General features: G+C 71.5%; 26 protein-coding genes and 4 pseudogenes. 12 read left to right on the top strand and 18 right to left on the bottom strand.

Annotated elements, in window-relative coordinates:
* Nucleotides 1-117 precede the first annotated feature (117 nt).
* Both KYY02_RS30545 and KYY02_RS30550 read right to left on the bottom strand, forming a co-directional pair.
* The gene (locus KYY02_RS30545; protein WP_371243648.1) at nucleotides 118-1,722 is read right to left on the bottom strand and encodes a hypothetical protein; all 1,605 of its coding nucleotides are present in this window, start codon (nucleotides 1,720-1,722) and stop codon (nucleotides 118-120) included.
* Between the two features lie 86 nt (nucleotides 1,723-1,808).
* Nucleotides 1,809-2,033 carry a hypothetical protein gene (locus KYY02_RS30550; RefSeq protein ID WP_371243650.1) on the bottom strand — a complete coding sequence of 75 codons (225 nt, stop codon included), beginning with the start codon at nucleotides 2,031-2,033 and terminating at the stop codon, nucleotides 1,809-1,811.
* Nucleotides 2,034-2,363: 330 nt separating this feature from the next.
* Between KYY02_RS30550 and KYY02_RS34035 the strand changes: the two are divergent.
* Nucleotides 2,364-2,663, top strand: a pseudogene (locus tag KYY02_RS34035) (helix-turn-helix transcriptional regulator); the annotation flags it as partial.
* Between the two features lie 637 nt (nucleotides 2,664-3,300).
* Here the strand turns inward: KYY02_RS34035 and KYY02_RS30560 are convergent.
* On the bottom strand, nucleotides 3,301-3,873 hold the full coding sequence (locus tag KYY02_RS30560; protein WP_371243654.1) for a hypothetical protein: 573 nt from the start codon (nucleotides 3,871-3,873) through the stop codon (nucleotides 3,301-3,303).
* Nucleotides 3,874-4,314: 441 nt separating this feature from the next.
* Here KYY02_RS30560 and KYY02_RS30565 point away from each other — a divergent pair, with 441 nt between their 5' ends.
* Nucleotides 4,315-5,202: an SDR family oxidoreductase gene (locus tag KYY02_RS30565; RefSeq protein WP_371243656.1), complete on the top strand. Its 888-nt coding sequence runs from the start codon at nucleotides 4,315-4,317 to the stop codon at nucleotides 5,200-5,202.
* A 47-nt stretch (nucleotides 5,203-5,249) separates the two neighbouring features.
* Here the strand turns inward: KYY02_RS30565 and KYY02_RS30570 are convergent.
* Nucleotides 5,250-5,375, bottom strand: a pseudogene (locus KYY02_RS30570) (IS5 family transposase); the annotation flags it as partial.
* 222 nt (nucleotides 5,376-5,597) lie between these two features.
* Nucleotides 5,598-7,435 (bottom strand): annotated as a pseudogene (locus KYY02_RS30575) (glycoside hydrolase family 3 protein).
* Between the two features lie 330 nt (nucleotides 7,436-7,765).
* On the opposite strand from KYY02_RS30575, the gene KYY02_RS30580 reads away from it, so the two are divergent.
* Nucleotides 7,766-8,569, top strand: a complete 804-nt coding sequence (locus KYY02_RS30580) for an SAM-dependent methyltransferase (RefSeq protein ID WP_371243658.1) — start codon at nucleotides 7,766-7,768, stop codon at nucleotides 8,567-8,569.
* Nucleotides 8,570-9,286: 717 nt separating this feature from the next.
* On the opposite strand, the gene KYY02_RS30585 is transcribed toward KYY02_RS30580, so the two are convergent.
* Nucleotides 9,287-9,511, bottom strand: coding sequence for a helix-turn-helix domain-containing protein (locus KYY02_RS30585; RefSeq protein ID WP_371243660.1), 225 nt, complete (start codon nucleotides 9,509-9,511; stop codon nucleotides 9,287-9,289).
* Between the two features lie 832 nt (nucleotides 9,512-10,343).
* On the opposite strand from KYY02_RS30585, the gene KYY02_RS30590 reads away from it, so the two are divergent.
* A complete protein-coding gene (locus KYY02_RS30590) occupies nucleotides 10,344-11,405 on the top strand; it encodes an ABC-2 transporter permease (RefSeq protein ID WP_371243662.1) in 1,062 nt (353 codons plus the stop codon).
* Between the two features lie 573 nt (nucleotides 11,406-11,978).
* On the top strand, nucleotides 11,979-13,166 hold the full coding sequence (locus KYY02_RS30595) for a Cmx/CmrA family chloramphenicol efflux MFS transporter (protein ID WP_371243664.1): 1,188 nt from the start codon (nucleotides 11,979-11,981) through the stop codon (nucleotides 13,164-13,166).
* A 226-nt stretch (nucleotides 13,167-13,392) separates the two neighbouring features.
* On the opposite strand, the gene KYY02_RS30600 is transcribed toward KYY02_RS30595, so the two are convergent.
* The gene (locus KYY02_RS30600; protein WP_371243666.1) at nucleotides 13,393-14,040 is read right to left on the bottom strand and encodes an LD-carboxypeptidase; all 648 of its coding nucleotides are present in this window, start codon (nucleotides 14,038-14,040) and stop codon (nucleotides 13,393-13,395) included.
* Nucleotides 14,037-16,787, bottom strand: coding sequence for a helix-turn-helix transcriptional regulator (locus KYY02_RS30605; protein ID WP_371243668.1), 2,751 nt, complete (start codon nucleotides 16,785-16,787; stop codon nucleotides 14,037-14,039). The genes KYY02_RS30600 and KYY02_RS30605 overlap by 4 nt, the downstream gene beginning before the upstream one ends.
* 822 nt (nucleotides 16,788-17,609) lie before the next feature.
* On the opposite strand from KYY02_RS30605, the gene KYY02_RS30610 reads away from it, so the two are divergent.
* The gene (locus tag KYY02_RS30610; protein ID WP_371243672.1) at nucleotides 17,610-17,801 is read left to right on the top strand and encodes a hypothetical protein; all 192 of its coding nucleotides are present in this window, start codon (nucleotides 17,610-17,612) and stop codon (nucleotides 17,799-17,801) included.
* A gap of 312 nt (nucleotides 17,802-18,113) precedes the next feature.
* Here KYY02_RS30610 and KYY02_RS30615 read toward each other — a convergent pair.
* From KYY02_RS30615 to KYY02_RS30640, 6 genes and pseudogenes are all read right to left on the bottom strand, one after another.
* A pseudogene (locus KYY02_RS30615) lies at nucleotides 18,114-18,566 on the bottom strand (enolase C-terminal domain-like protein); the annotation flags it as partial.
* The gene (locus tag KYY02_RS30620) at nucleotides 18,467-18,769 is read right to left on the bottom strand and encodes a hypothetical protein (protein ID WP_371243674.1); all 303 of its coding nucleotides are present in this window, start codon (nucleotides 18,767-18,769) and stop codon (nucleotides 18,467-18,469) included. The gene KYY02_RS30620 and the pseudogene KYY02_RS30615, both read right to left, overlap by 100 nt.
* Before the next feature lie 163 nt (nucleotides 18,770-18,932).
* A complete protein-coding gene (locus KYY02_RS30625) occupies nucleotides 18,933-19,682 on the bottom strand; it encodes a hypothetical protein (protein WP_371243676.1) in 750 nt (249 codons plus the stop codon).
* Nucleotides 19,669-21,234 (bottom strand): vWA domain-containing protein, encoded by a 1,566-nt coding sequence (locus KYY02_RS30630; RefSeq protein ID WP_371243678.1) that lies wholly within the window; start codon nucleotides 21,232-21,234, stop codon nucleotides 19,669-19,671. The genes KYY02_RS30625 and KYY02_RS30630 overlap by 14 nt, the downstream gene beginning before the upstream one ends.
* On the bottom strand, nucleotides 21,231-22,472 hold the full coding sequence (locus tag KYY02_RS30635; protein ID WP_371243680.1) for a hypothetical protein: 1,242 nt from the start codon (nucleotides 22,470-22,472) through the stop codon (nucleotides 21,231-21,233). Before KYY02_RS30635 ends, KYY02_RS30630 begins: the two co-directional genes overlap by 4 nt.
* A gap of 771 nt (nucleotides 22,473-23,243) precedes the next feature.
* On the bottom strand, nucleotides 23,244-23,525 hold the full coding sequence (locus KYY02_RS30640; protein ID WP_371243682.1) for a hypothetical protein: 282 nt from the start codon (nucleotides 23,523-23,525) through the stop codon (nucleotides 23,244-23,246).
* A 258-nt stretch (nucleotides 23,526-23,783) separates the two neighbouring features.
* On the opposite strand from KYY02_RS30640, the gene KYY02_RS30645 reads away from it, so the two are divergent.
* Nucleotides 23,784-24,053 (top strand): alpha/beta fold hydrolase, encoded by a 270-nt coding sequence (locus KYY02_RS30645; RefSeq protein WP_371243684.1) that lies wholly within the window; start codon nucleotides 23,784-23,786, stop codon nucleotides 24,051-24,053.
* Between the two features lie 62 nt (nucleotides 24,054-24,115).
* On the opposite strand, the gene KYY02_RS30650 is transcribed toward KYY02_RS30645, so the two are convergent.
* On the bottom strand, nucleotides 24,116-24,901 hold the full coding sequence (locus tag KYY02_RS30650) for a DeoR/GlpR family DNA-binding transcription regulator (protein WP_371243686.1): 786 nt from the start codon (nucleotides 24,899-24,901) through the stop codon (nucleotides 24,116-24,118).
* A gap of 936 nt (nucleotides 24,902-25,837) precedes the next feature.
* Here KYY02_RS30650 and KYY02_RS30655 point away from each other — a divergent pair.
* Both KYY02_RS30655 and KYY02_RS30660 read left to right on the top strand, forming a co-directional pair.
* Nucleotides 25,838-28,690 carry a LuxR C-terminal-related transcriptional regulator gene (locus KYY02_RS30655; RefSeq protein WP_371243688.1) on the top strand — a complete coding sequence of 951 codons (2,853 nt, stop codon included), beginning with the start codon at nucleotides 25,838-25,840 and terminating at the stop codon, nucleotides 28,688-28,690.
* A 620-nt stretch (nucleotides 28,691-29,310) separates the two neighbouring features.
* A complete protein-coding gene (locus tag KYY02_RS30660; protein WP_371243690.1) occupies nucleotides 29,311-30,561 on the top strand; it encodes an MFS transporter in 1,251 nt (416 codons plus the stop codon).
* A gap of 168 nt (nucleotides 30,562-30,729) precedes the next feature.
* On the opposite strand, the gene KYY02_RS30665 is transcribed toward KYY02_RS30660, so the two are convergent.
* Nucleotides 30,730-31,899: a DUF3103 family protein gene (locus KYY02_RS30665; protein WP_371243692.1), complete on the bottom strand. Its 1,170-nt coding sequence runs from the start codon at nucleotides 31,897-31,899 to the stop codon at nucleotides 30,730-30,732.
* A gap of 987 nt (nucleotides 31,900-32,886) precedes the next feature.
* Between KYY02_RS30665 and sph the strand changes: the two genes are divergently transcribed.
* A complete protein-coding gene (sph, locus tag KYY02_RS30670) occupies nucleotides 32,887-33,843 on the top strand; it encodes a sphingomyelin phosphodiesterase (protein ID WP_371243694.1) in 957 nt (318 codons plus the stop codon).
* Nucleotides 33,844-34,388: 545 nt separating this feature from the next.
* On the opposite strand, the gene KYY02_RS30675 is transcribed toward sph, so the two are convergent.
* Nucleotides 34,389-37,061 (bottom strand): helix-turn-helix transcriptional regulator, encoded by a 2,673-nt coding sequence (locus KYY02_RS30675; RefSeq protein WP_371243696.1) that lies wholly within the window; start codon nucleotides 37,059-37,061, stop codon nucleotides 34,389-34,391.
* Between the two features lie 228 nt (nucleotides 37,062-37,289).
* On the bottom strand, nucleotides 37,290-37,664 hold the full coding sequence (locus KYY02_RS30680; RefSeq protein WP_371243698.1) for a hypothetical protein: 375 nt from the start codon (nucleotides 37,662-37,664) through the stop codon (nucleotides 37,290-37,292).
* 603 nt (nucleotides 37,665-38,267) lie between these two features.
* On the opposite strand from KYY02_RS30680, the gene KYY02_RS30685 reads away from it, so the two are divergent.
* Both KYY02_RS30685 and KYY02_RS30690 read left to right on the top strand, forming a co-directional pair.
* On the top strand, nucleotides 38,268-40,709 hold the full coding sequence (locus KYY02_RS30685) for a SpoIIE family protein phosphatase (protein ID WP_371243700.1): 2,442 nt from the start codon (nucleotides 38,268-38,270) through the stop codon (nucleotides 40,707-40,709).
* Between the two features lie 302 nt (nucleotides 40,710-41,011).
* Nucleotides 41,012-41,454 (top strand): ATP-binding protein (locus KYY02_RS30690; RefSeq protein WP_371243703.1); only part of this gene is annotated, 443 nt, incomplete at its 3' end.

The raw sequence follows: 41,454 nt of genomic DNA on the forward strand, positions 1-41,454 counted from the left end.
CCCTCCGGTCCGGCGCTTGCTGCTCCTCGTCGGCGGCCTGCGGCAGTCGGCTTCGCACATCCGGGAGTTCTGCCCGGTCCGTCGGCTCCGCTGGGGGTCTGCGTCGCACCCGGCCTGTCACAGCAGCGCTCCGAGCGGCAGGGTCCGCTCCGTGAGTCGTCCGCGCAGCCGCTTCCCTGCGGTGTCGACCTCGGTGAGCCAGTCGGCGGCGACCAGCAGTTCGGTGTGCTCGGCGACCTGGTCGGGCGGCAGCGCGCAGAACGCGGCGACCCGGTCCAGGTGCAGCCCGTCGTCCTCGGCGCGGCCGAGCCGTCCGTCGGGGCGGGTGTGGGCGGCGGTGCAGAGGGCCAGGAGCCGGGTGGCGGCATCCGGTTGCCTCTTCCGGATCTTCCGGTCGCCCACGACTTTCTGGGCCCAGCCGGAGATCCTCGCGCGGGTGGTCTTGCCGAACTCGAACGGGCGGGGCTGCTCGGGCAGCAGTGCGGGGACGGTGAGGGCGGTGGGGTCCTCGGGCCGGGAGGCCATCACCTCGGCCACGGTGGCGGACAGACGCAGCCAGTCGGCTTCGACCAGTCGCCGGAGCACCGGTTCGGCATCTGTCTGGAGCCAGCCGGTGAGGTCCTGGCCGGTGACGTTCGCGGTGCCGGCTTTCGCGGCCCGCAGAGTGATCATGAGAACCGCGAGGCGTACCTCGGCCCCGGGGAGCGGGGCGTGGGCGGCGGCGTAGTCCAGCACGGTGCGGGCATGGACCGCCTGTTGCCGGGTCAGCAGCCGTTCCGCCGCCGGCCCGCCGGCGCCCGTCGTGCGGTTGGCGTGCATCTCCCGGGTGGTGTGTGCCGCCTGCTCGGCGCGTTTCGCCTCGTGCCGCAGTGAGTTGTCGCCGCTCACATCGGCCCACAGGGCGAACGCGCGCGCCTTGCGGTCGTGGAGCTCGGCGAGGAGGGCGAGATCGGGTTCGGTGCGCTGCTGGTAGGTACGGAAGGCGTCTCCGAGCTCGAAGAGCTCAAGGCGCAGGACGTCGGGCTCAAGGTCGTGCGGCACGATCCGCTGGGCGATCTTCCCCCACCGTTTCGCCCGCCGGGACGCCGTGACCGGTGAGACGGCGCGGGCCCGTGGAACCGATGTCGGTGTGCCGGCCCGGGAAGACGGGGCACCGGCAGCGGATGAGGAACCGTGATCGGAGAAGAGCGGCGTCATCCCCTCGCCCACCGCGCCGCCTGTGCCCTCCTGCTGCGCGGCCGGCGCCCTCGCTGTCCGGCCCTTTCCGGCCGGGGCGGTGTCCAGGACGCGGCAGTCGCCGGTGGCGGCCGCGCAGCGCGCGCACGTCTCCGCGATCCGCCACAGCCTTCCGGCACGGTCCGCGTACACCGTCAGCACCACCGGGCCGCCGCACCGCCCCGCCCCCGCGGCCGATCCTGCTCCTGCCCGCCCTCCGGCGGCGGGGGCGGGGGTGTGCCAGGCGCAGTCGGCGGCGCGGCAGGCGCACCACGCCCCGCCGCGCGGGCCGCCGCCCTCGCGAATACGGGCCAGGTGCTGGTTGACGTGCCCGATCGCGGCTCTGCGCCCTGCGGCGGCGCCCTCGGGAAAGCGCTGATCGGCGCAGGCCGGGCGGGAGCAGGAGAGCTTCACCGCGCCGGCAGAAGGGCGGCCGCAGGGGTCCAGCCGGACCGTCCACACCCGCCCCGCGACGCTCCCCCGCTGAGTGTCGGCCTCCACCGCCATGTCCGCATCTCCTATGCTCTCGATCTCTTGTCCGGTTCGGTCCACGGGGCCGGCGGTTCGTCGCCCGGCAGGGCCGTGGCGAGGATTCACGCGAAGACGTCGGTGACGATTTCGGCTTCGTCGACTGCTTCAACGCGGGACACGCCGATGAGGTTCTCCCGCAGGACCGCATCGGGCATGAGACCGCAGGAGTGGACGGGCTGAAAGCGCCGGCCCCACCGGGGTGCGGGGTGGGGTTGCGGCGACATGGCCCGGAGGGCGACGTCGGGCAGTTCGGCGCGCTCGGACAGGCGCTGCGGCCGCTCCCGCACGGCACGGGCCGCGGGGCAGGGGCGGTGCGCTGGTGCGGGAGGGCCTCGCGGATGACCGCCCACGGCGTCAGCGGCTTGCCGGACCCGGAACACCGTCTGACGGGCCGGCCGGATCTCCGCGAGGCCGGCGACCGCTCCGGGTCCGCGGATGGGGGCGCCGGCGGCGTTGGTCCCGCACGGTCGGCCCTCACAGTCTCCCGCCCGTGCGGACGGTGCTCTTGGAGAGCCGGCCGACCCGGGCCGGGCTCGGACAGGCGCTGCGGAACGCCACGCTGCCCTTGCGCCCGGGGGCCATCAGCCGGTGCGTCCGGCCGTGCGCGGTCCGCGGGCGCCCTGCAGGCCTTCCACGACCGGCCCGCCGAGGCCTGGACGGCGGCGTCGCTGGCCGCGCGAGCCGGCGTCTCCCGGGCGCTGTTCACCAGGCGCTTCACCAAGTCGATGGGCCGCCCGCCCTTCGCCCACCTCACGGAATGCCGCATGGACGAGGTCGAGGCGCTTCTGACCGACACCGACCTCAGCATCGCCCAGACCGGAAGGTCCGTCGGCTACGCCGACGCTTTCGGCTTCAGTGCCGCGTTCAAACGCCACAAGGGCCTGAGTCCCAGCGCGTTCCGCGCCGCGGCGGCCTGATCCGCGCTCCGGCGGCCAGGGAGTTCCCTTCTCATGGGTGCCGTTCCGCGTACGGCGGGCCGGGCCGCCCGCCGCCCGGCCCGCTCCGTGTCCGGGTGGCGCTGGGACGGGTTGCCGGGGGCGAAGGGCGTGGAAGACGGCTCGGAAGAGCATGCCCGGTGCGGTCGAGGCCGACGCGGGAGGAAACCGGGGCACAGGAGGACGCCGGACGGCTCATCCGCCCGGTCACCGACGCCGGGCACACCGATGTCCCGGAGCGGCCGGCGGTGTTGCGGAAGGATGTCGCGGAACGGAGAAGCCTGAACTGACCGGCCGCCAGGCCGTCGACGCCGGGCTCTTTGTCACCCTGCCGCAAGGGGACGGACGCTACGGCCTTGAGGCAGACGGGGCGGTCGCCGGACCGCTGCCACGGCCGGAACCGCGCGCGGTTACCAGCGACATGCCTTGAAGAGGGGACGTCCCGGTGTGCCGTAGTTCCGTGCGGCCCGCCAGGGGGTGGCAAGCCCGAACCGTCGCGCCGAGACGCACGGCTCGGTGCAGTCGCCGCTTCCTGAAAGCAGGCGAGGCGCGCCCTGGCGAGCCTGCGCACGCTCCCTGAACGCCCGGTCCGGTGTGGCGGGAAGTGGATGCCGGGCGGTCAGCGGTTCCGGCCCGGGCGCCGGCGGGCGCGCTGCGGCGCCCGGCGGGATCGTCGCGCGGTCGCGGTCCGGCTCTCGGCCTCGGCGGGACCGGTGGCCGGTGAGGAGAAGCCGCCCGGAACGGCCGGCCGGGCAGCCGGTACCGCAGTGGTGGGCTGGGCGGTGGGGCGTCGGGGCCGGGTGGCGCGGGCGAGGACGGTGACGTTCGGCAGGAGTGGTGCGCAGGTTTCACAGACCTCCTCGACGTTCCAGACGCGGCCGACGGTGGGGTCGTGGCGCAGGACGAGCAGCACGGCGCCCGCGCAGTGCGCCGCGGTCTCGGGGTGGGCGGCGCAGCCCTGAGAGCCGCAGTGGCACCAGGCATGGGGGCGGACGGTGGCGGCCTTGGCGTGGGCGGCGGCGTGCCGGGCGGCGAACGCGCGCAGGGCCGCGAGGTCCTTGGAGCGGGCCGGCATCCGGCAGGCGGGGGTGCTGCAGGAGACGGTGGCGGAGCGGTCGCTGTGTCCGGTGATCCGGACGGTCCAGGCCCGTCCGGGGACGCGCTCGGTGGGGGTTTCGTTGCAGGTGGTCATCACGGCTGTCCGCTCCGGTCGTTCGAAGGACGTCGGTCCACCAGGGGACACCCTCTCGCCGGCCGCGCAGCGGTTTTCCTGCCATGGCGTTGCGTGTCGGCGCACCCGCCCTGATGTGCTCGGACGCGTACGGACGAACATGCTCGGGAAGGACGGCGTGTCGCGGCCGGACGGCGGATCGCCGAAGCCGTGGCCTCCCCCGCCTCGGACGCCGCCGGCCGCGTCACCGGCGGCAGCCTCACCGCCTCCGGAAGCGTCGGCGTCCGCGCCCACCCCTGAGGAGCAGTCCCACCCGCGCCTGGTTTTGTCGACGGAGGGTGTGCCGGTTCAACGGCCCTGTCGCACATCCGGTGGCAACGGATCGTGCGCGTTCAGCACCCTGCACGCTGAGGGGAGAGGTCCATTGCATCATGATACGTCGACGTCTTACAGTGAGAATTAATGTATCATTTAAAGAATATCTCTCCCATTGTCGTCACCGGGGCCACTGGGGCGATCGGCCGCCTGGTCGTCGCAGGGCTGCTTGATGCCGGTCACACAGTGCGCGGAATGTCGCGACACCCGCAACGTGCCGCACTCCCGGATGGTGCGGACGTGGTCTTCGGCGACCTGGACGACCCGTCCACGCTGAGGCACGCATTCGACGGTGCCGCGCAACTCGTCCTGATCGCGGTCCCTGAGACCGTTGAGGCGGTCGTCTCTCGCGCAAAGCAGGCGGGCGTCGAGCACGTGGTGGTGGTCTCCTCCGCCGCCGTAACGGCCGGCTACGACACCACGTACAACGCCGTCGTCGAGCAGGCCGTCATGGACTCGGGACTGGATTGGAGCATCGTGCGTCCCGGCGAGTTCGCGACAAACTCTCTCCTCATATGGGGACCAGCGATCAAGGCGAATCGCCGAGCTGTGGAGCCCTTTCCTGATCAGATCGGGCACCCCATCCATGAGGCCGACGTTGCCGACGTCGTCCTGGCCAACCTGCTCGACCCACGCCGCCGCGGACGGATCGACACGATCATCGGACCGGAAAGTCTCACCAAACGCGAACAGGTTGCAGCGATCGCAGAAGCGATCGGGGAACAGATCACGCTCGATGAGGTCTCCGCCGAACAAGCCCGCGGCTTCTACCGAGCCCAAGGGGGCTTCGCGGCCGCGAACGCAGACTTCCTGTTCGGCTTCGAAAGCTACGACGGCGCCGAAGGCATCACAGATGAACCCCATGACACGAGCGTCCCGGACGACGATGCCTACCTCACACTCGACCGGATAACGGGAGCTCCAGCTCGCACCTTCCGCCACTGGGCGCACGGTCACGCCTCCGACTTCATTTGAGCGATGGCGGGGGCAAGCACTCTCAGAGGTCGCTTCCTCCCGATGTTTCATCCCGTAATTGGCATTTCATCCGGTTGTACCGCGTCGCGCCACGAGATGGTGGCTCCGCCGGTGAGGCGGCGGGCCATCAGGTCGGTCATAGCGGGGTGGATCACGGCCTCGGAGCGGGCGGGTTCAAGAGCGGTCGGAACCCCGGGGCCGTTGCCCGTTCTCATCGACATTTCCGAACTGGTTGATCGCGAAAAACTACCCGAAACCATCGACAATCGCTGCCGGCCCCCGCGTACAGAACCACGCGCCCCTGCCGGTGATGCCACCGTGTCACCCTCGCCGGACCGGTACGCCCCACACACCGCGTGAGCTCCGGTTCCGGACGGAACCGGTGAACCCGTTCGTCAGTCGTCGTACGACAGGCCGTGCCCGGAGCGGAAGAGGACCCTGGGCGGGTCGTCGGCCCACTGGATGGGCACGGGCAGCTTGCCGCGCGGCTCGACCCGAGCGGCGATCACCCGGCGGCGGCGCGCAGTTCGGCCTCGGTCCAGCAGTAGGAGACGCGTGAGGCCGGGACGTCGCCGCGGTGGGAGATGTCGTAGGGTTGCGCACCGCAAGGTGGACGACGGGGGCACCCGTCGCGAGCAGCCGGGACACCAGGATGCGCTGGGTGCCGGCGGCGTCGACGTCGTCGGTGGTGACCACCACCGCGCCCCGTCCCCGGGCGGCGGCCACGGCCTCGTCGATCTTCGCCGCGTCGGACACCCGGCCGGTGGCGAGGTGGGCGGTGCTGTAGCCCAGTTCGTCGAACACCTTGGCCAGTTCGGGCACCGTGGTGCGGGTGTCGTCGGTCGGGAAGGCCGGGCTGGCGCCGGCCACGAGCAACTTCCTCTGCCGGCGGCGCAGCGGGAGCGCCTCGTCCTCGTCGACCAGCAGGGTGGTGGTGCGCTCGGTGGTCCGGGCGGCGGCGAGCCGGTGATTGCGGGCGCCGACGACCCGGCCGACCTCCTTCGGGGAGACGTAGGGGCTGCCGCTGAACAGGCCGGCCTCGTCCTTGAGCCGCAGGATGCACAGGACCGAGGCGTCGAGCCGGTCCTCGGTGGTCTCCCCGCTGCGGACGGCGGTCAGGACGCCGTGGTGGGCGACTCCGATGTCCGGGAGGAACAGCAGTTGGTCGGCACCGGCCTTGAGGGCGAGGACGGGCACGCGGTCGTCGCCGTACTCGGTGCGCACGCCGCGCATGTTGGGGGCGTCGGTGACGATCACGCCGTCGAAGCCGAGTTCGTCACGCAGCACGCGCTGGAGGATCGTGGGCGACAGGGTGGCCGGCTCGTTGCCGGGGTCGAGTGCGGGGACCTGGAGGTGCGCGGTCGTGATCGAGTCGACACCGGCGGCGATCGCGGCCTTGAAGGGCGGGGCGTCGATGCGGTCCCCTTCCTCGCGGGTGTGGGTGATCACGGGCAGTCCGGTGTGGCTGTCCTCCCCGGTGTCACCGTGGCCCGGGAAGTGCCTGGTACAAGCCACGACGCCGGTCTGCCGACAACCCGTCACCTGGACCGCCACCGTGCGACCGGCCCCGCGGGCGCCGGCCCCGAAGGGACGGACGTTGAAGGCGGGGTCGGCCGGATCGACGTCGGCGACCGGGGCGAAGTTCTGACGGATGCCCAGGGCGGCGAGTTTGGTGCCCGATATCCACCCGGCGGTGCACGCGTCGGAGGGCGAGCGGCCCGCACCGAGCGCCATCGCGCCCGGCAGCCGGGTGGCACCGCTGCCGATACGGACGTCGGCCCCGCGCTCCTGGTCGATGGAGATCAGGGGCGGGGGCGGGGCGGGGCGGGGCGGGGCGGGCGAGTGACGCCCGTCGCATCCCGTTCGTCAAGTCAGCGATCCGACGGGGGTCTCGGATGTCGTTCGCCCAGCCGGAGAAGTAGCTGACACCGCCGATGGGGTACTCGGCGATGAGTTCGGCCGCCGTGCGGACGCCGAGTTCCCTGAGGCGGCGGTCCCGGTCGAACCGGCTGGGAGAAGTCGCCGACATACCGTAGAAGTACGGCACGAACAGCTGGCCGATCTTCGCCTCGATGCTCGTCGTGGAAATGATCTTCTTGAGGCGGTTGTCGCGCCCGTGTGCGACCGCGGGAGCGGCCGTCACGCCCACGGCGCCCGTCGCGCTCGCAGCGATCACAGCGAGGAGGAGCGAGGAGGCGGGAGCGGTTCGTCTGGACGGACTCCGGTCCTGCATGCGGACGCGCTGCTTCCAGCCTTGCCGGACAAGGGAATCCGAGGAAACGCGAAGTACTCAGAACAGCGGGAAACGCCGTCCGCAGATCACGGGCGGGGCAGGGGCCCAGATGAAAGAGGTCTAGACAAAACGAAGGCAGCCCTGCCGTAGGCACGAGGGGCCCGGGCTGGGCCGGTACGTGGAGCACGCCGCTTCCCGTGCCCCGCACAGCACTTCGCAGGTCCGGCCACCGCGGGTCGCCGCGGCCTCGGTGACGCTCACCGGCCCGGGCCCGGCCCGGTGTCACGGTAGTCGGTCCACCGAGCAACAGCTCTGTGTGAAGCTTTCCCCATGACTCATCCGCGTGAAGAAGTCAGGGCCAGGCTGCGGACCGATCGCCCGCACTCCGCCCGTGTCTGGAACTACCTGCTGGGAGGCAAGGACAACTACCCCGTCGACAGCGAGGCCGGTGAGATCATCCTGAAGACCTTCCCGGAGTTCGCCGCCGTCGCGCGGCTGCAGCGGAGGTTCCTCTCGCGCGCCGTACGCTTCCTGGCGGGCGAGGCCGGTGTCCGCCAGTTCCTCGACATCGGCACCGGACTGCCCACCGCCGACAACACACACGAACTGGCCCAGCGCATCGCTCCGGAGAGCCGCATCGTGTACGTCGACAACGACCCCCTCGTCCTGGTGCACGCGCAGGCCCTGCTCACCAGCAGCGTCGAGGGCGCCTGCGCCTACGTCGACGCCGACGTCAGGAATCCGGAACGGATCCTCGCCGAAGCGGCGAAGACCCTGGACCTCAGCCGCCCGGTCGCCCTGACCATGCTGGGCATCATGGGGCAGATCTCTGACGCCGAGCGCCCCGCCGACCTGGTGAGCACGCTGATGTCGGCCCTGCCCCCGGGCAGCTACCTGGCCCTGAGTGACGGCACGAACACCAACGAGGCACTCAGCACCGCGGTCGGGGTCTACAACGGGCAGTCGGCCAACACCTACCACCTGCGGTCACCGCAGGAGATCGCCTCCTTCTTCGCCGGGCTGGAGCCGGTGGAGCCGGGGGTCGTGCCCACGGCCGCCTGGCGCCCGGACGCCGGCCGGGCCGAGGAGGACACGGCCGACGTCTCCGTCTGCGGTGTCGCGGTCAAGAAGTGACCCCGTCTGCCGTTCGGTGGTCCCGCGGAGGGACCCCGTAGCGCAGCCGGACGCCTCGGCCACCCGGGCGACCGGCAGCGGTCGCGCGGCGTGCCGCAGGCCGGCCCGAGCCGCCTGCGGACCGTCCCGGCGCCGGGGTGCTCGCGCAGTCGGCGTCCGAGCGTGTCCGCACTCCGGCCGGGCAGCACGTCGATCCGCTCACCAATCCCGGCATCCGCCGGAACGGCGGCATACCGGTGGAACCGCCCGAGCACGAAGTCGTGTCCACGCCGAGGCCCTTCGGCACTCGTGGTGCGGGCAGTGGTAGCCGGGTCAGCAGCCGAAAGGCGGTCGAGCGGGAGATCCCCGCGGCCAGGACGCGGGAGAGACGGGCACCGTGCCACCCCCTGACGGGACGTCCGCTCGCCGGGACCCGCCTCGGCAAGGGCCGGCACCCCTCCGAGCGCGTTCACCCGGTGAGGCGCCGTGGTTCGGTGTCCTTGCGGCGAGGGGAGGGCCGACCGTGCGCCTCACCGGTGGCGCGAGCGCGGCCGACGTCGTGGGGGACCGGTGCGGCAGTCCTCCCGTCCGGCCGGCCTCCCGGGGCCCGGCGATGAGGGTTCCGGTGCGCCGGCCGGAGAGCCCGCCCCCCGCACACCGGTCCCTGAACCCTCCGTCGCACGCTCCGCCGTGTCCTGCGGCCGAGAGGTCGGCCACTTCCCGCAGGAAGGGCCGCCGTCACCTCTGTGAACGGCCGGCCTCCTCGAGCCGCCGGCGCGGACGGTCCCCGCCTCGGCTGCGCAGGGGGACCCCCGCCTCGGTGAGCACCCGGTGGACGAACCCGTACGACCGTCCGTGCACTTCGGCGATGGCCCGTAGGGACAGGCCGTTCTCGTACTGCTTCTTCATCTCCCGCGCGAGCTCCTCGCGGGCCGCCCCCGTGATCTGTTTGCCCTTGTCCATGATCCGTCTCCCTCGGTGATCGACGTCCAGCTGTGGTCGTCGTCTACCCCCGTCAGGGCGCAAGGCACAGAACGGAGACGGGTTGCCGGACACCGGTGCTCCTCTGACACCGGACGGCCGGATCCGGCCCGCGCTCCCTCCGGGACCACGCGCCACGGGACGTGGGACGGATTCCGGGCGGCGGGGCGCCACGGGGCGCGACGGCCTTTGCCGTGCGGGCACCGTCCGGTCCTCGGTGGGGGCGGCGGGACGGGACGAACCCGGCGGTGAGGTCTCCGCCGGCCTCTCGCTTCACCTCTCCTGGCACTCGGACCGGATCTCCCGCAGGAACGTACGGTCATCCTCACCGTAGGTGGCCACGGGCGCGTACACCGCGTCCAGGGCCGCCTGGAGCGGGTCGGGCTCCAGGTGGCGCCGAGCAGTACGGGCAGGGCCATGCGGGGCTGGGACATCCGCAGGAACGGGTCCGGCTCGCCGTGCACGGCTCCCCTCGTGTACGGCACCGCTCCCCCGGGCTGCGGTGTCGGCGGCGCGGGAGGGCTCGGTGCCTTCACCAGGGCGACCGCGGGACCTGTGATCCGCGGGAGCGACATGGGTTCGGGCATCGGCGTGTGCCCGGCGCCGCGGGCGGGCGTCCTGGCGGTGCACCTCGTCCATGCCCTGGGCGCAGTAGCGCACCCGGTAGTCGACCTCTTCCAGACCGAGCTCCCCGGAGGCCTCCCCCGCCCACTGCACGAGAGCGCTGCCGGCCGAGACGGGACGGAAGGACGTCTCCACGACACCCTCCCCGCTTTCGATGCTCTTTCACCCTGCCTGTGGGAATCTCTTGGTCATGTCCGACATGCCCCATGGTGCCCACGTCCAGCCACCGACGCGCGGACAGCGGTGGTCCGGGTTCCGGCAGTCACCGCTGTGGCCGGCCGTCGTACTCGTGCTCATCCTGGCGGCCGCGGCCGGTCTCTTCGCCGGCTCGTACACCTACTCCATGGCCGATCCGACGCCGCACTCGATCCCCACGGCCGTGGTCGGATCGTACGAACAAGCCCGCGGGCAGGCCTTTCTGGACGGCATGGAGAAGGCATTGAACGCGTCCGTGAAGGTGCACGCGTACGACAGTGTCGCCGGGGCCCGTCAGGCCATGGACGACCAGGAGGTCTTTGCGATCTTCGACATCCGCGACGACGGGAGGACCGTGGTCGTCGACCTGTCGGGGGCCTCCGGGGCCTCGGTCGCGGAGGTGCTGGCCGACACGGCGCCGACCGTGGGGGAGGAGACCGGCGTCGAGGTCACCGTCCGGGACCTCAATCCGCTGCAGGAGGGAGATCCGCGCGGACTGGCGATCTTCTACATCTCGCTGGCCGCCGTCATCATCGGCTTCGTCGGGGCGATCCAGCTCAGCGTGCACGCACGCTCCCTGACGCCCTTCGAACGCATCCTGTTCACCCTCGCCTACGCGCTGCTCGGCGGATTCGCCATCGCCGCGACCGTGGACTGGCTGCTCGGCGCGCTCGATCTGCCGTTCGTGGAGTCGTGGCTGATCCTGGCGCTCACCCTGTTCGCCAGCGGCATGGTTTTCACCATGTTCAACACCCTGGTCGGGCGTTGGGCGATGCTGCCGACGTGGGGGCTGATGATCCTGCTGGGCAACCCCTCGTCCGGCGGCGCGGTGTCCTGGCCGCTGCTGCCGTCCCCGCTCGGCGAGATCGGCAGGTGGCTGCCGCCCGGCGCCTCGGTCAACGCGCAGCACACGGCGGTGTACTTCCAGGGGCACCAGCACGCGTTCCCGTTCCTGGTGCTGGGCGGATGGGCCCTGTTGTCGTGTGCGGTCTTCTGGATCTGGCGGCACCGGCATCCCGGCGGTCGCGAGCGCCGTCCGGCGCACACCGGGTCGTGACGCCCCCGGGCATCCTGCGCGTCGGCCGCACCGCACGGCAGGCCATCAGAAGGGCAGGACCGCGGCCGGAGCCGCCCGGGCCCGCACCGCAACACCGTCGACCGTGCGGGGAGCAACCGCCTCCTCACGTGGCCGTCGTCACCGCTTCGACGATCACCCAGGGGCGGCATAACCGGCCCGTACGCCGCGCCGTACCGCCCGCGCCGGAACGGGCCCGCAAGCGGTACGTCCTGCCCGCGCCGGGCCTCGCCTTCCTCCGCGACAGGGAAGTCGTCACCGGCGACGCGCATCTCAAGGACGACGGCCGGTCGTTGCGGACATGGCGTCGGCGGCAAGGGCCGGCACCGGTGAAACCGGGATGCCCCGACGGGCGCCGGTCGGGTAGCGTGCGGGCCATGTCGAGTCCTGAGTCGGACAGAGTGGGGGCTTTCGGTCACGCCGTCAGCCCCCTGAGCCCCTGAACCCATAGCCCTGCCGTCGCGCCGCATCGCGCGGTGGGACGAGTGCGCGCTCGGTGCTGGCCGCGGTGACGAGATGACCTTCTCGTGCCTCTCCTCGCCTCGGAGCCACTCGATGCCTTTCCCGCTGTATCTGCTCGCCCTGGCCGTTTTCGCCATGGGCACCTCGGAGTTCATGCTCGCCGGCCTCCTGCCGGACATCGCCTCGGGTCTCGACATCACCGTCGGGGCAGCAGGCATGCTCACCCCGGCCTTCGCGGTCGGCATGATCGTCGGTGCCCCCCTGGTGGCCGCGCTTGCCCGCAACTGGCCCAGGCGCTCCAGCCTGCTCGGGTTCGTTCTCGTCTTCGCGGCAGCTCACGCCTTGGGCGCCGTCACCACCAGCTTCCCGGTCCTGTTCGCCACCCGGGTCGTCGCCGCGCTCGCGAACGCCGGGTTCCTCGCCGTCGCCCTGACGGCTGCCGCCACACTGGTCCCCGCCGACCGGAAGGGACGTGCGCTGGCCGTGCTGCTGTCAGGCACGACGGTGGCCACGATCGCCGGGGTCCCCGGGGGGTCGGTACTCGGCGCGGTGCTCGGCTGGCGGGCCGCCTTCTGGGCCGTCGCCGCTCTCTGCCTGCCCGCGGCTCTCGGCATTCTGAGGGGCGTCCCGGCAGGACGCGTGCAGGAAGAGACGACCGGCGGGCCGGCCCTGCGGACGGAGCTCGCCCAGCTCACCAGGCCGCGACTGCTCCTGGTGATGCTGCTCGGCGCACTGGTGAACGCGGCGACCTTCGCCGGCTTCACCTTCCTCGCTCCCCTTGTGACCGGCACCGCCGGGCTGGGCGAGCTGTGGGTCCCTGTCGCTCTGGTGTTCTTCGGCGCCGGTTCCTTCGTGGGCGTCACCGTCGCCGGCCGGCTGTCCGACCAGCACCCCGCCCCAGTCCTCGCAGCCGGCGGTCCGCTGCTGCTCATCGGCTGGCCGGCCCTGGCCGTACTGGCCGACAGGCCGGTCGCTCTGCTCTCCCTCGTGTTCGTGCAGGGCGCACTGTCGTTCGCGCTGGGCAGCACACTGATCACACGGGTCCTCCACGAGGCGGCACAAGCCCCCACGATGGCGGGCTCCTACGCGACCGTCGCGCTCAACGTCGGCGCCGCCGTCGGTCCCCTCATCGCCGCGACCACCCTCGGCACCACGGCAGGGGATCTCGGGCCACTGTGGGCAAGCGGGCTCCTGGTCGCTGTCGCGTTGCTCATCGCGTTCCCCCTCCGCGCCGTGATCACAGCCGGCCCGAGCCCCGAGGTGATCCGGTGCCGCATGTGAACGCCCTCCGAACATCGAGGGACGCCGAGCCGGGTGCCCGCGTGCTCGACGCGCAGAGCATCAGGACCTCCGCCGCCGGGTACGCGGCCGCCCGGGGATCGGCGCAGGTGAGAAGGGCTCAGGCCGCGAAACCCGCCCCGGTGTCGACGTCCTCGGACTGCTCCCGGCCTTCCCGGCGACCGAGGCACGGGCCGACGCCGGATCGTCGAGCGGGCCTCCGGCCGGTTCATGCGCCACACGCGTCGCCCGCGCCGGCGCGATGCGATTGAGCAGGCCGCCGGTCGACCGGCCTGCGCGGACCAGGACACCGGCATTCCCACGACGCGGCGGCGGGCAGCGCACCGATCGCCTCGTCGCCGGTCGGCAGCGCCGAGCAGAACCTCTCGAGTTCCGCTCGGCGTGCTGCGGGCGCAGTCGGCCGCGCACCGCCGAGTCCGGGCACGGCCGGGTCGGTGTGGAAGCCGACCTGCCCCGTGCGCGCACAGAGCAGCAGGTGCGGCAGCGAGATGTCGCTGTGGCCGAGGATCGGCTCGGGGCCGGCCGCGACCGCCGCGACGCCGATCGGGTCGAGGCGACCGAGCGCCGTCCGGCCGCCGTCATGCGCGGTGATCACGCACGGCTGAGGATCACGCAGCAGTCCCTTGAGCCCCTCGGCGGCGTCCGCCGCCGAGCCGCGCCCCGCCCATGGCGCCGCCCGGGCTGAGGAGCGGTGCCCGACGCACGCGGAATCCCGTCCGCTCGAGCACACGGCCACCGCCTGCGCGAGACCGTGCTCGTAAGCGGCATGGAGCGGACCGGACAGCGATGCGACGACGAGGTCTCCAGGCTTCGGGGCATGAGGGCGAAGCAGTCGAGGCGGTGCGGAACCGGTCACCGCCGCAATGTCCCGACGCCTGCGACAGCAGGCTGCACACGTACCGACCGGCTCCCTCCCCGGGCGGGAAGGGGCTCAGTGCGTCCGGCCGGGCGGTCGTCCCCCGGGCCCGTCGAGTGCGGGTTCGCTTCGACCAGTGCCCGACGTGAATTCAGGCCCGTCTTGTTGTAGACCTTCTGGAGGAGGTTTTCGACAGTGCGGACCGACAGGACGAGATGCCGGGCGATCTCCTTGTTCGTCAGGCCCGTCACGGCCAGCAGCGCGATCTCCCTCTCACGGGGGGTGAGGGGAGTGGTCCCCGGCCAGACCACCAGGCCGGGTGTGCGCGGATCGCCGCACTGTCGCCTTTGAGCAGCGCTGAAACGACTCGCCTTCGTCGCACTGTCCCGGTCCCCCCTCGCCGCGTGCGCATGGGAGGCGGCAAGCGCCGTCTCCGCGGCCAGCAACGGCATTCCCGTCTCGGCACACGACAGCGCTGCACGCATGAGTTCGTCGCCCTGCCTGGAGTGCATCGCCGCGGCGACCCGGGCCCGCACGCCGACGAGTCGCCCGTCCGACTCCTTCGACAACTCCACCAGACGGTCACGGACACCGGTCAGGCCACCGAGGCGAGCTCGTTCCGTCAGCAGCCAGCTCTCGTTGACGCGTTGTTCCGCCTCGCGCATATCACCGATGCCCTGGTCCAGGGTGTGGAGGGCGTCCAACGGCTGCCCCGAGGCGTGGAGGAGCCAGGCCCGTCCGACCGTCGCGGTGGCTGACGCGAAGAGGACGTCCCGATCAGCCGGGGACGCCACGAGGTCGTCGTACCGCGCGGCGGCCTTCCTGGCGGCGTCGAGATCACCGCTTTGTGCGTGGATGGCGGTCAATCCGGCCCATACGTGCTGTCCGATGAACTGCCGCTCCGGTCCCTGGGCAGCGGTCAGTGCCTTCATGTGCCAGGTCCTGGCCTCCCGCAGACGCCCCGCCATCAGCTCGCACCTCCCCACCAGCCAGGCGTGCAGCGCCTGACGCCCGGGAAGTCCGTGTTCGGCGGCCAGGTGGTGCGCTCGTCGGGCCAGTTCACGAGCGCGGCGAAGATCTCCGCCTTCCATGTGAGCGAAGACCAGCCACACCATCGACAGGTCGACGGCCTGCTCCCTCCCGTCCGGTTCGGGGCGGGCGCGACGGCGCACCTCGTATGCGAGCATCGCGCTGTCCGCAGCGGCTGCCGTACGGCCCAGGAGCGAGAGGGCAAGCGACCGGTACAGCAGGACCCAGTGCCTGATCCGGGGTGTCGCGACGCCTTCCGCGTCGGTCAGGTCTTCCAGGACCCGGCCGGCCGGGTCGCGCCATGTACGGAGTGCGGCGTCATTGACGTCCAGGGTGCGCCGGGAGGCCGGTGACCGCAGTTTCAGCCGTCCGTTCCCGTTGAGTCGCAGAGCCGTGGCGAGCGTCCCCTTGCCGAACAAGGTGTTCCATGTGCGGAGCATGACTGTCGGCAGAACCTGCTCGTCCGTCGTCGCCAGCTCCTCCGCCCGCCTCAGCGAACCCTCGGCCTCATCGAAGTTCCCTGTGAGACATGCGGCCTCGCCCCGCAGCAACGCCGTGTCGAACTCACCGAAACCGGGCGGCACCGCCTCGAGCAACTCCAGCACTTCGTGCGCGGCCCTCGCCTCGTGCGCGAAACGCGTGGCGGCCGCCAAGGTGGCCGAGTCCGTCTCCCCCTCCGCGGCCACCTCGAACGTCGCGATGCGCACCACGTCCTCACGACGCCGGGCCCCCATTCCCTTGATGTGCCGGACCTGTTGCCGGTATATCTCGCGTCGGCGTACATGAGGCAGCCGTTCCCGGACCACCTGCCCGACCACAGGGTGCACCAGTGCGCACACGGTTCTCCTGCCCGTCCGGCGCACCTGCACGAGGGAGGCGGTTATCAGACGGTCGAGGGATTCCTTCGCCCCCGTCCCCTCCAGGGCCGACAAGTCGAGGAACTCGCAGCAGGCCAGTGTTTCCACGATGTCGCGCTCCTCGTTTCCCAGCGCAGCCATGCGCCGGTGCACCACCTGGCTCAGCCGGGGCGTACCGGTGGGAACCTGGGTGATGTCCCAGACCGAGGCGACCTTCTCGAACTGCCGTCTCCGGACGGCGCCGACGAACAACTCCTTGAGGTACATGACGTTCCCCGCGGACAGGCGTGCGAACTCGGTCACCGCGGTATCGCTCACTTCGCCCTGCAGGGCGTGACTCAGATAGGAGGACACGTCCTCCTCGTCGAAGCGTCCCAGGCGCAAGTACAGGCCCTCGCCCGGCCGTGAGAAGTCGGACACCAGTCCGTTCCTGTCCTCGTCGTCCCTGACCGTCGCCACCAGCCTGACGGCCTCGGTTTCGACCAGTCCGCGCAAGAGCGCGACCGACATCTCGTCGAGGTGGTGGACGTCCTCCACCAGGACGACGGGCGCGGGCCGCCTCCTGCCGCCCGCGCCGATGTGGGCGGCAGCCTCCCGGACGAGGGTTCCGACGTCCGAAGAGGGCGACGGGTCCGGCAGCAGGTGGGCCAGCGCCGCGAGCGGTATGGTGCGCGTCACGTCCGTGGCGAGTGCCCGCGCGGTGGGGTGCCCTTGCTCAGCGGCGGCTCGCATCACCGCGGCAGCCAAGCGGCTCTTGCCCACCCCCGCCTCGCCGGCGATCACCAAGCAGTTCTGGCGGTACGACAGGACGCAATGGGTACCGGCCGCCAGTTCCTCCTCTCTGCCGATCAGAGCGGTCACTCGGCGACACACGCCTTGCTGCAGGCTCTGCGCGGTCTCGTCGTTCCGGCCCAGCGGGTCACCAGGGGCCTCGCTGCGGGGTTCGGTCACCCGACGCAGACGGGAATCGCGGGAGGGCGCGCCGGGGAATGTCAAAGGAATCATCTCGTGTTCCTTCGTTGGCTGATGTGGGGGCCGGCCCCTTCGATCGGTCGACGGCCCCTGGAACGGCATGGTGCGGCGACGGGCGTGCCGGCAGCGCCGAGGGAGGCGGCGGGCATGCGGGTGGACGGCCGCCCCGGGCGCCACCGGCTGCCGGGCGCCTGGACGCTGCGTGACCGCGGGCGTCGGGGCGAACGACTGAACGCCCCGTTCGGCAAGCGTCCGTGAGGACGCCACCGTCAGCCGGTGTCCCGTTCGCCGTCAGGGCGTGTCATCGGCGACGCACACGGTGATTGCCGCGGACCGGAGCGCGCCTGCTCACCCGCGGTTCGCGCGTCGTGGTGCGACGCGTCGGCCGGGTCGGCCACCACGGCCTCCGCTCCCGTACGCATCGGCATTGTTCGTTCGGACACATCCATCGCGTCAAGTTCCCCCTCCTTGAACGCTAGTACAGGCATGTCATGTGACTGTGACGGCATTTCCGCAGGTCGACGGGTCAGCCCAGCTCACACAGTCCAACCACCTTCATGTTCATACGAAAATATTATGTGCGATTAATATTACAGTATGGCCACGCTTGTCGACAGCACGCCTGTCGCACCGTTTCAGGGGGATCGAGGAGTGAGGCCTCGCACCATCCTGCCGTCGCCGCCTTCGGTGCCGTTCCGGCCGCCCTGACCGGTGCCGGCAGCTCGGGCGGCGGAGGGTGCGGATCTGAACTGCGCGTACGACGATGCCGTCGAGCGTCCGGCAGCATGGGGCGCGGTGCACAACGGCGGCAGTCTGCCCTGCGCCCACAGTCTCACCGTGAAGTTCACGACCGGCATCGGCGACGCCGCCGTCCCGACCACGCGCTCCGTGGTGATGTCGTGATCGGCGGAGGCGCTTCGACGGGCCCCGGCCTTCAAGCCCTCCACACCGGCCCGAGAACGGTCCGCAGCCCGTCAAGCGCAAGCCCGGGCCGGCCGGCAGGATGGGGGAACAGGACGACTCGCAAGCCGTCCCCGGTGTACGGTCCCTCCCCGCTGGATGAACGAGTCCGAGGTCTTCAGTGGTCGTAGGCGATCAACGATCGCTTGACTGCGGCGCCGATGGTTCAGTCGTGCCAGATGCCGGCGGCGAGGGCGAGGAGGCGTTGCCCGGTGCGGGCGAAGGCTCCGGCCGGGGTTCCGCCGCCGTGCTGCTCAGGGCGGCTGCCATGCCCACGGTGGAGATGTCGGCGGGGCCGTGCATGCCGGACTTGGTGCCGAGCACGTCGGCGAGGTCGAGGAGTTTGCGCATCGCGGTGACGCCGCCGGTATGGGTGACGGCGGAGCGCACGTGGTCGATCAGGCGCTCGCTGGGCGAGGGTGGTGTAGTCGTACACCGAGTTGAAGACCTCGCCGACGGCCAGCGGGGTGGTGGTGTGCTGGCTGATCAGGCGCAGGGCCGCCTGGTCCCCGGCGGGGGTGGCGTCCTCCAGCCAGAACAAGTCGTAGGGCTCCAGCGCCTTGCCGAGCTGGGCGGCCTGGATGGTGGGGGTCATGCGGTGGTGGGGGTCATGCGGTGGTGGCCGTCGTGCAACAGCGGCAGTTCGGGACCGAACTCCGCCCGGACGGCCTCGAAGACGGCCGGGACGTGCCGCAGGTAGGCCCTGGTCCCGGGCGGCCGCCGGCCCAGTCCCGGTCCATGCGGTGGTTGAGGGCCACGGCGACGGGGTGGGAGAGGTGCAGGAACAGCTCGTTACGGGAGCCGACGAGCAGGGTGCGGTGGAAGGCGGCGTCGACGTCCCGGAACCACTGGCGGACCGAGGCACCCTCCCGCGGCCGTTCGAAGTCGGGTTCCCTGCTGAGGGCGAGCATGGTGCGAACGTGGCTGGTGAGGCCGTGACAGATCTCCGCGGATCTGCTGGTCGCGCGGACGGATCGCCGGCGGCCGGGGGTGCGGCGGAAGGGGCCGGTGACCCGACCTCCCGACCCGCGCGCCCTGCGCGTCCCGCCGAACCGGACTCCTGGTGAGCGGCGGTCACCAGAAGATCGCGATCACCTCCAGCGTCACCTCCCGGGTGTCCTCCCGCCAACCGGTCATCTTGCCGAGGCAGCGGGCCGTGAACGTGCCGTCCGGGATGGGGCGGCGCGCGTTCCCGGGAGCCACGACGCGCATGTGAACGGGGGGCTGCTCGTCGCCGTACTCGGCCCGCAGGACGAATCCCTCCGTCACGTCCGGCACGCGCGAGAACATGCCTTTGACCGAGACGAACTCGCCGATGCGGCTCAGGGTCACCGCACGGCCGTCGGCCAGGTTGTCGGCGAGGTTCCGGTTCGGGACGACGGTCAGGGTGGTCAGGTCGGCGTGGACGATGGCGTCGGCCCGGTCGAAGGCCTCCATGACCACGCCGATCACGTTGATCGGTTTGTCCTTGCGCACGAACTTGCGGAACGTCTCCTGGCTGACGTCCCGCTTCAGCCGGAACCGGAACAGCCACGTCAGCACCCGGCTCCAGAAGCCGACACTCGTGTCGACCTTCGTCCGCAGCTCGACGGCCTCCTCCAGCGCGGACCGATAGTTGCCGAGTTCGTACAGGTCCATCACGGCCTGCTCGTCGAGGTACAGGCAGATGCTGTACGCCGACTGCCAGCGTCGCAGGTGCCTGCGCCGCTCCCAGGCACGGCGCACCAGGATCACCGCGAGCACCACCGCGCCGGCGACCGTCACCAGCCAGACCGTCATCCACGGCCACCAAAGGCTCCACCACAGTGCGTCAGTGACAGCCACGGATCTCCTTGAAAGCCTCGGAAAGGGACGAGTCGGCGGCTTCCACCATCCGTCCGCCCGTCCTCGCCGCCGTGCGCCGCAGTTCGCCTGCGTCGGCCTCGCCGAAGTGGACGGGGTAGGTGGGGACGGCGGTGCGCACGGCGGCGGGCAGCGCCTTGTGGCGGCGCGCGAACTCGGCGTAGGACAGGCCCGCGTTGTTCTCTCCGTCCGTCATCAGGACGAGTGAGACGGAGCGGTCGGGGTCGGCGGCCAGTTCAAGGGCGGCGGTACGGTAGCCGTGGTCGAGGGCGGACCATACGGCGGTGGCGTCACCGTAGCCGCCCCGGGCGACGGTGTCGGCGAGGGCAGTCAGGTCCTTCGGACCGGTGACGGTGACGGTCGTCTGCTCCAGCACCCGGCCGCCGAACCGGACGACGGTCAGTCGCTCGCCCCGGTAGAAGCGGGTGAACTTGCCGGAGGCGGAGGGATCCGCGCCGCTGAGTCCGGCGAAGGCCTCGCGCAGGGCGGCCATCCGGGCGCCGCGCATCGAGCCGGAGAAGTCGAGCAGGAAGACCACCTGGCTCGTGGTGCGGCGGTCGGGGTCGCCGTAGTCCGCCAGCAGCGTTTCGACGACGGCCGGTTGGTCGGGGTAGAAGAGTGCGTTGCCGACCGGTTCGCGCAGCCGCGCGTCCCGGGTGACCGTCGCAGCCACGGGGCGGCGCACCGTGTGCCGCATGATCTGCCGCTGCACCGAGTCGCGCCGCAGCCACCTCGTGACCTTGTCGTACGCGGCGCGGTGGGCCGGGTTCAGCAGGAGCAGCGGGAAGTCCGCCAGGACCATGCCGTCCTCGGGGCGAATGACCTCCAGGCGGTCGTCGAGGCGGCCGGAGGCGTTGAGGGCGAGCAGATCGGACTCGTACGTGATGAGGGCGTTGGCCTCGTCCTGGTGGTCGACGTAGGTGTCGACGAGGGCGGGGCCGGTGTCGGCGGTGAGGGCCTGGCCGGAGCGGAAGCCGCGCAGCCGGTCGCAGGAGACGTCCTCGGGACGTAGCGCTGCTCCGGTGCCGGCCGCGGCGGTGGCGACGCCGACGAGGGCGGCGAGCCCGCTGCCGGCGTGCCGGGGGTCGGCCATGCCGAAGCGGACGGTGCCGGTGGCGGCAGCGTCCGCGATGTCCGCCCAGGTGAGCCGGGAACCGGGCACCCGGGCGCGAAGCTCGCGTGCCACATCCGGCTTCAGGCCGATGACGACGGGGGACGTCATGGTGACCGTGCGCTGCAGCCCTCGGATCGCGTATTCGTCGGTGAGACGCAGATAGTGGTCGGAGGACAGCCACGCGAGGTCGTACCGGTCGCGGTCCGGGGTCTTCGTCTCGGCGTCAGCCCGGTGGTACAGGCGCAGGTCGACGCCGGTCTCGTCCTTCAACTCGCCCAGCAGCGGCCCCAGTACGGCGAGATCGGGGCTGGCGAGGACGCGCAGCCGGACCGTGTCGTCGCCGGTGTCGCCCGAGCAGGCGGTGAGGAAGGTGGCGACGAGCGCCAGACAGAGCGCCAGCAGGCCCGCGCCGCGCCTCACGAGCTGCCGGTCCTGTCCGGGCAATCGCCGACGATCTCGATCATCTTCTCCAGCAGGGGCAGGCTGGGCAGGACCGCGCGGGTGTCGTCGGAGGAGGTGGTGGGCACCGGGATCCGCCGCTCGGTGAGGAACCGGGTGAGTTCGTCGCTGCTCGCACCGCTGCCGGCGCTGCGGGACCGGAAGCCCAACTCCATGGCCCGGTGCTGGAGTTCGGGGTCCTCGTTGACCAGTTCGCCGAGCCGCGCGCCGTCGCCGGTCAGCGCGACGAGTTGGGGTTCGGTGACGAAGCGCGTGGACGGATAGAGCAGGACGCGCTCGTCGTCGGTCTCGCCTTTCTGCGCCTCGTGTCGTAGCTGATGGGCGAGGAACTGGTGCTCGTATATCACCGAGATCGGGGCGATGCCCTGCCCGTCGGGGGACAGATACGTCTCGGCCCGTTCGGAGGACGGCAGGCCCTGTTCGACGAGGAGCGGCTTGATCTTCCGGGCGAGTTGCTCGGCCTCGGCCTCGCTGTCCGGTGCGTCGTTCCCGTGCTCGACGAAGGCCACGAGTCCGAGGTAGGTGCCGGCGGAGTTGGCCTCGCAGATGTCCGAGGTCTGGGCGAGGATCTTGTTGCCGTTGCGGACGTGGTTCCTGTCGTCGATCTCGTCCCAGCGGTAGCCGTCCTCCGGATCGCGCTGGACGCCCTTCCTCTTGCCGAGCCCGAGGTCGAGGAACTTCCGCATGTCAAGGGTGTAGTACATCGGTGGGCCGTTCGAACCCGGCAGGCGCTTCGCGACGCCTTCCGCCGCGAGCACCTCGGCGTAGTCCCGGTAGGTGGCCAGCACGATGGGACTGACGAAGGGGCGGTACAGCAGCACCGGACGGTTCGCCCGGGCGCGCTCCCGGCTGATCAGGTCGGCGGCCGGCTGGCCGGAGGGAAAGACGACGTCGTATCCGTCGTAGTCCTGCTTGGCGATCTCACGCGAGCCCATGCTCGTGATGCGCATGCGGAAGCCGTGCTTCATGAGCAGCCGCTCGACTTCGGGGTCCTGGAAGAAGTCCCTCTTGGAGGCCATCTTGGCCTCGATGGTGACCACCGTCCGCACCGGCAGCAGCAGGTTCCCGGAGGCCACGAGCAGGACCAGCCCGATGACCGGTACGGGCAGCGCCGCTGCCAGCGCTCTGCGCGGGTGGCGGCGCGGTGGCCTGGTGACGGTTAACCGCGGCTCTTCGACAGTGGGGCTGTTCTCGGGCACCTGCGTTCTCCCCCTGACACCTGCGTTCTCCCCGTGTGGCCGGGCCAGGATCCTCGGTGACGGAGGTGTACCCCGAATGACCTCTCAGGGAACGTCGGTTGAAAGTGCGGGTCATGAACGGCACCACGGCGTCCGGTTCGACGAACATGAGGCCGCCGATGAGACGGTTGGGGCGAATGGCGCGCAAGGAACTCAAAAAGCCCAGGACGACCCGGTCGGCGACCGTACCGGCGTCCTGGATCTCGACGGCGAACCGGTCGAATCAAAGTACCGGCGGAACTCCCCCGCACCACCTGCTCGACCAGCACCTCCTCGGTGGCGAAACGACGGTGGACGGTGATCCGGGGCGCCCCCCGCGAGCCGCGCCACGTCAGCCGTCCCGGACCGCTTGATCCCCATCCGGCAGAACTGCTCGTACGCGGCGTCGAGCAGGCGCACGGCCGCCTCGTCGTCCGGGTCGGCGTCTTCGACGGCGCCTGCCCACGCCAGGAAGGCCTCGCCCGCCCCGCCCGTGGGCGACCTGACGCCTCCGGCTGCCGCCTGACACCGGCGTCAAGGCAGCTGGAGCGGACAAACGCACATCCCGGCTTCGGGCCGACGGGTGCGGTGCCGACATCCGTCACCGCAGACGGTCACAGCGATGCCCCGCGCGCCGAGGAACGGGCGACGACCGATGACGCGAGGTCGCCAGTCCCACATCCCCACGACGGCCTCGGCCGCCCTCCGGGGCGGCCGGGGCCACGCACGTGGCCGCCCCGCGGCAGGCCGGATTCAGGATGCGCCGGCGACGTCACCAGCGCCGGCCGCTTCGTTCTGCATCATGCCGAGAAAACGCCGGACCGCCTCGACCGGCATATCGAGCCCCTCGGACGCGGACTGCTCGTCGCCGAACACCTGCACGGCCTCGGCGACAGCCCCAGCCAGTTCAACCTCCGCCTTGCGGACCTTCGCCTCGGCCTTGTCCACGGTATCGACCACCGCCAGCTGGCGGCGCTGCTTCTCCTGAAGCCTCTGCTTGCGGGAAAGGGTCTTGTCAGAGTTCTGCACAAACATGACCAAGATCATAATCAGTTCACGTGCGCACCCACCGTCCCTCGCCTCCGCCTTCGACCGGGGTGCACCGAGCACGGATCGGAGTGGGCGGTCGGCCTCGTCGTGCGCGAAGCGGTGCGTGTGTGCGGCGATCGTGTCTTCCGGACCAACGGCAGGCGATGTCGCCGTCTGCGCCCCCATGCACGGGGTTCGCCGGACGGCTGTCGGAAAGGTCGCGATCCGGCAGGCCGTCGACGGACGCGACGCTCTCGTCCGTCTGTGTCGCTTCATACGTACCGGCGGCTGGACGACGGCCTGCTGGGACGGCTGGGCGTCCCCGTCGCGCTGTTCCGGGCCGGCCCGGGGACCGGCGGCCTTCTCACCGACGCGGACGTCGAGTTCATCAGGGCGCAGATCCCCGGCGTACGGATCGCACAGCTGCACGACGTGGGACACGGACCTCAGCTGCAGGCCCCGGAGCAGGTGGCCCACGCCCTGCGGCAGCTGATCGCCGACGACCGGACCGACGGTTTCCCGGCGCGGTCCTGAGCACCGGCAGTCGGAGCGCGGAAGGCCACGACACGGGTCGAGCGGAGCCGGGTCGGCGGCCGTCACACCAGGTGGACCTCGACCCCGGACTCCCTCAGCGACTGGAGGGTGAGAGGCCCGTTCGGATGGGTCTGCACGTCCTTCGCCGCGGCATCGGTGACGAAGGTTCCCACCGCGTTCAGCGGAGCCACCCGGCTGAACGCTCGCACGCCGAGTTTGGTGGCGTCCGCCACGGCGAGGGTTCGCGCCGCCTGCACGAGGCCCACCTGCTTGACCGCCGCGTCGTCGAGGGAGAACTCCGTCCAGCCCCGTTCGACATGGACACCGCCGATCGACATGACGAAGCAGTCGAAGCTCAGGGCTTCCAGGGTGCGCAGCGCCAGAGGGCCCACCAGTGAGCGTTCGCCCGGACGCGAGCGCCCTCCCACGACGAGGAGTTCGATGCCCGGCTTGTCCGCCAGGGCCTCGGCTGCCTGCAGGCTCAGTACGGCCACCGTGAGCGGGGCGCGCTCCACCATGTGCTCGGCGACGTGAGCCGTGGTGGTGCCCGCATCCAACAGCACCCTCGACCCCGGTTCGATCATCGCGGCGACCGCCGCCCCCAGCCGGTCCTTGGTCGCGGACTGCCACTCGCGCCGGGCGAGGAAGCCCCCGCCCTCCTCCCGCGGGCGCACGGGAATCGCGCCGCCGTGGACCCTGCGCAGCAGGCCCTGGCTCTCCAGCGCGTTCAGATCCCGACGAACGGTCATCTCCGAGACACCGAGACGTTCGGCCAGTTCCGACACGGACAGCTTGCCCGCGTTCTGGACAAGCCGCAGGGTCAGGTCAAGACGGTCTCCGGCGCTCATGCACTACTTCTAACACCATTCTGTTCATTTGAACAAACTAAGGGGGTCCGACGTGTCGCGGTCGGGCATCCCACCTGCACGGGCGTGGGGGAAGTGTTCGCGCTGTGGAGCCGTCCGCTCACTCGAGGCGAGGTCCGACGCGCCTGCCGTTGCCCGAAGCGACCGGCGGGGCCGGGGCCGTGAGCTGCGTGGACATCTCCGAGCCGGACTGCCCCACGGCGGAGGCGCACCCGCCGTACGACTGGGTCACCGGTGCTCGGCACATCTGGGTAAGCAGTGCTCAGGACGGCGCGGAAGCGGTCCTCGACGGTGGGGCGACGCCGTCCTCGGCGCGGCCGACGGGGCGGGCGGACCTGCGTGCCGGTGCCGGCCCGGGGACCGCCGCCGTGCGTCGGCGCCACGCGCACGGCCCGTCCGGACGGTGTCGCCGTGACCGCGTGGGGAGCAGGCGTATGAGTAGCAATCACTCATGCTGCCCCGGGTCGCTCCCCCTGCATAATGACCGCACGGGCGGCACCTGCGGTCATCGCCGACCGGTGGCGCTGACGCCGTCGACGAGCACGCGAGCGTGCCCGTCGCGGATCAGGGGGGCCTGTCCGAACCGGCTGCGTCGGCGATGAAGGGAGTACCGGGTCATGGGTGGGAGCGGTCGACCATGCCCAGGACGCAGGCGGTCAGCAGCAGGTGAGGCGATGGCGCGAGCGGTCGGCGTCAGCACGGGGCGTCGCACGGTCCGGATCGACGGATCCGCTGTCTGAACGCCGGCCCTGACCGAGGACACAGGGCCGATACCCGGCACGCGCATCGCTGCACGCGGACCAACATGACCATTGACGCAGGTTCCGAACACTGCGGGCGCTGCTCATCCGCTCCGGATGGCTGGTCGTTCGACGTTCGGGCACTGCCGTGTGGTTCTTCTTGAACAGGGAGTTTCACGTGAGCGCCTCCGGTTCCTCAGGCCGTTCGAGCAAAGAAAGGCGTGGTACGCGCCGGCGCACGTCCGGTGTTCCGCACGTCTCATCGGCAGCCGAGGAACGGGGGCGGTACAGCGAACTGCTGCGCACGATCGAATCATCGCTTCCGCCTCTGGTCTGCAGGGAGGACGAACTGGCCATCGCCACGGAATGCCTGGCCGACCCGCAGCAGAACTGTCTGGTCGTCGAGGGCGACTCCGGCGTCGGCAAGAGCCGACTGGGTCTGGAGGTCCTGCGACTGGCGGCCCGCCAGGGACACCCGACGGCACGAGCCGTGGCCACCGTGGCGTCGGCGGCCATCCCGCTGGCCACGCTGGCCCATCTCCTGCCCGAGAACGTGGTGCTCCAGGACCCCGTGGCGCTCTTCCGGGCCACGGCCGCCGAACTGCGTCCCCTTCCCGCCGCACGGAGACTCGTGCTGATGGTGGATGACCTGCATCTCATCGATGGAACATCCATGAGCCTTCTTCGGCAACTGCTGGACGCGGACGTCATCTTCCTGATCGCTCTGGTGCGAACGAACGATGCCGACTCCCGCAACAGCGCCGCCCTGCAGGCGGACAGCACGCACACCTCCTGGATGCATCTGGAACCGTTCAGCGAGGAGGCGGTCGCGCAATACCTTCGGGTCGTACTGGACGGGCCTGTGAGCGGAACGGCCGTCGCCGGGTTCCATCGCTTGTCGAACGGCAACGCCCTGCTGCTCCGAGAACTCCTCGTGGGCGCTCTGAAGGCAGGCAGCCTGCACCGCGTCAGCTCCATCTGGCAGCTGGAGGAACACGCAGTCAGCAGTCCGACACTCGCCAGGATGATAAGCCGGCGTCTCGATGTGCTCGGGCCCGCTGAGCACAGTCTCGTGGAAACGCTGGCATGCTGTGAGCCCCTCGACATCGAGGCCCTGGAATCCGGTGTGCCGAAAGCCGACCTGGGCCGGTTGGAGTCCGAAGGCATCGTCCGAGTGCGGCACAGCGGACAGCGGCACATGTGCAGCCTCGCTCACCCCCTGTACGGAGAGGTGATACGCCGGCGGATTCCACGGGTGCGGCAGCGGGCCATCTACCGGGAGCAGGCGAACTGGCTCAAACGCCGGGGACGCCGCCGCCGTGACGACGCGATGCGAATAGCGACCTTCGAACTCGCGGCCGATGGCACGACCAGCACGCCAACCCTGCTGTCCGCCGCGAGACTTGCGCGGCACGGCCGCGACCACGAGAAGGTCATCGAACTCCTCGAAGCGATTCCGCAGGCCGAAGCCGATTTCTCCGTGGCCTCGATGCGGGGTGAGGCGTACTACCAGATCGGTGACTTCTCCGAAGCGGAGGAGGCGCTGGGCCGGGCCTACGAGTTGGCACCGGACGTCGAGCAGTTCCTGTCCGTCGTGATGCTGCGCACGCAGAACGCCTTCTACGGCCAGTGCTCACTGACGAGGGCATTGGAGATCAACTCGGAGGCCGTGCGGGACGAGCGGTTCCCCGCGGCGGGACCCGTTCTGAAGATCATCGAGGCGGCCATCCGGCTCTACTCGGACACCACGGGCGACGTGCTGGAGATGCTGCGCGACGTGGAGCGGATCCCGGTGCCGCCCGTGCGGCACTGGGCCCTGTTGCAGAGGTCGCTCGCCCTCTCGTTCCGCGGCCGGAGCGACGAGGCGGTGAAGTGCGCCCGGCGGGCCCATGCGGAACACCAGGAGTACATACGCGAGGAGAAGCACCAAGACCACCCGACACATGACTCGCTGCCGGCGGCGTGGGTGACACTGGCGTACGTCGAGGGCGGTCTTTTCGACGACGCGCGGGCGGTGGCGGGCGCGGCCTACGACTACGCCCTCAAGACGTGCTCGCGGCAGCCGCAGTCGCTCCACGCGTGCCAGCTCGGCCGGTGCGAACTGGTGGCCGGCAACCTGAAGGCCGCTCGTGCGTGGTACCTGGAAGCGGTCGCCTCCGCGCACGGCCTGCGGCAGCCCATGATCCACGAACAGGCGTGGGCGGGGCTGATGGCGGTGCACGCCCAGCTCGGTGAGACCGAGCAGGCGCTCTTCGCCGCAGCCAGGTACGAGGAGACCATGGCGGAACGACCCACCCGCGGCGTGGAGGTGGCGATGAGCGTGGCGGCGGTCGGCAGAGCCTGGCTGCAGTTCGCTCTCGGGGAGCCGGAAAGAGCCGTCGGGGAACTCGACGAGGCGATCGAGCGTCTGCGGGCGAAGCAGCAGTACGCCAACGAGGGATGGCTGCTCATCGAGAAAGTCCGTCTGGGCGGGGCCGACGAGGCGAGCGCGCGACTCGACGAGCTGGCACGCCGGCATCCCGGTTCGCTGATGAGGGTCCGCAGCGAGATCGCTTCGGCCGTGGTGGCCCGCAACGGCGAAGACCTCATGGGATCCGTCGAGTCGTGCTCCGGCATCGGTCTGCATCTGCTGGCCGCGGAGACCTCACTGGCTGCCTCGCAGGCCTTCACGGCCCGGGGCGACAAGAAGCGCGCGGCCAGGGCGTTGCAGGTCAGTGAGTGGCATTGCCACCGGTCGGGAGGGGCCCGGACACCGGGGCTGACGCGGTGGCCCGGTGCGGCCCCCCTGACCCGCCGGGAGCGGGAGGTCTCCCTCCTCGCGGCGAAGGGCATGACGAGCAGGCAGATCGCCGCCCACCTCGTCCTGTCCGCCAGGACGGTCGAGAACGTCCTGCAGCGCGTCTACAACAAGACCGGCGTCAGTTCCCGCCGGGAGCTGACGGAGGCCCTGAGCACGGTGGTGTCCGGTCACCTCGAGGAGAACCCGGACACGGACGGCGTCCGGAAGCCGGCGCGACGATCACTGCGGTAGGCGGTGGACGGCGGGTGAGGCACGGTCGCGCTCCGGCCTGCGGCCCCGGGAAGCGGTGCGGAGTCGACGCTTCGTCGGATTCGTTTTCCGTGGGGGAACTTCGCGCACGACGCCGCGCCTCGGGGCGGCAGCGCGGACCGGAATCGGTCAAACGCTGCTCATGCCCCGTGGCCGGGGGGTGCGTCATGCTCGGGCCACGTCCGGATCCGAGGAGCACCGACGTCCGCGATCCGCGGTCGGCTCCGGGCGCCTCGCGCGGGCCTCGGCACCACCGACAACCCGCGTCACCGCTTGACCCGACGGCCGGGCGTCACACCCCAGGTCTGCCGGCGCACGTTCCGCACGCCGGGAGCGGCGCACAGGACGGTGACCTCCGGGTCCCGCACCGCGGGATCCCCGTACCGTGGCGCGCCGCCCCCGGCGCCCGACCGGAGGCATCGCTCCCGTACGCACGGATCCGCCGCCGGTGACGCGGCGTCCGGCTCCGGAACCGTCGGTGGACCGACGACGAGCCTCACCTGCTCCCGACCGCCTCCGCGCGGTCCGCTCCCGCCTCCATGACGCGACACCGGACCGGCGCTCCGCCCTCACAACTGCGGCCGCCCCGTAAGGAAACCCCTGTGACGACCACCGCACACGACTCTCCGACCGACGCACCGCCGGACTGCGCCGCACAACGCCGTGTCCTGACCGTCCTGGTCGCCTCCCAGATCCTCAGCGGCGCCGGCCTCGCCGCCGGCATCACCGTCGGCGCCCTGCTCGCGCAGGACATGCTCGGCTCGACCGACCTCGCCGGCCTGCCGAGCGCCTTGTTCACCGCGGGGTCGGCTCTCGCCGCCGTGGGCGTCGGCCGCGTGTCCCACTCCCGCGGCCGCCGACCAGGCCTGGCAGCCGGGTACCTCACCGGTGCCGTCGGCTCGGCCGGCGTCGTCGCGGCAGCAGCCGCCGGCAGCGCCGTGCTCCTGTTCGTCGCCCTGTTCGTCTACGGGGCCGGCACGGCCGCCAACCTCCGGGCCCGTTACGCCGGCGCCGACCTGGCCGCTCCCGCCCATCGCGCCCGGGCCGTCTCGACGGTCCTGGTCGCCACCACCCTCGGCGGCGTCGTCGGCCCCACGCTCGCCGGTCCCACCGGCGTCCTCGCCGACACCCTGGGCATGCCCACGCTCGCCGGGCCGTTCCTCCTCGCCGGCGCCGCCTACGGCCTGGCCGCCCTCGTCCTGCTCGTCTGGCTCCTTCCCGATCCCCTGCTCCTCTCCCGCCGTCTCGAAGCGGAGCGGCACACGGCCACCACCGCCACCGCCCCGGCGCCGGGCGCCGGCCGCGGACCGGACCTCGTCCTCGGCACCCTCACGATGATCCTGACTCAACTCGTCATGGTCGCCGTGATGACGATGACCCCCGTGCACATGCACGACCACGGGCACGGCACCACCGCTTCAGGCCTCGTGATCGGCATCCACGTCGGTGCGATGTACCTGCCGTCGCCTTTGACGGGCTGGCTCGTCGACCGGTACGGCCGCAGGACCGTCGCCGCGGCCTCCGGCCTCACCCTGCTGGCCGCGGGCCTCACCGCGGCCGCGGCCCCGGCGCACTCCGTCGCCCCGCTCGCCCTGGCGCTCGCCCTCCTCGGCCTCGGCTGGAACTTCGGCCTCGTCTCCGGAACGGTCATGATCACCGACGCCCTGCCGCCGGCCACCCGCGCCAAGGCACAGGGCATGGTCGACGTCTCCATCGCTGTCGCGGGGGCCGCCGGCGGACTCGCCTCCGGAGTCGTCGTCTCCGTCGGCGGTTTCCCGATCCTCGCGCTCGCCTCCGGGCTCCTGGCCCTCGCCCTCCTCCCCGCCGTCGCCGCCACCGCGAACAGCCGATGAGTCCGCCGCGCACACGTCGGCCGTCACCGGCCGGTTCGCACGAGCACCGTGTGTCCGGGGTACGGCCGTCCGACGGTCTCCAGGTGGAGCCGCACGCCTTCCGGCGTGCGGCTCCACGATCGCCTGTCATGCCCCGCAGGCGTCTGCGGGGCCCCGGGCCTCCGATCCTCAGAGCTCGCCCACGTAGAAGGGGGCGAGGTTGAGGGTGCCGTTGCCGGCCGCTCCGCGGACCTGACCCGCGGTGTGCCTCTGCACGGTGTACCAGGAGTCCACGTAGTCGTGGTCATCGCTGAACCAGCCCTGCGGGATGGCGTTGATGACGGCTTCGACCAGCGGAACGTACTGCCCCTGCTGGATGACCACCAGCAGGGCCTTGGCGACGGTCCTGGCGAGTTCGGCGTAGTTCGCCGTATCGTCCTCCTCCATCATGACCACGTCGGCCGCGTTGAACTTGAAGTGCGACCAGTTGACAAGTATCTGATGGGGGTTGTAGGTCTCGCCGTCGTGATCCAGATAGGGCATCTCGACGGTGTCGACCTGGGGCTGACCGTTGGGGTTCACCCCGGCGACGAGGGCGTAGATCTCCGCTCCGCCCTTGTGCCAGGGCTCCATGTCGTCCTTGAGCCGGGCGCTCTCCATCATCGTGGCGTCGTAGCCACCGCTCGCCCTCATGCCCGCGCCGCGGTCGGCCTTACCGGGGGCTGCGGCCGGGACGTCGGCGTTCACGCCGTGCTGCGCCAGGGTTTCGCGCAGTTGGGCCAGGCCCGCCTGCAGGCTCTTCTCGCCGTCGATGCCCACGACGAGGACGACGCGGCCGGGCACGGTGCGCGCGTCGAGTCGGTGCACACGGCCTCTGCTGTCGTAGGCGGTGATCGTGTCGGCGTCCTCGTCGGCCTCGCCGGCGACCAGGAGGGGCTCCCCCTTGCGCACCTGGTCACGCATGGAGTCGTCCCCGAGCCGCAGCTCGATGAGCGAACCCGCTCCGTCCTGCAGCCCCCGAGCCTGCAGGACGGCGGCGTTGCCGCGGTCCACCTGTCGGGCGAAGTGCTCCAGCCCCCGGGTCCTGTCGGCGAGGTCCGCCAGATCGGTGGACCCGCTCCCGCCGTTCACGGACTCGCGCACCTGCCGCTCCACGTCCCGGGCGCCGAGCGCACCGGCGAACTGCTTCGCCAACTGGTCGGTGACGGCGGTCACCGACCGGTCGGTTCCGTGGGCAGAGGCCCGTTCGCCGGCCGGTCCTGCGGGGACGGCGGCGGATCCGACCCCCGCGGTGCTGAGCAGCACGGCGGAAGTGGCGAGCGGAATCATGGCGCGCATTGCTGTCTTGCTGATACGCATGTGGCGTAAACCCTTCGGTGGTACCGGTCGGCGCGGTGCCGAACCGGCGTTGGGACGAACAGCACGGATGACGGCGAGTCGCGGCGGCCACGGCGGCACGCCGCCGTGTGGCGGGGCCGCCTGCTGCGGGGCACGTTCCGTCGCGCGGACGAGGAAAGCCCGTAAGCAGGCCGACGCGTTCGCGTCACCGTGGGGGAAGTGGGTCGGGCCGCGTGGCGGTCGGCGACAGCCGGCTGCCTGATCGGCCGCGGTGCGGCTTCGGGGCCTCCCCCGAGCCCCTCGGACGTTCAAGACCTTAGGAGCCTTCCCCGAGGAGGCTCATGAGTAGGATCTGCTCCATTCGGGGGAGCAGCGTCCGATGTCCGGCGCACGACGGAGGGGCCTCCGTCTGTGCCCTGCGAAGGTCCCCCTGTGGTTTCCGGCAGGTGGCGCGGACGCACCCCGGTTCCTCCGTCCCGCGGGGAGTGCGGCGTCCAACCGGCCGCGCGGTCCGTGCCATGGAGGCCGCCGCGAAACGGACGGGGCGTCGGCGACGGCCCGCCGGTGCGTCGGTCCGGCGCCGGCCTGCGCCGGGTCGTACACATGCAGGAGTACCTGCCGGCCTCCCGGCAGCCGGGACGGCGGGTGAAGGAACGCGTCGTCGGGGCGCGTCACGGGACGCCTCTCCCCCTGCCCGCGTGGCACACGGCCGCACACCGGACGTCCGGAGGCGCGGCACCCGTGGGCGAGGACCATGAGCGCCACAGCGACGTCCGGAGCGGCGACGGCTGCGGAAGTGTCCGGGGCCGGGGCGCTTGAGGGGCGCCGACGGGACGTTCCGGTCCGGGAGCACCGGATGCCCCGAGAAGCCGCGTGCGGCGTCGAGTCATGCGTGACCGGCGGTGAACGGACCGGTGCGCGCAGGTGAGTGACTTCTACTCACGACAGTCGGACCGTGCCGGGCCACACTGTTCCGGGTCCGCGCCTCACCGATCGGGAGAAATCCACATGCAGTTCCGCACGGCCGCCGTGATCACTGCCGTACTCGCCCTGGCGGGCGCCCCCGCCGTCGCCTCAGCCGCTCCCCCTCAGCCCGCGACTTCCGCTTCCGCTCCCGCACTTCGGGTGCTGACGACCAACACCATGCTTCTGCCGTCCTTCATCACCGACGGATGGGCTCAGGACCGGCGTGGCGAGCTGATCGGGTCGGCGCCCTATCTCTCCGGCAACGACGTCGTGGTGTTCCAGGAGCTCTTCGACAACAGCGCTTCGGAGATCCTGCTCGACAGGCTCGAGGGCCATCCCCACCGCACGCCTGTCGTCGGCCGGTCCAAGAGCGGGTGGGACGAGACACGAGGCGCCTATTCCTCCCTCGCTCCGGAGGACGGCGGTGTCGCCATCGCCAGCCGATGGCCCATCACACGCAGGATCCAGTACATCTTCGAGGACGAGTGCGGCACGGACGCCCTGTCGCAGAAGGGGTTCGCCTACGCGCGGCTCGACGTGGACGGGCGTCCCGTCCACGTCGTCGGAACCCATCTGCAGGCCGACGACGCCCTGTGCGGCGGGGGGCAGGCGGCCCGGGTACGGGCGTCCCAGCTGTCCGAGATGCGCTCCTTCGTGGACGAGCTGCGCCTTCCCGTCGAGGAGCCGGTGCTGTTCGTCGGTGACCTCAACGTGGACCGCCACTCCGACGAGTACCCCGCGATGCTGCAAACGCTCGACGCGGCCTCGCCGGAGTACGGCGGGCACCCCTACACATTCGATCCGGCCACGAACGACGTCGCGCGCGCACGGTCGGGCGAATCGCCGTCGCAGTGGCTCGACTACGTGCTCTACGACAACCGGCACGCCCGCCCGGACTCCTGGCACAACACCGGTCAGGAGGTCTCCTCGCCCGCCTGGGAGGTGGGGGGCGACACATACACGCGGTACTCGGACCACTATCCGGTCCTCGGTTCCTGACGCGCGAAGCCGTTCAGGAGCGCGAGCCGGGTACGCGTCGCTCGGTCGACCGCCGAGGTCTGCGCCGTGTGCCGGAGTCGCCCTCCCGGGCCGTCGGCCGCCCCGGACAACGAGCAGGCACGCTCGGTACGGGACCGGGCGGCCACCCGGCGCGGCCGCCGCGATGACGAGCGCGGGTTCCTCCCGTGTGCGTCCGGCGGCTTCGTCCGGGACTCGACCGGCATCACGTCCCGCCCGGCGAAGCACGGCCCTCGTGACGGCTCACCGGGGGAGCAGCAGGGAACGGCGCGGCGCTGGACGGGCGGTGAGACGACGGGGAACGCTGCCGGTCCGGGCCCGAAGACCGTGCGGCCGTCGGCTCGTGCGCCGAGCCCCGGCACGGTCCTGCCCGGCGCCCGCGACCTCCCGTCCCTCGACGCGTTCCCCCGCCCCGGACCGCTTCCTGAGTACGGAGTACCCGGTCTGCCCGGCCCGTGCGTGGCGTGGCGCGCCGCGCCGCGCCTTCGGCGGCGGACCGGAGCGGCACACCCTTCGCCTGCTCCCCGCTACTCCACGGATCCGCGCGACACGGCGATCCCCAAAACGCTCGCCAGCTCCTGACGATTCGAGATGCCGAGCTTGGCGTAGGCGTTCTGCAGGTGGTTGTTCACCGTGCGGACGGAGATGTGGAGCGCCTGCGCGATGTCACGGCCGGCTCGTCCCCCCGCGGCGAGGAGAGCCACTTCCTGCTCCCGTGGAGTGAGCGTGGAAGCCGACTCGGCCAGGGTCAGGACGGGTGTGCGGGCCCCTTCGCAGGACGCCGCGTGGTACCGGGCCTGTTGTGCGGCGCCGGCCGCCTGACGCGACCGTCCGGACCCGCTCCAGAGGGAAGCCGCCGTGGTGGCCGCCTCGCTCGCGAACAGGCGGAGGCCCGCTTGGCCCAACTCCTTCGCCGCCCTCAGCAGCAGGTCGGGGTCCTGTGACGCCAGCGCACGGACGTATTCGGTGCGCAGCGCGACGAGCCTGCCCTCGCTCAGCTTCGTGATCTCACCCAGACGAGCGGTGACGTCCCCGGCGCCGCCCAGGCGGGCGACGTCCGTGAGCAACCATGCCTCCGAGGGTCCGTGTCCGGTGAAGCGAGCGAGACCGGCCGCCTCCAGCAGCAGGCCGCGGGCCCCCTTGAGGTCCCCCCGAGCGGCACGGCGCCAGGCGTCGCCCAGGTAATCCTCACCGGGGAACCACTCGACGGCCGGGTAGTCCTCGGCTCTCGCCATCGCCTCGTCGGCCGCGTTGAGCTCGCCCAGCAGCGCCGCGCACATGGCCACCCCGGAGAACGCCAGCCTCTGCGGCTTGGACTGCCGTCGGGCCGAGGCGGTCGTGGCCGACTCGGCGTACCACCTGCGCGCCGACTTCACCCGGCCGGCGAGCAGTTCGGCACGTGCGATGATCAGCGCCAGCCATGCCTGGGGACCTGGTGTGCGGGTGAGGATCAGGTCGTCGTAGCCCTTCTGCCCCACTTCGAGCGCCTCGCCGATCCGGGCGTGCTCGGTGAGGGCCAGCGCCAAGGGGGGAACGGACGCCGCGGGATGGGACAGCAGGGCGTGTTCGTCGACCTCGCGATGGGCGGCGTAGGCCTGTTCGGCCCATGTGACCGCTTCGGCGACGCGGCCGACCGCCGTCATGCCGATGCTCTTGGCCATGGCCCCCCACAGCCAGGCGTCCACGTCCACGCCCTCGCCTATGCGCTCGGACAGCTCCAGGTCGAGTACATGGAGCCCTTCGCTCGGTTCGCCGGAGAAGACGCGGATGACCCCCTCGTTGACGTGCAACAACCGCCGGCCCAGCGGGTTCCGTGTCCGGGCGCGAGCGGCTGCTATGACATCGAGGGCGGTTTCGGCGCGGTCCCCGGTCCAGAGCAGGTTCATCGCCCGGCTGATGGTGGCGGCGATGGCCTGGAACTCGTCCGTGGCGTCGGCCTCCACGGAGGCGAGCACGTCGTCCGCCCGCTCCCACTGGCCCAGCTCGCGCAACGCCTCCCCGCGCATGAGCCCGACCGACGTGTCGTACCCCTCCGGCAGGGCGTCCAGCAAGGTGACGACCTGCTGGTAGTCGTGCGCGTGCCGAGCCACGGCGGCCGCGCGCGTCAGCAGTTCGGGATCCGCCGTTCCGGTGGCCGCCAGCCTCCACGACGCGATGTGCAGGGCGTCGTCGCGGCGGCGCAGGCCGTGGCCCTCGGTGCGCTCCGCCTGGGCCAGCAGGAGGCCGCGGCGGCGCGAGGGCGGCAGTTCGTCCCGGAGCACTTCCGCGTACAGCGGATGGGCCAGCGTGACCACGGCACGACGGCCGTCGTGGTGCGTGCTGGTGATCGCCAGCCTTTCGAGGTCCTCCAACGGCGTGGTGGCCTCCAGATCCGGGAACGGCAACTGTCCGCAGAGCGCGAGCAGTTTCAACGCCGGTCGGGCACGTGGGTCGGCGATGCCGAGCCGCGCGGCGATGAGTTCGGTCAGCACCGGGGTCCGGGCCAACAGGCGCTCCTCCGACTGCCAGACCTGGCCGTCCGTGGTGAGCGTGCCGGCCGCCAGCCCGCCGAGCACCAGCTCACGGAGGTAAAGGACGTTCCCCTGGCTCGCCGTGAACAGCTCGTGCAGGGTTCGTCGTCCGATGGTGCCGCCCAGCACGGACTCGAGCAGCAGCTTGACCTTCTCCTGGTCGAGCGTTCCGAGGTCGACCCGGCGTACCGCGTCGCCCTGGGTGAGGGCCTGCGCCGCGTCGCTGAGTGCCGTTCCGGTCCGTAAGGTCGCGACGAGTCGTATCAGGCCCGCGTCCATCAGCTGACGGAGCAGCACGGTGGACGCGGTGTCGAGCAGGTGCACGTCGTCGACGAACAGCAGGTGCTGCGCGGCACGTTCCCGCCCCGCGAACACCGCGGAGACCGCCGCGAAGCCCCTGACCGGGTCGGACAGGTCCACACTGGCGGGTATCAGGTGGGCCACAGCCCCCAGCGGCACCGTTCGGGCCGCCTCCGTGGCAGTGATCCGGGACAGCTTGACGTCCCTGCCCGGCAGCCGGGACAGCCACTCCTCAGCCAGGCGGGTCTTGCCCACCCCGGCCGGGCCCGCGATCACGAAGCCGCGGAAACGTGGGGTGGCCAGAGCCGAGTCGAAGGCCGCCAGTTCCGCGTCCCTGCCCACGAGCGGCCAGAGACGGGCGCTGTCCGGCACATCCGTGACACTTTCCACTGTTCCCGAAATCCTCTCTCCAGTGTTGAGCGCGTTCGTGTGAACATCGGGACGCCGTGCCCGCGGACCGGTCGACGGATGCGGGGCGTGGGCGCGATGACCGCCCGGCGGCCCTCGTGCCGTCCTGGTCACGGAAGCACCCCAGCGGTCACGGGCACCGCGCGGCGCGCTCGGGTGAGCAGGCCGGCGTGGCCGGGCGCCGGGGCGCGTGGAATGTGACCGCTCCCGTCACCGTCCCGGGGCGCCGCACCGGACCATCGGCGGCCTCGCCCGGCTGCGGAGGCCGTGCGACCGGCGGCGGGGTGTGCCGGGGGCCGCCCCGCGAAGGGGCGTCGGAGCCAGTCGCCCCTGCCGCCGCCCCCTCGACAGCCACTGGTCGGGGTATGCCGCCCGGCCGGTACTCCGGTAGGTGTCCAGCCCCACCCGCAAGGAGCGGAAGGCGCCGCTGTCCGCGCTGAACGACCCCGGCTTCTCGTCCGTCTCCGGCACGACGTCCATGGCCTGCTCGCCGACGACGAGGCTCAGCTCGACCCGGTGCAGCACTCGGCACCGCTGCTCCGGCGGCGGACGCACGGTGACCGGGTCCAGGCCGCCGGCGTCCACGACCCGCGCGATCGTCGGCCCGTGCGGTCCACGGACCCGCCCTGGATCCGCGCTTCCCCCCGGACGACCCCGTCCGGAACCACGTCGCCCCCGTGCGGCACCGTCTCGACCGGGATCCCGTCGGCACCCGGACTCGCCGACAGCCTTCTGAACGGCATGACGTTCCTTTGCTCTGCCAGGTGGGCGATCAACGTGTCTGCCCGTGCTGATCAAAGTAGACGCGATCCCCTCGCGTTCGGCTCCCCTTTTTCGCAACCGGAGCGCCTTGGGCAGGGGGCGACAGGGTCACCCGCGGCGTCCTGCGGGACCGGCTCCTGACGCGGGCAACGCTCACACACCCGCAAGCTGGGGCTGGAGCCGTTCGGGATCCCGGACACGGTCGTGGAGCCCGGCGTCCTGCGCACCGGCCTCCTCGGCACCGGCTCCCTGTCGGGTCGTGTCCGCGCGTCCGGGCAGCGCACGTCGCGCCGGGACCGAAGGGGCGGCGCGGGGGAGTCACGGCCGGGGGCGCGGTGCGGGAACGGAGCCGGTGCGGGTCGTCGCGGGACCACCGCCGACCGGGGAACCCGGACGATAAAATATCCCCGTACCTGGACGAAGTGGATGAATATGTCACTACAGGACAACGGGGCTGGGATCCGGCCCGACGGCCCGCCCGGGCCGTACACCACGACCTCGACCACCGCCGTCGCCGTCGCCATCGCCGACGAGCGAGGGGTGATCACGGGGTGGAGCGAGGAAGCCCGGAGCCTGCTCGGTTACGCATCCGGGGAGGTCGTCTCACGCTCCGCGGCCGATCTGCTCGTCTCCCACCTGCCCTCGTCCGCCCTGCGCCGTCTGGCGGAACGGGCGCCGTGGTACGGCGTCGTCCCGGCTCGGCACCGGGACGGCCGGACGGTGGAGGTGGCGGTCCGGGCCTGTCCGTGCCCGGGCGGGGACGGACGGACCCAATGGGTCCTCACGTCCCCGGTTCCGGACGGTCCGGGTCCGTCCGGGGACGAGGGCACCCTGCTGAGGGAACTCACCCTCGCCCAGCTGCCGGTCGCCGTGGCGTTCTACGACCGGGACAACCGGGTGGTGGGGGCCAACGACGTGATAGCCCGGACAGTGGGCCTGCCCGAGGAGCAGCTCCGAGGGCACCGCCTCATGGACTTCCTGCCCAGTCCGGCGTACGACGAATTCGCTGAGCTCCAGGACCAGGTGGTGCGCACCGGGCAACCCGTGCACGTGGTCCGGTACTTCCGGGCATCCGGCGAGTCACGGGGACGCTTCTGGTCCGTGTTCCTCTCTCCGCTGAAGAACCACCTCGGCCAGGTGCAGGGATCGTCCATCGCGCTTCTCGACATCACCGAGCAGCACCTGGCCCGCCAGCGGCTGCTGCTGGTCAACGAGGCCGGCAACCGCATCGGCAGCACCCTGGACGTCGCTCGTACCGCGCAGGAACTGGCCGACGTGATCGTCCCCCGGCTCGCCGACTACGCGTCCGTCGACCTGCTGGAGTTCATCCATCGCGGCAAGGAGCCGCCCGACGGCCCGCCGCGCGGTCCGATCACCATGCGCCGGACCGCCCGGCAGGCGGACACCGACGCCCTCCTCGGCACCATGCTCCGGCTGGGGAGCGAGGTGGAGTACCCGGCGTCCGCGCCCACGGCCGAGTGCCTGGCCACCGGCCGTTCCGCGGTGTACGAGGTGAAGGACTCCTCCATGGCCCGATGGACGGCCCAGGACCCCGAGCGGGCCACCCGGATCCTCCTGTCCGAAGCGCACTCGGTGATGGTGGTGCCGATGCGCGCTCGTGGTGTCACTCTCGGCTCGGTCTTCCTGGGGCGCACCCGGCACCCGGAGACGTTCCAGCAGGACGACGTCCTGCTGGCCGAGGAGATCACGGCCAGGGCCGCGGTGTGCATCGACAACGCCCGTCGCTACACCCGTGAGCGCATCACGGCCATGACCCTGCAGCGCAGTCTGCTGCCCGAGACACTGCCCTGCCAGCCGGCGGTCGAGGCCGCCTTCCGCTACCTGCCCGCCGGAGGCCGGGCCGGTGTGGGCGGCGACTGGTTCGACGTCATCCCGCTCTCCGGCGCCCGGGTCGCCCTGGTGGTCGGTGATGTCGTCGGCCACGGGGTCCCGGCCTCCGCCACCATGGGGCGACTGCGCACGGCCGTGCGGACCCTGGCCGACATCGACCTGCCGCCCGACGAACTGCTCACCCACCTCGACGACGTCGTCATCCGCCTGGCCTCCGAGGCCGCGGCCGACGCCGACATCGCCGGAGACATCGGCGCGACCTGTCTCTACGCGGTCTACGACCCCGTCTCCCGCCGCTGTTCCCTGGCCCGTGCCGGCCACCCGCCGCCCGTCGTGGTGTCCCCGGACGGCGAGGCGTCCTTCCTCGATCTCCCCGCGAGCCCGCCGCTCGGCCTGGGAGGCCTGCCCTTCGAGGCGTGCGAGGTCGAACTGCCCGAGGGCAGTCTCCTCGCCTTGTACACCGACGGCCTCATCGAAGCCCGCGGCCATGGGATCGACGAGAGGCTCGGTGCGCTGCGCCGAGCTTTCGCCCGGCCCGCGCAGGCGTTGGACACACTCTGCGACGACGTACTCGCAACCCTGCTGCCGGCCCCTCCCGACGACGACGTCGCCCTGCTCGTCGCCCGTACCCGCGTCCTGGGAGCCGGCCAGGTCGCCACCTGGAGTCTGCCCTCGGAACCCGTCGTCGTCGCCCGGGCACGCAAACAGGTCACCGACCAACTGACGGCCTGGGGGCTGGACGAGTCCGCCTTCATCACCGAGCTGGTGGTCAGCGAGCTGGTCACCAACGCCATCCGCTACGGCCGTCCCCCCATCCAGCTGCGGCTGATCCACGACGGCAGTCTCGTCTGCGAGGTCTCCGACGCCGGCAGCACCTCCCCGCACCTGCGCCGCGCCCGCTCCTTCGACGAGGGCGGACGCGGGCTGCTCCTCGTCGCCCAGTTCGCCTGGCACTGGGGCACCCGCCGTGCCGGGCGGGGCAAGACGATCTGGGCCGAGATCCCCCTGGCGGTCTGAGCGGACGTGGACGGCCGAGCCGCCTGACGGAACCGGGACTGTGGATCGTCCGGGTCCGTTGCGCAGCCAGTGGTGACGGCGGGTGCTCGTCCCCGGTCGGCCTCCCGCTCCCCGGCCCGCCTGCGGGAAGGCATGCCCGGTGACGACCGGGCCGGAGACCACGGCCCCGGAAGACGCCTCTTCGTCGACCGAGGCAGGCGATAGCCGCCAGATGACAGAACTATTGTAGGAGCGACAGATGTTCCTACACGCGGGAGACGTCAGCGTGCCGTGCGACATGCGGGAGTGACGTGGCGGTTGGCATGAGCGATACCGGACTGAACGGCTCGTCGGTCAGGCGCGTACCGGCTGACGCGGGCCTGCGAGAGGTCTCGATGACATTCGGCCGGGACACCTTGCGCATTGCCGACGCACGCGACTTCGCGGCCGGGTACCTCGCCGCCTCGTGGAAGGGCCGGGGGCACGCGTTGTCGGAGGACACCGTGGGCGCTGTCCTCCTGGTGGTGAGCGAGCTGATGACCAACGCGGTCAAGTACGGGTCCGGTCCCATCGAACTGACGCTGGCACGTACGGACGGCATGGTGACCGTCACCGTGCGGGACGGTGACACCACCCTGCCGGTACCCAGGCCCGCCGACCCCTGCCGGGTGGGACAGCACGGTCTGGAGATCGTCGCCGCGTTGAGCCAGGACGTCGACATCCGGCGTGAGCCGTCCGGTAAGCGCGTCACCGCGCGCATCGCGTT

The sequence above is a fragment of the Streptomyces pimonensis genome (genome assembly GCF_041380215.1).
Classification (GTDB): Bacteria; Actinomycetota; Actinomycetes; order Streptomycetales; family Streptomycetaceae; genus Streptomyces; species Streptomyces pimonensis.

What these genes read in the sequence shown, in the direction of transcription:
- KYY02_RS30545 (WP_371243648.1), bottom strand. Translation starts at nt 1,722, where the DNA reads ATGGCGGTGGAGGCCGACACTCAGCGGGGGAGCGTCGCGGGGCGGGTG.
- KYY02_RS30560 (WP_371243654.1), bottom strand. Translation starts at nt 3,873, where the DNA reads ATGACCACCTGCAACGAAACCCCCACCGAGCGCGTCCCCGGACGGGCC.
- KYY02_RS30565 (WP_371243656.1), top strand. Translation starts at nt 4,315, where the DNA reads ATGTATCATTTAAAGAATATCTCTCCCATTGTCGTCACCGGGGCCACT.
- KYY02_RS30580 (WP_371243658.1), top strand. Translation starts at nt 7,766, where the DNA reads ATGACTCATCCGCGTGAAGAAGTCAGGGCCAGGCTGCGGACCGATCGC.
- KYY02_RS30585 (WP_371243660.1), bottom strand. Translation starts at nt 9,511, where the DNA reads ATGGACAAGGGCAAACAGATCACGGGGGCGGCCCGCGAGGAGCTCGCG.
- KYY02_RS30590 (WP_371243662.1), top strand. Translation starts at nt 10,344, where the DNA reads ATGTCCGACATGCCCCATGGTGCCCACGTCCAGCCACCGACGCGCGGA.
- KYY02_RS30595 (WP_371243664.1), top strand. Translation starts at nt 11,979, where the DNA reads ATGCCTTTCCCGCTGTATCTGCTCGCCCTGGCCGTTTTCGCCATGGGC.
- KYY02_RS30620 (WP_371243674.1), bottom strand. Translation starts at nt 18,769, where the DNA reads ATGCTCGCCCTCAGCAGGGAACCCGACTTCGAACGGCCGCGGGAGGGT.
- KYY02_RS30640 (WP_371243682.1), bottom strand. Translation starts at nt 23,525, where the DNA reads ATGTTTGTGCAGAACTCTGACAAGACCCTTTCCCGCAAGCAGAGGCTT.
- KYY02_RS30650 (WP_371243686.1), bottom strand. Translation starts at nt 24,901, where the DNA reads ATGAGCGCCGGAGACCGTCTTGACCTGACCCTGCGGCTTGTCCAGAAC.
- KYY02_RS30665 (WP_371243692.1), bottom strand. Translation starts at nt 31,899, where the DNA reads ATGCGTATCAGCAAGACAGCAATGCGCGCCATGATTCCGCTCGCCACT.
- sph (WP_371243694.1), top strand. Translation starts at nt 32,887, where the DNA reads ATGCAGTTCCGCACGGCCGCCGTGATCACTGCCGTACTCGCCCTGGCG.
- KYY02_RS30685 (WP_371243700.1), top strand. Translation starts at nt 38,268, where the DNA reads ATGAATATGTCACTACAGGACAACGGGGCTGGGATCCGGCCCGACGGC.